The sequence below is a fragment of the Klebsiella sp. BDA134-6 genome (genome assembly GCF_015601345.1).
Taxonomy (GTDB): Bacteria; Pseudomonadota; Gammaproteobacteria; order Enterobacterales; family Enterobacteriaceae; genus Klebsiella; species Klebsiella grimontii.
On the sequence record NZ_CP064784.1, the window covers coordinates 3,848,153 to 3,905,823 of the forward strand.

General features: G+C 56.0%; 53 protein-coding genes and 1 other annotated feature (2 of these 54 running past the window's edge). Of the genes, 31 read left to right on the forward strand and 22 right to left on the reverse strand.

What is annotated here, in order from left to right:
- Positions 1-685 carry the beginning of a capsule assembly Wzi family protein gene (locus IYV58_RS17780; RefSeq protein ID WP_142468557.1) on the reverse strand. The gene continues 752 nt to the left of window position 1, outside the view, so 685 of the gene's 1,437 nt are visible here — the first part of the coding sequence; its start codon is at positions 683-685; its stop codon lies off the left edge, out of view.
- Positions 686-838: 153 nt separating this feature from the next.
- Positions 839-2,005, reverse strand: a complete 1,167-nt coding sequence (dacD, locus tag IYV58_RS17785; protein ID WP_004122363.1) for a serine-type D-Ala-D-Ala carboxypeptidase DacD — start codon at positions 2,003-2,005, stop codon at positions 839-841.
- A 180-nt stretch (positions 2,006-2,185) separates the two neighbouring features.
- Between dacD and sbcB the strand changes: the two genes are divergently transcribed.
- Positions 2,186-3,610 (forward strand): exodeoxyribonuclease I, encoded by a 1,425-nt coding sequence (gene sbcB, locus IYV58_RS17790; protein WP_123829126.1) that lies wholly within the window; start codon positions 2,186-2,188, stop codon positions 3,608-3,610.
- A 105-nt stretch (positions 3,611-3,715) separates the two neighbouring features.
- On the opposite strand, the gene fusA is transcribed toward sbcB, so the two are convergent.
- Entirely contained in the window at positions 3,716-5,818 is a 2,103-nt protein-coding gene (gene fusA / locus IYV58_RS17795) for an elongation factor G (protein WP_049112948.1), read from the reverse strand.
- Positions 5,819-6,056: 238 nt separating this feature from the next.
- Here fusA and IYV58_RS17800 point away from each other — a divergent pair, with 238 nt between their 5' ends.
- Positions 6,057-6,368: an ArsR/SmtB family transcription factor gene (locus IYV58_RS17800; RefSeq protein WP_004122375.1), complete on the forward strand. Its 312-nt coding sequence runs from the start codon at positions 6,057-6,059 to the stop codon at positions 6,366-6,368.
- 7 nt (positions 6,369-6,375) lie between these two features.
- Here the strand turns inward: IYV58_RS17800 and nifJ are convergent, their stop codons facing one another.
- Positions 6,376-9,891 carry a pyruvate:ferredoxin (flavodoxin) oxidoreductase gene (gene nifJ, locus IYV58_RS17805; protein ID WP_142445019.1) on the reverse strand — a complete coding sequence of 1,172 codons (3,516 nt, stop codon included), beginning with the start codon at positions 9,889-9,891 and terminating at the stop codon, positions 6,376-6,378.
- A 404-nt stretch (positions 9,892-10,295) separates the two neighbouring features.
- On the opposite strand from nifJ, the gene nifH reads away from it, so the two are divergent.
- From nifH to nifM, 14 genes are all read left to right on the forward strand, one after another.
- Positions 10,296-11,177: a nitrogenase iron protein gene (nifH, locus tag IYV58_RS17810; protein WP_004122384.1), complete on the forward strand. Its 882-nt coding sequence runs from the start codon at positions 10,296-10,298 to the stop codon at positions 11,175-11,177.
- A gap of 16 nt (positions 11,178-11,193) precedes the next feature.
- Positions 11,194-12,642, forward strand: coding sequence for a nitrogenase molybdenum-iron protein alpha chain (nifD, locus tag IYV58_RS17815; protein WP_032741895.1), 1,449 nt, complete (start codon positions 11,194-11,196; stop codon positions 12,640-12,642).
- Between the two features lie 55 nt (positions 12,643-12,697).
- Entirely contained in the window at positions 12,698-14,260 is a 1,563-nt protein-coding gene (nifK, locus tag IYV58_RS17820; protein ID WP_004122390.1) for a nitrogenase molybdenum-iron protein subunit beta, read from the forward strand.
- 39 nt (positions 14,261-14,299) lie between these two features.
- Positions 14,300-14,518, forward strand: a complete 219-nt coding sequence (gene nifT / locus IYV58_RS17825) for a putative nitrogen fixation protein NifT (RefSeq protein WP_004122392.1) — start codon at positions 14,300-14,302, stop codon at positions 14,516-14,518.
- A gap of 10 nt (positions 14,519-14,528) precedes the next feature.
- On the forward strand, positions 14,529-15,191 hold the full coding sequence (locus tag IYV58_RS17830; protein ID WP_112167183.1) for a NifB/NifX family molybdenum-iron cluster-binding protein: 663 nt from the start codon (positions 14,529-14,531) through the stop codon (positions 15,189-15,191).
- A 239-nt stretch (positions 15,192-15,430) separates the two neighbouring features.
- A complete protein-coding gene (nifE, locus tag IYV58_RS17835) occupies positions 15,431-16,804 on the forward strand; it encodes a nitrogenase iron-molybdenum cofactor biosynthesis protein NifE (protein ID WP_154902175.1) in 1,374 nt (457 codons plus the stop codon).
- A gap of 10 nt (positions 16,805-16,814) precedes the next feature.
- Positions 16,815-18,200 carry a nitrogenase iron-molybdenum cofactor biosynthesis protein NifN gene (nifN, locus tag IYV58_RS17840; protein ID WP_195729175.1) on the forward strand — a complete coding sequence of 462 codons (1,386 nt, stop codon included), beginning with the start codon at positions 16,815-16,817 and terminating at the stop codon, positions 18,198-18,200.
- Positions 18,187-18,657 carry a NifB/NifX family molybdenum-iron cluster-binding protein gene (locus IYV58_RS17845; protein WP_004122400.1) on the forward strand — a complete coding sequence of 157 codons (471 nt, stop codon included), beginning with the start codon at positions 18,187-18,189 and terminating at the stop codon, positions 18,655-18,657. The genes nifN and IYV58_RS17845 overlap by 14 nt, the downstream gene beginning before the upstream one ends.
- A gap of 195 nt (positions 18,658-18,852) precedes the next feature.
- Positions 18,853-19,677: a Fe-S cluster assembly protein NifU gene (gene nifU / locus IYV58_RS17850; protein WP_004122401.1), complete on the forward strand. Its 825-nt coding sequence runs from the start codon at positions 18,853-18,855 to the stop codon at positions 19,675-19,677.
- Between the two features lie 30 nt (positions 19,678-19,707).
- Complete coding sequence (gene nifS, locus IYV58_RS17855) at positions 19,708-20,910, forward strand: cysteine desulfurase NifS (RefSeq protein WP_004122403.1); 1,203 nt, start codon at positions 19,708-19,710, stop codon at positions 20,908-20,910.
- A gap of 14 nt (positions 20,911-20,924) precedes the next feature.
- Positions 20,925-22,067: a homocitrate synthase gene (gene nifV / locus IYV58_RS17860; RefSeq protein ID WP_004122405.1), complete on the forward strand. Its 1,143-nt coding sequence runs from the start codon at positions 20,925-20,927 to the stop codon at positions 22,065-22,067.
- Positions 22,067-22,327: a nitrogenase-stabilizing/protective protein NifW gene (locus IYV58_RS17865; RefSeq protein ID WP_004122407.1), complete on the forward strand. Its 261-nt coding sequence runs from the start codon at positions 22,067-22,069 to the stop codon at positions 22,325-22,327. The genes nifV and IYV58_RS17865 overlap by 1 nt, the downstream gene beginning before the upstream one ends.
- Positions 22,324-22,770, forward strand: coding sequence for a nitrogen fixation protein NifZ (locus IYV58_RS17870; protein ID WP_087828818.1), 447 nt, complete (start codon positions 22,324-22,326; stop codon positions 22,768-22,770). The genes IYV58_RS17865 and IYV58_RS17870 overlap by 4 nt, the downstream gene beginning before the upstream one ends.
- Entirely contained in the window at positions 22,767-23,567 is an 801-nt protein-coding gene (nifM, locus tag IYV58_RS17875; RefSeq protein WP_142445016.1) for a nitrogen fixation protein NifM, read from the forward strand. Before IYV58_RS17870 ends, nifM begins: the two co-directional genes overlap by 4 nt.
- Positions 23,568-23,590: 23 nt before the next feature.
- Here the strand turns inward: nifM and IYV58_RS17880 are convergent, their stop codons facing one another.
- Positions 23,591-24,121, reverse strand: a complete 531-nt coding sequence (locus IYV58_RS17880; RefSeq protein WP_112167177.1) for a flavodoxin — start codon at positions 24,119-24,121, stop codon at positions 23,591-23,593.
- Between the two features lie 321 nt (positions 24,122-24,442).
- On the opposite strand from IYV58_RS17880, the gene nifL reads away from it, so the two are divergent.
- The 4 genes from nifL to IYV58_RS17900 all read left to right on the forward strand — a co-directional run bounded on the left by nifL (position 24,443) and on the right by IYV58_RS17900 (position 29,575).
- A complete protein-coding gene (nifL, locus tag IYV58_RS17885) occupies positions 24,443-25,930 on the forward strand; it encodes a nitrogen fixation negative regulator NifL (RefSeq protein ID WP_123829122.1) in 1,488 nt (495 codons plus the stop codon).
- Complete coding sequence (gene nifA / locus IYV58_RS17890) at positions 25,927-27,501, forward strand: nif-specific transcriptional activator NifA (protein ID WP_004122422.1); 1,575 nt, start codon at positions 25,927-25,929, stop codon at positions 27,499-27,501. Before nifL ends, nifA begins: the two co-directional genes overlap by 4 nt.
- A gap of 164 nt (positions 27,502-27,665) precedes the next feature.
- The gene (nifB, locus tag IYV58_RS17895; protein WP_195729176.1) at positions 27,666-29,072 is read left to right on the forward strand and encodes a nitrogenase cofactor biosynthesis protein NifB; all 1,407 of its coding nucleotides are present in this window, start codon (positions 27,666-27,668) and stop codon (positions 29,070-29,072) included.
- Complete coding sequence (locus IYV58_RS17900; protein ID WP_004122425.1) at positions 29,072-29,575, forward strand: nitrogen fixation protein NifQ; 504 nt, start codon at positions 29,072-29,074, stop codon at positions 29,573-29,575. Before nifB ends, IYV58_RS17900 begins: the two co-directional genes overlap by 1 nt.
- Before the next feature lie 73 nt (positions 29,576-29,648).
- Here IYV58_RS17900 and IYV58_RS17905 read toward each other — a convergent pair whose 3' ends face one another.
- The 4 genes from IYV58_RS17905 to IYV58_RS17920 form a co-directional block, all read right to left on the reverse strand.
- The gene (locus tag IYV58_RS17905) at positions 29,649-31,007 is read right to left on the reverse strand and encodes an APC family permease (protein WP_004122426.1); all 1,359 of its coding nucleotides are present in this window, start codon (positions 31,005-31,007) and stop codon (positions 29,649-29,651) included.
- Positions 30,997-31,059: a membrane protein YoeI gene (gene yoeI, locus IYV58_RS28610; RefSeq protein WP_096335043.1), complete on the reverse strand. Its 63-nt coding sequence runs from the start codon at positions 31,057-31,059 to the stop codon at positions 30,997-30,999. Before yoeI ends, IYV58_RS17905 begins: the two co-directional genes overlap by 11 nt.
- Before the next feature lie 235 nt (positions 31,060-31,294).
- Positions 31,295-32,185, reverse strand: a complete 891-nt coding sequence (locus IYV58_RS17915; protein WP_195729177.1) for a LysR family transcriptional regulator — start codon at positions 32,183-32,185, stop codon at positions 31,295-31,297.
- A 37-nt stretch (positions 32,186-32,222) separates the two neighbouring features.
- Positions 32,223-33,047 carry an SDR family oxidoreductase gene (locus IYV58_RS17920; RefSeq protein ID WP_004122430.1) on the reverse strand — a complete coding sequence of 275 codons (825 nt, stop codon included), beginning with the start codon at positions 33,045-33,047 and terminating at the stop codon, positions 32,223-32,225.
- A gap of 175 nt (positions 33,048-33,222) precedes the next feature.
- Between IYV58_RS17920 and hisL the strand changes: the two genes are divergently transcribed.
- From hisL to hisIE, 9 genes are all read left to right on the forward strand, one after another.
- Positions 33,223-33,273 carry a his operon leader peptide gene (hisL, locus tag IYV58_RS17925; protein WP_009654477.1) on the forward strand — a complete coding sequence of 17 codons (51 nt, stop codon included), beginning with the start codon at positions 33,223-33,225 and terminating at the stop codon, positions 33,271-33,273.
- Positions 33,249-33,371: a sequence feature (His leader region), on the forward strand. It overlaps the preceding gene by 25 nt.
- A gap of 47 nt (positions 33,372-33,418) precedes the next feature.
- The gene (gene hisG / locus IYV58_RS17930) at positions 33,419-34,318 is read left to right on the forward strand and encodes an ATP phosphoribosyltransferase (protein ID WP_004122431.1); all 900 of its coding nucleotides are present in this window, start codon (positions 33,419-33,421) and stop codon (positions 34,316-34,318) included.
- Positions 34,319-34,357: 39 nt separating this feature from the next.
- A complete protein-coding gene (gene hisD / locus IYV58_RS17935; RefSeq protein WP_142473990.1) occupies positions 34,358-35,662 on the forward strand; it encodes a histidinol dehydrogenase in 1,305 nt (434 codons plus the stop codon).
- Positions 35,659-36,720 carry a histidinol-phosphate transaminase gene (hisC, locus tag IYV58_RS17940; RefSeq protein WP_195729178.1) on the forward strand — a complete coding sequence of 354 codons (1,062 nt, stop codon included), beginning with the start codon at positions 35,659-35,661 and terminating at the stop codon, positions 36,718-36,720. The genes hisD and hisC overlap by 4 nt, the downstream gene beginning before the upstream one ends.
- Positions 36,717-37,784, forward strand: a complete 1,068-nt coding sequence (gene hisB / locus IYV58_RS17945; RefSeq protein ID WP_004122437.1) for a bifunctional histidinol-phosphatase/imidazoleglycerol-phosphate dehydratase HisB — start codon at positions 36,717-36,719, stop codon at positions 37,782-37,784. The genes hisC and hisB overlap by 4 nt, the downstream gene beginning before the upstream one ends.
- Positions 37,784-38,374, forward strand: a complete 591-nt coding sequence (gene hisH / locus IYV58_RS17950) for an imidazole glycerol phosphate synthase subunit HisH (RefSeq protein WP_004122439.1) — start codon at positions 37,784-37,786, stop codon at positions 38,372-38,374. Before hisB ends, hisH begins: the two co-directional genes overlap by 1 nt.
- Complete coding sequence (gene hisA / locus IYV58_RS17955) at positions 38,374-39,111, forward strand: 1-(5-phosphoribosyl)-5-[(5-phosphoribosylamino)methylideneamino]imidazole-4-carboxamide isomerase (protein WP_139529180.1); 738 nt, start codon at positions 38,374-38,376, stop codon at positions 39,109-39,111. Before hisH ends, hisA begins: the two co-directional genes overlap by 1 nt.
- The gene (gene hisF / locus IYV58_RS17960; protein WP_142446877.1) at positions 39,093-39,869 is read left to right on the forward strand and encodes an imidazole glycerol phosphate synthase subunit HisF; all 777 of its coding nucleotides are present in this window, start codon (positions 39,093-39,095) and stop codon (positions 39,867-39,869) included. The genes hisA and hisF overlap by 19 nt, the downstream gene beginning before the upstream one ends.
- Positions 39,863-40,462 carry a bifunctional phosphoribosyl-AMP cyclohydrolase/phosphoribosyl-ATP diphosphatase HisIE gene (gene hisIE / locus IYV58_RS17965; RefSeq protein ID WP_195729179.1) on the forward strand — a complete coding sequence of 200 codons (600 nt, stop codon included), beginning with the start codon at positions 39,863-39,865 and terminating at the stop codon, positions 40,460-40,462. The genes hisF and hisIE overlap by 7 nt, the downstream gene beginning before the upstream one ends.
- 83 nt (positions 40,463-40,545) lie before the next feature.
- On the opposite strand, the gene IYV58_RS17970 is transcribed toward hisIE, so the two are convergent.
- The 7 genes from IYV58_RS17970 to IYV58_RS18000 all read right to left on the reverse strand — a co-directional run bounded on the left by IYV58_RS17970 (position 40,546) and on the right by IYV58_RS18000 (position 48,619).
- Entirely contained in the window at positions 40,546-41,865 is a 1,320-nt protein-coding gene (locus IYV58_RS17970) for a glycosyltransferase family 2 protein (RefSeq protein ID WP_142446878.1), read from the reverse strand.
- Between the two features lie 131 nt (positions 41,866-41,996).
- Positions 41,997-43,142 (reverse strand): glycosyltransferase family 4 protein, encoded by a 1,146-nt coding sequence (locus tag IYV58_RS17975; RefSeq protein WP_172879726.1) that lies wholly within the window; start codon positions 43,140-43,142, stop codon positions 41,997-41,999.
- A complete protein-coding gene (locus tag IYV58_RS17980) occupies positions 43,143-44,036 on the reverse strand; it encodes a glycosyltransferase (RefSeq protein WP_112167165.1) in 894 nt (297 codons plus the stop codon). It abuts the gene before it with no gap.
- Positions 44,033-45,187 carry a UDP-galactopyranose mutase gene (glf, locus tag IYV58_RS17985; protein ID WP_004122458.1) on the reverse strand — a complete coding sequence of 385 codons (1,155 nt, stop codon included), beginning with the start codon at positions 45,185-45,187 and terminating at the stop codon, positions 44,033-44,035. Before glf ends, IYV58_RS17980 begins: the two co-directional genes overlap by 4 nt.
- An 18-nt stretch (positions 45,188-45,205) precedes the next feature.
- On the reverse strand, positions 45,206-47,098 hold the full coding sequence (locus tag IYV58_RS17990) for a DUF4422 domain-containing protein (protein WP_087828824.1): 1,893 nt from the start codon (positions 47,096-47,098) through the stop codon (positions 45,206-45,208).
- 13 nt (positions 47,099-47,111) lie between these two features.
- A complete protein-coding gene (locus IYV58_RS17995) occupies positions 47,112-47,852 on the reverse strand; it encodes an ABC transporter ATP-binding protein (RefSeq protein ID WP_004122464.1) in 741 nt (246 codons plus the stop codon).
- Entirely contained in the window at positions 47,852-48,619 is a 768-nt protein-coding gene (locus IYV58_RS18000; RefSeq protein ID WP_004122466.1) for an ABC transporter permease, read from the reverse strand. Before IYV58_RS18000 ends, IYV58_RS17995 begins: the two co-directional genes overlap by 1 nt.
- Positions 48,620-49,916: 1,297 nt before the next feature.
- On the opposite strand from IYV58_RS18000, the gene IYV58_RS18005 reads away from it, so the two are divergent.
- Together IYV58_RS18005 and IYV58_RS18010 are read left to right on the forward strand one after the other, a co-directional pair.
- A complete protein-coding gene (locus IYV58_RS18005) occupies positions 49,917-50,921 on the forward strand; it encodes an NAD-dependent epimerase (RefSeq protein WP_004122469.1) in 1,005 nt (334 codons plus the stop codon).
- A 478-nt stretch (positions 50,922-51,399) separates the two neighbouring features.
- Positions 51,400-51,522, forward strand: a complete 123-nt coding sequence (locus IYV58_RS18010) for a small membrane protein (RefSeq protein ID WP_004138729.1) — start codon at positions 51,400-51,402, stop codon at positions 51,520-51,522.
- A gap of 561 nt (positions 51,523-52,083) precedes the next feature.
- Here IYV58_RS18010 and ugd read toward each other — a convergent pair.
- From ugd to gndA, 6 genes are all read right to left on the reverse strand, one after another.
- Complete coding sequence (ugd, locus tag IYV58_RS18015) at positions 52,084-53,250, reverse strand: UDP-glucose 6-dehydrogenase (protein WP_087828825.1); 1,167 nt, start codon at positions 53,248-53,250, stop codon at positions 52,084-52,086.
- 173 nt (positions 53,251-53,423) lie between these two features.
- A complete protein-coding gene (gene rfbC / locus IYV58_RS18020; protein ID WP_004122474.1) occupies positions 53,424-53,978 on the reverse strand; it encodes a dTDP-4-dehydrorhamnose 3,5-epimerase in 555 nt (184 codons plus the stop codon).
- A gap of 15 nt (positions 53,979-53,993) precedes the next feature.
- On the reverse strand, positions 53,994-54,884 hold the full coding sequence (rfbD, locus tag IYV58_RS18025) for a dTDP-4-dehydrorhamnose reductase (RefSeq protein ID WP_142446879.1): 891 nt from the start codon (positions 54,882-54,884) through the stop codon (positions 53,994-53,996).
- Positions 54,885-54,915: 31 nt separating this feature from the next.
- The gene (rfbA, locus tag IYV58_RS18030; protein ID WP_004122480.1) at positions 54,916-55,785 is read right to left on the reverse strand and encodes a glucose-1-phosphate thymidylyltransferase RfbA; all 870 of its coding nucleotides are present in this window, start codon (positions 55,783-55,785) and stop codon (positions 54,916-54,918) included.
- A gap of 13 nt (positions 55,786-55,798) precedes the next feature.
- Entirely contained in the window at positions 55,799-56,863 is a 1,065-nt protein-coding gene (gene rfbB, locus IYV58_RS18035) for a dTDP-glucose 4,6-dehydratase (RefSeq protein ID WP_004122483.1), read from the reverse strand.
- A gap of 212 nt (positions 56,864-57,075) precedes the next feature.
- Positions 57,076-57,671: the 3' end of an NADP-dependent phosphogluconate dehydrogenase gene (gndA, locus tag IYV58_RS18040; protein WP_142446880.1), read on the reverse strand. 811 nt of this gene lie beyond the right edge of the window; only the last 596 of its 1,407 coding nucleotides appear in the window; the start codon falls outside the window, past its right edge; its stop codon occupies positions 57,076-57,078.

Genomic DNA, 57,671 nt, shown 5'->3' on the forward strand with positions numbered 1-57,671 from the left:
CATACTGGCTCATCTGGCTGGCGGAAAGCTGATACTGCCAGGGGCCAATCCAGCTCAGCCAGGAGGTTTCCGGCGCGCGCTGTTCGGCACGCTGCAGCAGAAAACCGGTCATCGGTCGCGCGGCATCGGAGCGAATCAGGCTGCCCTCGTAGCCCGGCCCCCACCACTGTGGAATTTGCCCGAACGCCAGCCACTGGTTCCACAGTTTTACCGCGCCGTATGCCCCGTTGGCGTTCACGTTCGAACCGTTACTGATACGCTTGTCGCCTTCAACATTGCCCTGTAGGTGCAGATCCCACCATTCGCCGCTGTTGTTCAGGGCGAGAGAAAGCGACTGGTTGGCGGGATAGGACTGGGCAAACCCCTGCGGCGTGCCCGGCTTGTCGGTTGCGCTGTAGCCGGTGACGCGGACATCGGCTTTCAGCGCGCTTAATCGCTGATTCACCCGGTTCAACACGACCCGCTCTGCTGAGGTTGTCGGATGGGCATTGGCCAGCGCGCGGTTAATCTCCTCTTCGCTCAGAGGCCAGGTCGACAGGCTTAACGCGAGGGTTCCACGGTCGGATAACCAGGCTAAATCATTGCGAAATTCGTTATCGGCCAGAACGAGGCCAGAGGCAAAACTGGAGGTGCTAAAAACGGCGATAAGTCCCAGAGAAAGCGCACTACGCGCAAAATATTTCATCTTCCCAGCTCCATTTATGGCGCAGAAACGCCAGGCTTTTTCCTGAAGGGTGACCGGGTAAGGTAATGGAGTGAAAGTAAACGAAGCGCCAACCGAAGCGGCATAATAATCAAACAGCTACGAAATGCCGCTCCGGGCGGAGCGGCGGGACAGTTACAGTTTTTGATGCAGGTAATCGCTAAAGCGCGACAGCATGCCGCCCTTGCCAACGCTTTCCAGCGTCACCAGCGGCCAGTGGGCCACCACTTTATCACCATCGTAAAGGGAGATTTCGCCCACCCGCTGGTGGGCGGCAATCGGCGCTTCCAGCACTTTGTTATCCAGCACGTATTTGGCCTTAATGCGCGCGACTTCCGGCTTCGGCAGCGCCAGCCAGAAGTCCTGATCGGTCCCCAGCTTAATCTGCTCTTTATCGCCATACCAGATTCGCTCAACCCCGACCTGCTTGCCGTCCTGCAGGACCTGGACGGTATCGAAGTTTTGCTGGCCCCAGTGCAGCAGCTTCGCCGCCTGCTGTTCACGCCCTTTCGGGCTGTCGGCGCCCATCACCACCGCAATCAGCCGGCGCTGGCCGTCCACCGCGGAGGCAATCAGGTTGAAGCCGGCGCCCGAGGTGTGGCCGGTCTTCAGACCATCGACGTTCATGGTCTTATCCCACAGCAGACCGTTGCGGTTCTGCTGGGTAATGCCATTCCAGGTCAGGCTCTTCTGGCTGTACATATGGTAGACGTCCGGTTCACCGTGAATAATCGCCCGCGAGAGCACGGCGAGATCGTAGGCCGAACTGTGCTGACCCGGCGCATCCAGACCGTGGACGGTTTCAAAATGGGTATCCTGCAAATGCAGTTTTTCCACGTAGCTGTTCATCAGCGCGACGAACTGGGGCTGGCCGCCGGCGACGTAGTCCGCCAGCGCCACGCAGGCATCGTTGCCGGAGTCAACGATCAGTCCGCGGCTTAAGTCGCGTACGCTGACCCGATCGCCGGGCTTAAGGAACATCAGCGAAGAACCCTTAAAGACCGGGTTACCCTGCGCCCAGGCGTCTTTACCGACGGTGACGATATCGTCAAAGGTGATGCGGTGGCTGTCGATGGCGCGATCGACCACGTAGCCGGTCATCAGTTTGGTCAGGCTGGCGGGATTGCGCTGCTGATGCTCGTTACCGGCGGTCAGGATCTGACCGGTGGTGTAATCCATCAGCACCCAGGAACCGGCCTGAATAGAAGGAGGCGTCACGTTGACGGGAAAATCATTGGCGGCAAATGCGCAGGAAACGCTCGCAGCGAGCAAAGATACAGCAATAAACAAACGGCCTTTCAACGGCATATCCTCTAAATTGACAGATTCGCCGTCCTTTTTACGGAACTTCTCGTTTCAAATCAGGGTTTAATTGCAAGAAAATATGACATCGCCGACGCAGGACAAAGGGGATACCCTTCTGATGGCCCGGCAAATCGTTTACCATGATGGCTGCTCGCCACCAGGGATAATGAACAGATTATGCAAGATCGCGCCAACCAGCCCGGATTTTTGTTCCACGATTACGAGACCTTCGGCACCAGTCCTTCGCTCGACCGACCGTCGCAGTTTGCCGCCATCCGTACCGATGAAGACCTGAATATCGTCGGTGAACCTGAAGTGTTCTACTGCAGGATCGCCGATGACTATCTGCCGCAGCCGCAGGCGGTCATGGTCACCGGGATAACGCCGCAGGAGGCGAACGCCAAGGGCGACAGCGAAGCCGCCTTTGCCCGTCGCGTTCACGATCTGTTCACGGTGCCAAAAACCTGCATCGTCGGCTACAACAACGTGCGCTTCGATGACGAAGTGACGCGCAATATCTTTTATCGCAATTTTTACGATCCTTACGCCTGGAGCTGGCAACACGACAACTCCCGTTGGGATCTGCTGGATGTGATGCGCGCTTGCTACGCGCTGCGCCCGGAAGGGATCAACTGGCCGGAAAACGAAGAGGGCTTACCGAGCTTCCGCCTCGAGCATCTGACTGTCGCCAACGGCATTGAGCACAGCAACGCCCACGACGCGATGGCCGACGTTTACGCCACCATCGCGATGGCAAAGCTGGTGAAAACCCAGCAGCCGCGCCTGTTTGACTATCTATATACCTATCGCAACAAACGCAAGCTGGCGACGCTGATCGACGTGCCGCAAATCAAACCGCTGGTGCATGTTTCCGGCATGTTTGGCGCGGCGCGCGGCAACACCAGCCTGGTGGCCCCGCTGGCGTGGCACCCTGACAACCGTAACGCGGTGATTATGGTCGACCTGGCCGGAGATATCGCTCCCCTGCTGGATCTGGATGCCGACACCCTGCGCGAGCGGCTGTATACGCCGAAAAGCGAGCTGGGCGACCTGCCCGCGGTGCCGATTAAGCTGGTTCACCTCAATAAATGCCCGGTGCTGGCGCAGCAAAACACTCTGCGTCCGCAGGATGCCGACCGGCTGGGCATCAATATCCAGCGCTGTCTGGATAACGCCCAGCTGCTGCGGGCCAATCCGCAGGTGCGCGAAAAAGTGGTGGCGATTTTTGCCGAAGCGGAGCCGTTTGTGCCTTCCGATAACGTCGATGCCCAGCTGTATAACGGCTTTTTCAGCGATGCCGACCGCGCGGCAATGAAAATCGTGCTTGAGACCGAGCCGCATAACCTGCCGGCGCTGGATATTACCTTCGCCGATAAGCGTATTGAGCGTCTGCTTTTCAACTATCGCGCGCGCAACTATCCCGGTACGCTCGATGAAGCCGAGCAGCAGCGCTGGTTAGAACACCGTCGTGAGGTGTTTACGCCAGAGTTTTTACAGGCCTACGCCGATGAGCTGCAGATGCTGTATCAGCAGCATGCGGATGATAAAGAGAAGCTGGCGCAGTTGAAGGCGCTGTGGCAGTACGCGCAGGATATTGTTTAATTGGAGGAAATTCCCGGGTTGCGGATAACACCCTACCCGGGCTACAAACGATGGCAGGACTCGTAGCCCGGGTAAGACAGCTCGCGTCGCACCCGGGAACGTTGCTTAGCCTTTGGCGCGGCTGGCGATAATCGCCTCAGCCACGTTGCGCGGGGCTTCCGCGTAGTGGTGGAACTCCATGCTGTAGGTCGCCCGCCCCTGGGACATTGAACGCAGCGTGGTGGAATAGCCAAACATCTCGGCCAGCGGCACGTCGGCGCGAATAATCTGGCTGCCGAAGCGCTCTTCCATCCCCTGCACCATTCCGCGACGGGAGGAGAGATCGCCCATAATATTCCCGGCATACTCTTCCGGGGTCTCCACTTCCACGTGCATCACCGGTTCAAGAATTACCGGGTCGGCCCTGCGCGCCCCTTCCTTGAAGCCAAATATCGCCGCCATCCGGAAAGCCATCTCCGAGGAGTCGACGTCATGATACGAACCAAACGTCAGTGTCGCCTTGATATCCACCACCGGATAGCCCGCCAGCACGCCAGCGCCCATCGCTTCGCGCAGCCCTTTTTCCACTGAAGGGATGTACTCGCGCGGCACCACGCCGCCTTTGGTCGCGTCTTCAAACACGAAACCGCTTCCCGGCTCCAGCGGTTCAAGGGTCAACACCACATGGCCGTACTGCCCTTTCCCGCCGGACTGGCGGACAAACTTGCCTTCCACCTCTTTGACCGTTTTGCGGATCGTCTCGCGATAGGTCACCTGCGGACGCCCGATATTCGCCTCAACGCCAAACTCGCGCTTCATGCGGTCGACGATAATCTCCAGATGCAGCTCGCCCATCCCGGAAATGATCGTCTGGCCGGACTCCTCGTCAGTATGCAGACGAAACGACGGATCTTCCGCCGCCAGCCGCTGCAGAGCGATACCCATTTTCTCCTGATCGGCTTTGGTTTTCGGTTCAATCGCCAGTGAAATCACCGGCTCCGGAAACTCCATCCGTTCGAGGGTAATCACCGCATCCGGGTCGCACAGCGTGTCGCCGGTAGTGACATCCTTCAGGCCGACGCAGGCGGCAATATCCCCGGCGTGCAGTTCGTCCACCTCATGGCGATCGTTGGCCTGCATCAGCACGATGCGTCCGATGCGTTCTTTCTTACCTTTCACCGGATTCCACACCGCATCGCCTTTTTTCAACGTCCCGGAATAGACGCGGATAAAGGTTAACTGTCCGACATAGGGGTCGGTCATCAGCTTGAAGGCCAGCGCCGAGAACGGTTCGTCGTCGCTCGGGTGACGTTCCGCGGACTGCCCTTTCTCATCTACGCCCTGAATAGCCGGGATATCCAGCGGCGACGGCATCAGCTCAACCACCGCATCAAGCATCCGCTGCACGCCTTTGTTTTTAAACGCGCTACCGCACAGCACCGCCTGGATTTCGCCCTTCACCGTGCGCTGGCGCAGTCCGGCAACGATTTCCGCCTCGCTCAACTCGCTGGTTTCGAGATACTTATCCATCAGTTCGTCGCTGGCTTCGGCCGCCGCCGAGACCATTTTCTCCCGCCACAGCCGGGCGGTTTCCATGAGATCGTCAGGCACCGGGGCATAGCTGAAGGTCATCCCCTGGGTGGCGTCGTCCCACAAAATAGCGCGCATTTTGATGAGATCCACCACCCCGGTAAAGTGCTCTTCGGCGCCAACCGGGATCACAATCGGTACCGGATTGGCCTTCAGGCGATCGGTCATCATCTGCACCACGCGGAAAAAATCCGCGCCGGGGCGGTCCATCTTGTTGACGAAGGCCAGCCGCGGAACGTGGTATTTATTCGCCTGCCGCCAGACGGTTTCCGACTGCGGCTGCACGCCGCCGACGGAGTCGTAAACCATCACCGCGCCGTCCAGTACGCGCATAGAACGTTCCACTTCGATGGTGAAATCCACGTGCCCGGGTGTATCAATGATGTTTATCCGGTGCGGCTCAAAGCTGCGGTCCATGCCGGGCCAGAAGCAGCTCACCGCCGCAGAGGTAATGGTGATCCCGCGTTCCTGCTCCTGCGCCATCCAGTCGGTAGTTGCCGCGCCATCGTGTACTTCCCCCAGCTTGTGGCTCATCCCGGTATAAAACAGGATGCGCTCGGTGGTGGTGGTTTTGCCGGCATCGATATGCGCGGAGATACCGATGTTGCGATAACGTTCGAGGGGGATGGGTCGGGGCATGATGCGTCCTTAGTCATTTTGACTGTCAGCAGGCGGCCGGAATTGGCCGCCGTTCATATAACGGCATCTATCATAGTACAACTGTACGAGTATATTCGAACTATTTTTGCTATCGTTACTATTGGTAAAGCTGCGACGACGCGCGTGGCTTTAGAAAAGCAGTTTGGGTATATTACCGGCCAGCCGCCGATACGGGCCGCTGCTCGTAAGGCAGCGCAACCGCCGACACAGGAATAGTATGATCGCCAATCACCCCGAACGTGAACAAATTCGCCTCGAAAATGTCCTTTTCGCCCTCGGTAACCCGCTACGGCTTGAGATTATCCGCATCCTTGCCGACGGCAGCGAGCAGAGCTGTAACGCCCTGCGTCATGAAGATGTGGCGAAGTCGACCATGACCCACCACTGGCGCGTCCTGCGCGACAGCGGTGTGATCTGGCAGCGGCCACAGGGGCGGGAGAACTTGATTTCGCTGCGCCGGGAAGATTTAGACGCGCGCTTTCCCGGCCTGCTGGAGACGCTGCTTAAGGTCATGCAGCTGGAGAACTAAAGGCCTGCTACTCCTCGCCGGCCAGCCGCCGATACTGGGCAAAGCGGGCCCGAGCGTCCTCCTCGGTTCGGCTAAAGAGCGCATCCGCCAGATGCGGCGTCGTTTTGTGCAGCGAGGCGTAGCGCACTTCGCCAAGCAAAAAGTCGCGGAAACTCTCCTCCGGCTCTTCGGAATCGAGAATAAACGGCGTCTTGCCTTCCGCTTCCCGCTGCGGATGATAGCGCCACAGGTGCCAATATCCCGCCTCAACCGCCCGTTTCGCCTCGCGCTGGCTGCAGCGCATACCGGCTTTCAGCCCGTGGTTAATGCAGGCGGCGTAGGCAATCACCAGCGACGGTCCCGGCCAGGCTTCGGCCTCGGCGATCGCCCGTAGGGTCTGATCTTTATCAGCGCCCATCGCGACCTGGGCCACGTACACATTGCCGTAGCTCATCGCCATCATGCCGAGATCTTTTTTCCGCGTGCGTTTACCCTGCGCGGCAAACTTCGCGATGGCCGCCACCGGGGTCGATTTAGACGACTGGCCGCCGGTATTGGAGTAAACCTCGGTGTCAAACACCAAAATATTGACGTCTTCCCCGCTCGCCAGCACGTGGTCGAGGCCGCCGAAGCCGATATCGTAGGCCCAGCCGTCGCCGCCGAAAATCCACTGCGAACGACGAACAAAATAGTCGCGGTTCTGCCACAGCTGCTCCAGCAGCGGCACCCCCTCTTTTTCCGCCGCCAGCCGTTCGCTGAGCTGGTCCGCGCGCTCGCGGGTGCCCTCGCCTTCATCCTGCTTCGCCAGCCACTGGCGCATTGCGTCGCTAAGTTCGTCGCTGACCGGTAGCGCCAGCGCGGCGGTCATATCATCGGCGATTTGTTGACGCACCGCCTGACCGCCGAGCATCATGCCGAGGCCAAACTCCGCGTTATCCTCAAATAGCGAGTTCGCCCATGCCGGGCCGTGGCCGCGGTGGTTGGTGGTATAGGGAATCGACGGCGCGCTGGCCCCCCAGATAGAAGAGCAGCCGGTGGCGTTAGCGATCAACATCCGGTCGCCAAACAGCTGGGTTATCAGGCGGGCATAAGGCGTTTCTCCGCACCCCGCGCAGGCGCCGGAAAACTCCAGCAACGGGGTTTCAAACTGGCTACCTTTGACCGTCGTCTTACGAAACGGATTGCTCTTCGGCGTCAGCGCCAGCGCATAGTCCCAGACCGGCGCCATCTGACGCTGGCTATCGAGAGACTGCATTTTTAACGCCTTGCCGCGCGCGGGACAGATGTCCACGCAGTTGCCGCAGCCGGAACAATCCAGCGGCGAGATAGCCAGATGGTAGTGATACTCCTTCGCTCCCTGCGCGGGTTTGCTCAGCAGCCCAACCGGCGCGGCGTCATGCTCTTCGCCGTTGAGCAGCGCCGGGCGGATCGCCGCATGTGGGCAGATAAAGGCGCACTGGTTACACTGCGTGCAGCCCTCCGGCTGCCAGACCGGCACTTCCAGCGCGATCCCGCGTTTTTCCCAGGCGGCGGTGCCCGAAGGAAACGTCCCGTCCTCCATACCGACAAACGCGCTCACCGGCAGCTGGTCGCCGCACTGGCGGTTCATCGGCTGCAGAATATCGCGGATGAAATCCGGCATCATAGCTGAAACCTGCGCCACGGGTTCATCCAGCGTCGCCCAGTGCGCCGGAATCGTCACCTGATGCAGCGAGGCCATGCCCAGCTCGATTGCCCGCTGGTTCATCTCAATCACCGCCGCCCCTTTGCTGCCGTAGCTTTTTTCAACCGCCTGCTTAAGGTAATCCGCCGCGGTCTGCGGGTCGATAATCGCGGCCAGCTTAAAGAACGCCGCCTGCATCAGCATATTAAAGCGCCCGCCCAGTCCGAGCTCGCGGGCGATATCCACGGCGTTCAGGGTATAAAAATGGATATTTTCCCGCGCCAGATAGCGTTTGAAGCTAACCGGCAGATGCTGCTCCAGCTCCGCATCGGACCAGCTGCAGTTGAGTAAAAAGGTCCCGCCCGGCTTTAATCCGTCCAGCAGATCGTAGCGCTCAACGTAGGACTGCTGCGAACAGGAGATAAAATCGGCCCGATGGATCAGGTAGGGCGAATTGATCGGCCGGTCGCCGAAGCGCAAATGTGAAACGGTAATGCCGCCGGATTTTTTCGAGTCATAGGAAAAGTAGGCCTGCGCGTAGAGCGGTGTTTTATCGCCGATAATTTTGATCGCGCTTTTATTGGCCCCCACGGTGCCGTCCGAGCCCATGCCCCAAAATTTACAGGCGGTGATGCCGGCATGCGAGACCGCCAGCGTCTGCTGGCGCGGGGGCAACGAAGTAAAGGTCACATCATCGACAATCCCGAGGGTAAACCCGTCCATCGGCAGCGGTTTATTGAGGTTATCAAAGACGGCCGCGATATCGTTAGGCAGAACATCCTTACCGCCAAGCGCATAGCGGCCGCCGACGATTAACGGCGCATCGTCGTGATGATAGAAGGCGTTTTTCACATCCAGGCACAGCGGTTCAGCCTGAGCGCCGGGCTCTTTGGTGCGGTCCAGGACGGCAATCCGCTGCACGGTTTTCGGCAGCTGGGCGAAGAAGTGGGCCAGCGAAAAAGGGCGAAACAGATGCACGCTGAGCAGCCCGACCTTCTCTCCCGCCGCGTTCAGCGTATCCACCACTTCCTGAACGGTATCGCAGACCGATCCCATCGCGATAATCACCCGTTCGGCGTCCGCCGCGCCGGTATAGTTAAACAGATGGTACTCCCGGCCGGTGAGCGCGCTGATTTGCGCCATATAGTTTTCGACAATGTCGGGCAGCGCCTGATAAAAACGGTTGCCCGCCTCCCGTTCCTGGAAGTAGATATCCGGGTTCTGCGCCGTTCCGCGGATGACAGGATGATCCGGATGCAGCGCGTTACGGCGGAAGCTGTCGAGCGCAGGCCGGTCCAGCAGCGTCGCCAGCTGCTCATATTCCAGCACCTCGATTTTTTGAATTTCGTGCGAAGTGCGAAAACCGTCGAAGAAGTTAACAAATGGGATGCGTCCCTTAATCGCCGCCAGATGCGCCACCGCCGACAAATCCATCACCTGCTGCACGTTGTTCTCCGCCAGCATCGCGCAGCCGGTCTGGCGAACCGCCATCACGTCCTGGTGATCGCCAAAAATATTCAGCGAGTTGGTCGCCAGCGCCCTGGCGCTGACGTGAAAAACGCCCGGCAGCAGTTCACCGGCGATTTTGTACATGTTGGGGATCATCAGCAGCAGCCCCTGGGAGGCCGTATAGGTGGTGGTGAGCGCCCCGGCCTGCAGCGCGCCGTGTACCGCGCCTGCCGCGCCGGCTTCCGACTGCATCTCCATTAAGCGCACCGGCTGGCCAAAGAGGTTCTTTTTCCCCTGCGCCGCCCACTCGTCGACGTTTTCCGCCATCGGCGTGGAGGGGGTAATGGGGTAAATCGCCGCGACCTCGGTAAAGGCATAAGAGATCCAGGCCGCCGCGGCGTTGCCATCCATTGTTTTCATTTTTCCGGACATTGTTCAATCCTCGAAGGTGAGAGGCATCTTCACCGCCTCAAATAAGCGGCAAACCCAGTTGTTGCCTCAAGCACAGCCTGTGCCAGCTCGCGGATGACAGAATAGTTGGCGCGAATTCAACGCGTTATGAAGAGCGTCGTCGCGCAGCGCGCAAAGAGATTGCGTGGAATAAGACACAAGGGGCGACAAGCTGTTGAACAGGCGACAAACCGCCACAATGGCCCCGGCAGACGGAATTGTTCTGTTTCCCACATTTGGTCGCCTTATTGTGCCGTTTTGTTTTACGCCCTGCGCGACAATAAATTAATAAATACATAAAAATCAAACAAATACATAAACAGGCACGGCTGGTATGTTCCCTGCACTTCTCTGCTGGCAAACACTCAACAACAGGAGAAGTCACCATGACCATGCGTCAATGCGCTATTTACGGTAAAGGCGGTATCGGTAAATCCACCACCACGCAGAACCTCGTCGCCGCGCTGGCGGAGATGGGTAAGAAAGTGATGATCGTCGGCTGCGATCCGAAGGCGGACTCCACCCGTCTGATCCTGCACGCCAAAGCACAGAACACCATTATGGAGATGGCCGCGGAAGTCGGCTCGGTCGAGGACCTCGAACTCGAAGACGTTCTGCAAATTGGCTACGGCGACGTGCGCTGCGCGGAATCCGGCGGCCCGGAGCCAGGCGTCGGCTGTGCGGGACGCGGCGTGATCACGGCGATCAACTTTCTTGAAGAAGAAGGCGCCTACGAGGACGATCTCGATTTCGTGTTCTATGACGTGCTCGGCGACGTGGTCTGCGGCGGCTTCGCCATGCCGATCCGCGAAAACAAAGCCCAGGAGATCTACATCGTCTGCTCCGGTGAAATGATGGCGATGTACGCCGCCAACAATATCTCCAAAGGGATCGTTAAATACGCCAAATCCGGCAAGGTGCGCCTCGGCGGCCTGATCTGTAACTCCCGTCAGACCGACCGTGAAGACGAACTGATTATTGCCCTGGCGGAAAAGCTCGGTACCCAGATGATCCACTTTGTGCCCCGCGACAACATCGTGCAGCGCGCGGAGATCCGCCGCATGACGGTTATCGAGTACGACCCCGCCTGCAAACAGGCCAACGAATACCGCACCCTGGCACAGAAGATCGTCAACAACACCATGAAAGTGGTGCCGACGCCCTGCACCATGGATGAGCTGGAGTCGCTGCTGATGGAGTTCGGCATCATGGAAGAGGAAGACACCAGCATCATTGGTAAAACCGCCGCCGAAGAAAACGCGGCCTGAGCACAGGACAATTATGATGACCAACGCAACGGGCGAACGTAATCTGGCGCTCATCCAGGAAGTCCTGGAAGTGTTCCCGGAAACCGCGCGAAAAGAGCGCAGAAAGCACATGATGGTCAGCGATCCGGAAATGGAGAGCGTCGGCAAGTGCATTATCTCTAACCGCAAGTCACAACCCGGCGTGATGACCGTACGCGGCTGCGCCTACGCCGGTTCCAAAGGGGTGGTATTTGGGCCGATCAAGGATATGGCCCACATTTCGCACGGACCGGTCGGCTGCGGCCAGTATTCCCGCGCCGGACGACGCAATTACTACACCGGGGTCAGCGGCGTCGATAGCTTCGGCACGCTGAACTTCACCTCTGATTTTCAGGAGCGCGACATCGTCTTCGGCGGCGATAAAAAACTCAGCAAGCTGATTGAAGAGATGGAGCTGCTGTTCCCGCTCACCAAAGGGATCACCATTCAATCGGAATGTCCTGTGGGGCTGATCGGCGATGATATTAGCGCGGTGGCCAACACCAGCAGCAAAGCGCTGGATAAACCGGTGATCCCGGTACGCTGCGAAGGCTTTCGCGGCGTGTCGCAGTCGCTGGGGCACCATATCGCCAACGACGTGGTGCGCGACTGGATCCTTAACAATCGCGAAGGGCAGCCGTTTGAAACCACCCCTTACGATGTGGCGATTATCGGCGACTACAACATCGGCGGCGACGCCTGGGCCTCACGCATTCTGCTGGAAGAGATGGGGCTACGGGTGGTCGCGCAGTGGTCCGGCGACGGCACGCTGGTGGAGATGGAGAACACCCCATTCGTCAAGCTGAACCTGGTTCACTGCTACCGTTCGATGAACTATATCGCCCGCCATATGGAGGAGAAACATCAGATTCCGTGGATGGAGTACAACTTCTTCGGGCCGACCAAAATCGCCGAATCGCTGCGCAAAATCGCCGACCAGTTCGACGATACCATTCGCGCGAACGCCGAAGCGGTGATCGCCAGATATGAGGGGCAGATGGCGGCGATTATCGCCAAATATCGCCCGCGCCTGGAGGGGCGTAAGGTGCTGCTCTATATGGGCGGCCTGCGACCACGCCACGTCATCGGCGCCTACGAGGATCTCGGCATGGAGATCATCGCCGCCGGGTACGAGTTTGCCCATAACGATGACTACGACCGCACCCTGCCGGATCTCAAAGAGGGCACACTGCTGTTCGATGACGCCAGCAGCTACGAGCTGGAAGCGTTCGTCAAGGCGCTGAAGCCCGACCTTATAGGCTCCGGCATCAAGGAAAAATATATCTTCCAGAAAATGGGCGTGCCGTTCCGCCAGATGCACTCGTGGGACTATTCCGGCCCGTACCACGGCTACGATGGTTTCGCCATTTTCGCCCGCGATATGGATATGACCCTGAACAACCCGGCGTGGAACGAACTGACCGCCCCGTGGCTGAAGTCTGCGTGATTGCCCACTCACTGTCCCGTCTGTTCACCGATTTGTGGCGCGGGAGGAGAACACCATGAGCCAAACGATTGATAAAATTAATAGCTGTTATCCGCTATTCGAACAGGATGAATACCAGGAGCTGTTTCGCAATAAGCGGCAGCTGGAAGAGGCGCACGATGCGCAGCGCGTGCAGGAGGTCTTTGACTGGACCACCACCGCCGAGTATGAAGCGCTGAACTTCCAGCGCGAGGCGCTGACCGTTGACCCGGCAAAAGCCTGCCAGCCGCTTGGCGCGGTGCTTTGCTCGCTGGGATTTGCCAACACCCTGCCGTATGTGCACGGCTCTCAGGGGTGCGTGGCCTACTTTCGCACCTATTTTAACCGCCATTTCAAAGAGCCGATCGCCTGCGTTTCCGACTCGATGACCGAAGACGCGGCGGTCTTCGGCGGCAACAACAATATGAACCTGGGCCTGCAGAACGCCAGCGCGCTGTACAAACCGGAGATCATTGCGGTGTCCACCACCTGCATGGCGGAAGTTATCGGCGATGACCTGCAGGCGTTTATCGCCAACGCCAAAAAAGATGGCTTCGTCGACAGCAGCATCGCCGTGCCCCATGCCCATACGCCAAGCTTTATCGGCAGCCACGTCACCGGTTGGGATAACATGTTTGAAGGCTTCGCCAAAACCTTCACCGCGGACTACCAGGGGCAGCCGGGCAAACTGCCGAAGCTCAATCTGGTGACCGGCTTTGAAACCTATCTCGGCAACTTCCGCGTATTAAAGCGGATGATGGAACAGATGGCGGTACCGTGCAGCCTGCTCTCCGATCCGTCGGAAGTTCTCGACACGCCCGCCGACGGCCACTACCGGATGTATTCCGGCGGCACCACGCAGCAGGAGATGAAAGAAGCCCCTGACGCCATCGATACGCTACTCCTGCAGCCGTGGCAGCTGCTGAAGAGCAAAAAAGTGGTGCAGGAGATGTGGAACCAGCCCGCCACCGAGGTCGCCATTCCGCTGGGACTGGCCGCCACCGATGAACTGCTGATGACCGTCAGCCAGCTTAGCGGAAAGCCAATTGCCGACGCCCTCACCATTGAGCGCGGCAGGCTGGTTGACATGATGCTCGACTCCCACACCTGGCTGCACGGCAAGAAGTTTGGCCTGTACGGCGATCCGGACTTCGTGATGGGCCTCACCCGCTTCCTGCTGGAGCTGGGCTGCGAGCCGACGGTGATCCTGAGCCATAACGCCAACAAACGCTGGCAAAAAGCGATGAAGAAAATGCTCGATGCCTCGCCGTACGGGCGAGATAGCGAAGTGTTTATCAACTGCGATTTGTGGCACTTCCGTTCGCTGATGTTCACCCGTCAGCCGGACTTTATGATCGGCAACTCCTACGGCAAGTTTATCCAGCGCGATACCCTGGCGAAGGGCAAAGCCTTTGAAGTGCCGCTTATCCGCCTCGGCTTTCCGCTGTTCGACCGCCACCATCTGCACCGCCAGACAACCTGGGGTTATGAAGGCGCGATGAACATTGTGACGACGCTGGTGAACGCCGTGCTGGAGAAACTGGATAGCGATACCAGCCAGCTGGGCAAAACCGATTACAGCTTCGATCTCGTCCGTTAACCATCAGGTGCCCCGCGTCATGCGGGGCCAGGAGGGAGTATGCCCATCGTGATTTTCCGTGAGCGCGGCGCGGACCTGTACGCCTATATCGCGAAACAGGATCTGGAAGCGCGAGTGATCCAGATTGAGCATAACGACGCTGAACGCTGGGGCGGCGCGATTTCGCTGGAGGGGGGACGCCGCTACTACGTGCATCCGCAGCCGGGGCGTCCCGTCTTCCCGATAAGCCTGCGCGCGACGCGCAATACCTTGATATAAGGAGCTGGTGATGTCCGACAACGATACCCTATTCTGGCGTATGCTGGCGCTGTTTCAGTCCCTGCCGGACCTACAGCCGGCGCAAATCGTCGACTGGCTGGCGCAGGAGAGCGGCGAGACGCTGACGCCAGCGCGTCTGGCGACCCTGACCCAGCCGCAGCTGGCCGCCAGCTTTCCCTCCGCGACGGCGGTGATGTCCCCCGCTCGCTGGTCGCGGGTGATGGCGAGCCTGCAGGGCGCGCTGCCCGCCCATTTACGCATCGTTCGCCCTGCCCAGCGCACGCCGCAGCTGCTGGCGGCATTTTGCTCTCAGGATGGGCTGGTGATTAACGGCCATTTCGGCCAGGGACGACTGTTTTTTATCTACGCGTTCGATGAGCAAGGCGGCTGGCTGTACGATCTGCGCCGCTACCCCTCCGCGCCCCACCAGCAGGAGGCCAACGAAGTGCGCGCCCGACTTATTGAGGACTGTCAGCTGCTGTTTTGCCAGGAGATCGGCGGGCCCGCCGCCGCGCGGCTGATCCGCCATCGCATCCACCCGATGAAAGCGCAGCCCGGGACGACGATTCAGGCGCAGTGCGAGGCGATCAATACGCTGCTGGCCGGCCGTTTGCCGCCGTGGCTGGCGAAGCGGCTTAACAGGGATAATCCTCTGGAAGAACGCGTTTTTTAATCCCTGTTTTGTGCTTGTTGCCCGCTGACCCCGCGGGCTTTTTTTCGCGTATGGACGCATTCCCCACGTTACGGTCAGGGGAAGATTATTCGCCAAAACAAGACACGCCCCGCCATCCCCTTGTCTGATTGTTGGCTTTGTCGCAAAGCCAACAACCCTTTTTCTTTAAATATCAAGGCACCGCTTATGGAGCGCGAATTGCATCTTCCCCCTCATCCCCCACCGTCAACGAGGTCACTATGAAGGGAAATGAAATTCTGGCGCTGCTGGATGAACCGGCTTGTGAACACAACCATAAACAAAAATCCGGCTGCAGCGCGCCCAAACCCGGCGCCACCGCCGGCGGCTGCGCGTTCGACGGCGCGCAGATAACCCTGCTGCCCATCGCCGACGTGGCGCATCTGGTCCACGGTCCTATCGGCTGCGCCGGAAGCTCATGGGATAACCGCGGCAGCGCCAGCTCCGGCCCCACCCTTAATCGGCTCGGGTTCACCACCGATCTCAACGAACAGGACGTGATTATGGGCCGCGGCGAACGCCGCCTGTTTCACGCCGTGCGCCATATCGTCACCCGCTATCACCCGGCGGCGGTCTTTATCTATAACACCTGCGTACCGGCCATGGAGGGCGATGACCTCGAAGCGGTATGCGAGGCCGCGCAGACCGCCACCGGCGTACCGGTTATCGCCATTGACGCCGCCGGTTTCTACGGCAGTAAAAATCTCGGTAACCGGCTGGCGGGCGACGTCATGGTCAAACGGGTTATCGGCCAGCGCGAGCCCGCGCCCTGGCCGGAGAGCACGCCCTTTGCCCCGGAGCAGCGTCACGATATTGGCCTGATTGGCGAATTCAATATTGCCGGTGAGTTCTGGCATATTCAGCCGCTGCTCGACGAACTGGGGATCCGCGTGCTCGGCAGCCTCTCCGGCGATGGCCGCTTCGCCGAGATCCAGACCATGCACCGGGCGCAGGCCAATATGCTGGTCTGCTCGCGGGCGTTAATCAACGTCGCCCGAGCCCTGGAGCAGCGCTACGGCACGCCGTGGTTCGAAGGCAGCTTTTACGGGATCCGCGCCACCTCTGACGCCCTGCGCCAGCTGGCGGCGCTGCTGGGCGACGACGACCTTCGTCAGCGCACCGAAGCGCTGATTGCGCGGGAGGAACAGGCGGCGGAACTGGCGCTACAGCCGTGGCGCGAACAGCTGCGCGGCCGCAAAGCGCTGCTCTATACCGGCGGGGTGAAATCCTGGTCGGTGGTATCGGCGCTTCAGGATTTGGGCATGACCGTGGTGGCAACCGGCACGCGTAAATCCACCGAAGAGGATAAACAGCGGATCCGCGAGCTGATGGGCGAAGAGGCGGTAATGCTGGAAGAGGGCAACGCCCGCACGCTGCTGGATGTGGTCTATCGCTATCAGGCCGACCTGATGATTGCTGGCGGACGCAATATGTACACCGCCTATAAAGCCAGGCTGCCGTTTCTCGATATCAATCAGGAGCGCGAACACGCCTTCGCTGGCTATCAGGGGATCGTCACCCTCGCCCGCCAGCTGTGTCAGACCATCAATAGCCCCATCTGGCCGCAAACCCATTCTCGCGCCCCGTGGCGCTAAGGAGCTCATCATGGCAGACATTTTCCGCACCGATAAACCGCTGGCGGTCAGCCCTATCAAAACCGGCCAGCCGCTCGGCGCGATCCTCGCGAGCCTCGGGATCGAACACAGCATCCCGCTGGTCCACGGCGCGCAGGGGTGCAGCGCCTTCGCCAAAGTCTTTTTTATTCAACATTTCCACGACCCGGTTCCCCTGCAGTCGACGGCGATGGACCCCACGTCGACGATTATGGGCGCGGACGGCAATATTTTTACCGCCCTGGATACCCTCTGCCAGCGCAACAATCCGCAGGCTATCGTACTGCTCAGCACCGGGCTGTCAGAGGCCCAGGGCAGCGATATTTCCCGCGTGGTTCGCCAGTTTCGCGAAGAGTATCCCCGGCATAAGGGCGTGGCGATATTGACGGTTAACACGCCGGATTTTTATGGCTCCATGGAGAACGGCTTCAGCGCGGTGCTAGAGAGCGTCATTGAGCAGTGGGTGCCGCCGGCGCCGCGACCGGCTCAGCGCAATCGCCGGGTCAATCTGCTGGTCAGCCACCTCTGTTCGCCGGGCGATATCGAGTGGCTGCGCCGATGCGTCGAAGCGTTCAACCTGCAGCCGGTAATCCTGCCGGACCTGGCGCAGTCGATGGACGGCCACCTGGCGCAGGGCGATTTCTCACCGTTAACCCAGGGCGGGACGCCGCTGCGCCAGATAGAGCAGATGGGGCAAAGCCTGTGTAGCTTCGCCATTGGCGTCTCCCTTCATCGCGCCTCATCGCTGCTGGCCCCGCGCTGCCGCGGCGAGGTTATCGCCCTGCCGCACCTGATGACCCTCGAACGCTGCGACTCCTTTATTCATCAACTGGCGAAAATTTCCGGACGCGCCGTTCCCGAGTGGCTGGAACGCCAGCGCGGCCAGCTACAGGATGCGATGATCGACTGCCATATGTGGCTCCAGGGCCAGCGCATGGCGATAGCGGCGGAAGGCGATCTGCTGGCGGCGTGGTGTGACTTCGCCAACAGCCAGGGGATGCAGCCCGGCCCGCTGGTGGCCCCTACCGGTCATCCCAGCCTGCGCCAGCTGCCGGTAGAACGGGTGGTACCGGGGGATCTGGAGGATCTGCAAACCCTGCTGTGCGCGCATCCCGCCGACCTGCTGGTGGCGAACTCGCACGCCCGCGACCTGGCGGAGCAGTTTGCGCTGCCGCTGGTGCGCGCGGGTTTTCCGCTCTTTGACAAACTCGGCGAATTCCGCCGGGTGCGCCAGGGATATAGCGGAATGCGCGATACGCTGTTTGAGCTGGCAAACCTGATGCGCGAGCGTCACCACCACCTCGCCCACTACCGATCGCCGCTTCGCCAGAACCCCGAATCGTCACTCTCCACAGGAGGCGCTTATGCCGCCGATTAACCGTCAGTTTGATATGGTCCACTCCGATGAGTGGTCTATGAAGGTCGCCTTCGCCAGCTCTGACTATCGTCACGTCGATCAGCACTTCGGCGCCACCCCGCGGCTGGTGGTGTACGGCGTCAAGGCGGACCGGGTCACTCTAATCCGGGTGGTTGATTTCTCGGTCGAGAACGGCCACCAGACGGAGAAGATCGCCAGGCGGATCCACGCTCTGGAGGATTGCGTCACGCTGTTCTGCGTGGCGATTGGCGACGCGGTTTTTCGCCAGCTGTTGCAGGTGGGCGTGCGCGCCGAACGCGTTCCCGCCGACACCACCATCGTCGGCTTACTGCAGGAGATCCAGCTCTACTGGTACGACAAAGGGCAGCGCAAAAATACGCGCCAGCGCGACCCGGAGCGCTTTACCCGTCTGCTGCAGGAACAGGAGTGGCATGGGGATCCGGACCCGCGCCGCTAGCCGTGTCGTTTCTGTGACAAAGCCCACAAAACATCGCGACACTGTCGGACCAACCTTGTCAGGAAAAATACACAACAATTTGAAAAATATTAATTTTATTCTCTGGTATCGCAATTGCTAGTTCGTTATCGCCACCGCGCTTTCGCGGTGAACCGCGCCCCGGCGTTTTCCGTCCTCATCCCTGGAGCTGACAGCATGTGGAATTACTCCGAGAAAGTGAAAGACCATTTTTTTAACCCCCGCAACGCGCGCGTGGTGGACAACGCCAACGCGGTAGGCGACGTCGGTTCGTTAAGCTGCGGCGACGCGCTGCGCCTGATGCTGCGCGTCGACCCGCAAAGCGAAATCATTGAGGAGGCGGGCTTCCAGACCTTCGGCTGCGGCAGCGCCATCGCCTCCTCCTCCGCGCTGACGGAGCTGATTATCGGCCATACCCTCGCCGAAGCCGGGCAGATAACCAATCAGCAGATTGCCGATTATCTCGACGGACTGCCGCCGGAGAAAATGCACTGCTCGGTGATGGGCCAGGAGGCCCTGCGCGCGGCCATCGCCAACTTCCGCGGCGAAAGCCTTGAGGAGGAGCACGACGAAGGCAAGCTGATCTGCAAATGCTTCGGCGTCGATGAAGGGCATATTCGCCGCGCAGTACAGAACAACGGGCTGACCACCCTTGCCGAGGTGATCAACTACACCAAAGCGGGCGGCGGCTGCACCTCTTGCCACGAAAAAATTGAGCTGGCTCTGGCGGAGATCCTCGCCCAGCAGCCGCAGACGACGCCAGCCGTGGCCAGCGGCAAAGATCCGCACTGGCAGAGCGTCGTCGATACCATCGCCGAACTGCGCCCGCATATTCAGGCCGACGGCGGCGACATGGCGCTACTCAGCGTCGCCAACCACCAGGTGACCGTCAGCCTCTCCGGCAGCTGTAGCGGCTGCATGATGACCGATATGACCCTGGCCTGGCTGCAGCAAAAACTGATGGAACGTACCGGCTGTTATATGGAAGTGGTGGCGGCCTGAGCCGCGGTTAACTGACCCAAGGGGGACAAGATGAAACAGGTTTATCTCGATAACAACGCCACCACCCGTCTGGACCCGATGGTCCTGGAAGCGATGATGCCCTTTTTGACCGATTTTTACGGCAACCCCTCGTCGATACACGATTTTGGCATTCCGGCCCAGGCGGCTCTGGAACGCGCGCATCAGCAGGCTGCGGCGCTGCTGGGCGCGGAGTATCCCAGCGAGATCATCTTTACCTCCTGCGCCACCGAAGCCACCGCCACCGCCATCGCCTCGGCGATCGCCCTGCTGCCTGAGCGTCGCGAAATCATCACCAGCGCGGTCGAACATCCGGCGACGCTGGCGGCCTGCGAGCACCTGGAGCGCCAGGGCTACCGGATTCATCGCATCGCGGTGGATAGCGAGGGGGCGCTGGACATGGCGCAGTTCCGCGCGGCGCTCAGCCCGCGCGTGGCGCTCGTCAGCGTGATGTGGGCGAATAACGAAACCGGGGTGCTTTTCCCGATCGGCGAAATGGCGGAGCTGGCCCATGAACAAGGGGCGCTGTTTCACTGCGATGCGGTGCAGGTGGTCGGGAAAATACCGATCGCCGTGGGCCAGACCCGCATCGATATGCTCTCCTGCTCGGCGCATAAGTTCCACGGACCAAAAGGCGTAGGCTGTCTTTATCTGCGGCGGGGAACGCGCTTTCGCCCGCTGCTGCGCGGCGGTCACCAGGAGTACGGCCGGCGAGCCGGAACGGAAAATATCTGCGGAATCGTCGGCATGGGCGCGGCCTGCGAGCTGGCGAATATCCATCTGCCGGGAATGACGCATATCGGCCAATTGCGCGACAGGCTGGAGCATCGCCTGCTGACCAGCGTACCGTCGGTCATGGTGATGGGCGGCGGCCAGCCGCGGGTGCCCGGCACGGTGAATCTGGCCTTTGAGTTTATTGAAGGTGAAGCCATTCTGCTGCTGTTAAACCAGGCCGGGATCGCCGCCTCCAGCGGCAGCGCCTGCACCTCAGGCTCGCTGGAACCCTCCCACGTGATGCGGGCGATGAATATTCCCTATACCGCCGCCCACGGCACCATCCGCTTTTCTCTCTCGCGCTACACCCGGGAGAAAGAGATCGATTACGTCGTCGCCACGCTGCCGCCGATTATCGACCGGCTGCGCGCGCTGTCGCCCTACTGGCAGAACGGTAAGCCGCGCCCGGCGGACGCCGTATTCGCGCCGGTTTACGGCTAAGGCGGAGGTGGCTGATGGAACGCGTGCTGATTAACGATACCACCCTGCGCGACGGCGAGCAGAGCCCCGGCGTCGCCTTTCGCACCAGCGAAAAGGTCGCCATTGCCGAGGCGCTTTACGCCGCAGGAATAACGGCGATGGAGGTCGGCACCCCGGCGATGGGCGACGAGGAGATCGCGCGGATCCAGCTGGTGCGTCGCCAGTTGCCCGACGCAACCCTGATGACCTGGTGTCGGATGAACGCGATGGAAATCCGCCAGAGCGCCGATCTGGGCATCGACTGGGTGGATATCTCGATTCCGGCTTCGGATAAGCTGCGGCAGTACAAACTGCGCGAGCCGCTGGCGGTGCTGCTGGAGCGGCTGGCGATGTTTATCCATCTTGCGCATAGCCTCGGCCTGAAGGTATGCATCGGCTGCGAGGACGCCTCGCGGGCCAGCGGCCAGACCCTGCGCGCTATCGCCGGGGTCGCGCAGCAATGCGCCGCCGCCCGCCTGCGCTATGCCGATACGGTCGGCCTGCTCGACCCTTTTACCACCGCGGCGCAAATCTCGGCCCTGCGCGAAGTCTGGTCCGGCGAGATCGAAATGCATGCCCATAACGATCTGGGCATGGCGACCGCCAATACGCTGGCGGCGGTAAGCGCCGGGGCCACCAGCGTGAATACGACGGTACTCGGTCTCGGCGAGCGGGCGGGCAACGCGGCGCTGGAAACCGTCGCGCTGGGCCTTGAACGCTGTCTGGGCGTGGAGACCGGCGTGCATTTTTCGGCGCTGCCCGCGCTCTGTCAGAGGGTCGCGGAAGCCGCCCAGCGCGCCATCGATCCGCAGCAGCCGCTGGTCGGCGAGCTGGTGTTTACCCATGAGTCAGGTGTCCACGTGGCAGCGCTGCTGCGCGACAGCGAGAGCTACCAGTCCATCGCCCCTTCCCTGATGGGCCGCAGCTACCGGCTGGTGCTGGGCAAACACTCAGGGCGTCAGGCGGTCAACGGCGTTTTTGACCAGATGGGCTATCACCTCAACGCCGCGCAGATTAACCAGCTGCTGCCCGCCATCCGCCGCTTCGCCGAGAACTGGAAGCGCAACCCGAAAGATTACGAGCTGGTGGCTATCTACGATGAGCTGTGCGGTGAATCCGCCCTGCGGGCGAGGGGGTAATGATGGAGTGGTTTTATCAAATTCCCGGCGTGGACGAACTTCGCTCCGCCGAATCTTTTTTTCAGTTTTTCGCCGTCCCCTATCAGCCCGAGTTGCTTGGCCGCTGCAGCCTGCCGGTGCTGGCAACGTTTCATCGCAAACTCCGCGCGGAGGTGCCGCTGCAAAACCGGCTCGAGGATAACGACCGCGCGCCCTGGCTACTGGCGCGAAGACTGCTCGCGGAGAGCTATCAGCAACAGTTTCAGGAGAGCGGAACATGAGACCAAAATTTACCTTTAGCGAAGAGGTCCGCGTCGTACGCGCGATTCGTAACGACGGCACCGTGGCGGGCTTCGCGCCCGGCGCGCTGCTGGTCAGGCGCGGCAGCACCGGCTTTGTCCGCGACTGGGGCGTTTTTTTGCAGGATCAGATTATCTACCAGATCCACTTTCCGGAAACCGATCGGATCATCGGCTGCCGCGAACAGGAGCTGATCCCCATCACCCAGCCGTGGCTGGCAGGAAACTTGCAATACGGGGATAGCGTGACCTGCCAGATGGCGCTCGCGGTCAACGGTGATGTGGTCGTGAGCGCCGGCCAGCGGGGACGCATTGAGGCTACCGATCGGGGAGAGCTCGGCGATAGCTACACCGTCGATTTTAGCGGCCGCTGGTTCAGAGTCCCGGCGCAGGCCATCGCCCTTGCAGAGGAGAGAGAAGAATGACCCCATGGCAACGTTTTGCCCGGCAGCGGCTGGCGCGCAGCCGCTGGAATCGCGATCCGGCGGCCCTGGATCCGGCCGATACGCCGGCTTTTGAACAGGCCTGGCAACGCCAGTGCCATATGGAGCAAGCGATCGTCGCGCGGGTCCCTGAAGGCGATGTTCCGGAGGCGTTGCTGGAGAATATCGCCGCCTCCCTTACCATCTGGCTCGACGAGGGGGATTTTACTCAGCCCGAACGCGCTGCCATCGTGCGCCATCACGCCCGGCTGGAACTCGCCTTCGCCGATATTGCCCGCCAGGCGCCGCAGCCGGATCTCTCCACGGTACAGGCGTGGTATCTGCGCCACCAGACGCAGTTTATGCGCCCGGAACAGCGTCTGACCCGCCACCTGCTGCTGACGGTCGATGGCGACCGCGAAGCCGTGCACCAGCGGATCCTCGGTCTGTACCGGCAAATCAACGCCTCGCGGGACGCTTTCGCTCCGCTGGCCCACCGCCATTCCCACTGCCCAAGCGCCCTGGAAGAGGGTCGTTTAGGCTGGATTAGCCGCGGCCTGCTCTATCCGCAGCTCGAGACCGCGCTGTTTTCACTGGCGGAAAACGCGCTAAGCCTTCCCATCGCCAGCGAGCTGGGGTGGCATCTTTTATGGTGCGAAGCGATTCGCCCCGCCGCGCCCATGGAGCCGCAGCAGGCGCTGGAGAGCGCGCGCGATTATCTTTGGCAGCAGAGCCAGCAGCGCCATCAGCGCCAGTGGCTGGAACAGATGATCTCCCGTCAGCCGGGACTGTGCGGGTAGCCTCAGCGGCTACCCGTTAACGCCTACAGCACGGTGCGTTTAATATCCTCAAGCCAGTTCGCCAGACGCGCTTCGGTCTGGTCGAACTGGTTATCCTGATCCAGCACCAGCCCAACAAAACGGTCGCCTTCCAGCGCCGAGGACGCGCTGAATTCATAACCCTCATTTGGCCAGCTGCCAATCATCTGCGCTCCCCGCGCGCTCAGGGCGTCGAACAGCGGGCGCATCCCGCTGACGAAGTTGTCCGGATAGCCTCTCTGATCGCCGAGGCCGAACAGCGCCACGGTTTTTCCTTTCAGGCTGGCGTCGTCGAGGCCGCTGATAAATTCGCTCCATGATTCGCTTTCGCATCCGGCCTCCAGCCCCGGCAGCTGGCCGTCGCCGAGCGTCGGCGTGCCCAGCAGCAGCACCGGATAGGCCATAAAGTCGTCCAGCGTCGTGCGGTTAATGTTGACCGGGGCATCCGCCAGCTCGCCCAGCTGCTTGTGGATCATTTTCGCGATTTTGCGAGTTTTACCGGTATCGGTGCCAAAGAAAATACCAATGTTCGCCATGTTGCGCTCCTGTCAGAAAAGGGGGTTGAAAACACGCGTTCTCGCAGGGGTATTGCGAAGGCTGTGCCAGGTTTCTTTGCACTACCGCGGCCCATCCTTGCCCCAAAACGATCGCTTTAGCCCCCTCCCGCCGCACGCAGCGGGGCTGGCGGGGCGCTTGAAATGCAAAAAGCGCCTGCTTTTCCCCTACCGGATCAATGTTTCTGCTTATTACGCCGATAAGGGCGCACGGTTTGCATGGTTATCACCGTTCGGAAAACACCGCGGCGTCCCTGTCACGGTGTCGGACAAATTGTCATAACTGCGACACAGGAGTTTGCGATGACCCTGAATATGATGCTCGATAACGCCGTACCCGAGGCGATTGCCGGTGCGCTGACTCAACAACATCCGGGGCTGTTTTTTACAATGGTCGAACAGGCTTCGGTAGCGATTTCCCTCACCGATGCCCGGGCGAATATCATCTACGCCAACCCGGCGTTTTGCCGCCAGACTGGATACTCGCTGGCGCAATTGCTCAATCAAAATCCGCGTCTGCTGGCCAGCAGCCAGACGCCGCGCGAGATTTACCAGGAGATGTGGCAAACCCTGCTCCAGCGCCAGCCGTGGCGCGGTCAGCTGATTAATCAGCGCCGCGACGGCGGCCTGTATCTGGTGGATATCGATATCACGCCGGTGCTGAATCCGCAGGGCGAGCTGGAGCATTATCTGGCGATGCAGCGGGATATTAGCGTCAGCTATACCCTGGAACAGCGGCTGCGCAATCATATGACGCTAATGGAAGCGGTGCTCAATAACATCCCCGCCGCCGTGGTCGTGGTGGATGAGCAGGATCGGGTGGTGATGGATAATCTCGCCTACAAAACGTTCTGCGCGGACTGCGGTGGGAAAGAGCTGCTGGTCGAGCTCCAGGTTTCACCGCGCAAAATGGGGCCCGGCGCGGAGCAAATCCTGCCGGTGGTGGTTCGCGGCGCGGTCCGCTGGCTGTCGGTGACCTGCTGGGCGCTGCCCGGCGTGAGTGAAGAAGCCAGCCGCTACTTCGTCGACAGCGCCCCGGCGCGCACGCTGGTGGTGATCGCCGACTGCACCCAGCAGCGCCAGCAGCAGGAACAGGGCCGGCTCGACCGTCTGAAACAGCAGATGACCGCCGGTAAGCTGTTGGCCGCGATTCGCGAGTCGCTGGACGCGGCGCTGATTCAGCTTAATTGCCCAATCAACATGCTGGCGGCGGCCCGCCGGCTGAACGGCGAAGGCAGCGGCAACGTGGCGCTGGATGCGGCGTGGCGCGAAGGTGAAGAGGCCATGGCGCGTCTGCAGCGCTGCCGTCCTTCGCTTGAGCTGGAAAGCAATGCCGTCTGGCCGCTTCAGCCCTTTTTTGACGACCTGTACGCCCTTTACCGCACCCGCTTTGACGATCGCGCGCGGCTGCAGGTGGACATGGCATCGCCGCATCTGGTCGGCTTCGGCCAGCGTACCCAGCTGCTGGCCTGCTTGAGTTTATGGCTCGACCGGACGCTGGCCCTCGCCGCCGAGCTGCCCTCCGTACCGCTGGAGATCGAACTTTACGCCGAAGAGGACGAGGGTTGGCTCTCTTTTTATCTCAACGACAATGTCCCGCTGCTGCAGGTGCGCTACGCCCACTCCCCGGATGCCTTAAACTCTCCCGGCAAAGGGATGGAGCTGCGGCTGATCCAAACGCTGGTCGCCTACCACAGCGGCGCGATCGAACTGGCTTCGCGACCCCAGGGAGGCACCAGCCTGGTTCTGCGTTTCCCGCTCTTTAATACCCTGACCGGAGGTGAGCAATGATCCATAAATCCGATTCGGACACCACCGTCAGACGTTTCGATCTCTCCCAGCAGTTTACCGCCATGCAGCGGATAAGCGTGGTGCTGAGCCGCGCCACCGAAGCGAGCAAAACCCTGCAGGAGGTCCTGAGCGTGCTACATAACGATGCGTTTATGCAGCACGGGATGATTTGCCTGTACGACAGCCAGCAGGAGATCCTGAGCATCGAAGCGCTGCAGCAAACGGAAAACCAGACGCTGCCCGGCAGTACGCAAATTCGCTACCGGCCGGGGGAAGGATTAGTCGGTACCGTACTGGCGCAGGGCCAGTCGCTGGTGCTGCCGCGCGTCGCCGACGACCAGCGTTTTCTCGATCGGCTGAGCCTGTACGACTATGATCTGCCGTTTATCGCCGTTCCGCTGATGGGCCCCCACTCCCGGCCCATCGGCGTACTGGCGGCGCAGCCGATGGCGCGTCAGGAAGAGCGGCTGCCCGCCTGCACGCGCTTTCTCGAAACCGTCGCCAATCTGATCGCCCAGACGATTCGCCTGATGATCCTGCCGACCTCCGCCGCGCAGCCGCCGCAGCAGAGCCCCAGAGTAGAGCGCCCGCGGGCGTGTACCTCTTCGCGCGGTTTCGGCCTGGAGAATATGGTCGGTAAAAGCCCGGCGATGCGGCAAATTATGGATATTATTCGTCAGGTTTCCCGCTGGGATACCACGGTGCTGGTACGCGGCGAGAGCGGCACCGGGAAAGAGCTCATCGCCAACGCCATCCACCATAATTCTCCGCGCGCCGCCGCGGCGTTCGTCAAATTTAACTGCGCGGCGCTGCCGGACAACCTGCTGGAGAGCGAGCTGTTTGGTCATGAGAAAGGCGCATTTACCGGCGCGGTGCGCCAGCGGAAAGGCCGCTTTGAGCTGGCGGACGGCGGCACCTTATTCCTCGATGAGATCGGCGAAAGCAGCGCCTCGTTTCAGGCTAAGCTGCTGCGTATTCTGCAAGAGGGGGAGATGGAGCGCGTCGGCGGCGACGAAACCCTGCGCGTCAACGTGCGCATTATTGCGGCGACCAACCGCCATCTGGAAGAGGAAGTGCGGCTGGGTCATTTTCGCGAGGATCTATACTACCGCCTGAACGTAATGCCTATCGCGCTGCCGCCGCTGCGCGAACGCCAGGAGGATATCGCCGAGCTGGCGCACTTTCTGGTGCGAAAAATCGCCCACAGCCAGGGGCGAACGCTGCGCATCAGCGATGGGGCGATTCGCCTGCTGATGGAGTACAGCTGGCCGGGGAACGTGCGCGAACTGGAAAACTGTCTCGAACGTTCGGCGGTGCTGTCGGAAAGCGGCCTGATTGACCGGGACGTGATTCTGTTCAACCATCGCGATAACCCGCCGAAAGCGCTCGCCAGCAGCGGTCCGGCGGAGGACGGCTGGCTTGATAACAGCCTCGACGAGCGCCAGCGGCTGATTGCCGCCCTGGAAAAAGCGGGCTGGGTGCAGGCCAAAGCGGCGCGGCTGCTCGGCATGACCCCGCGCCAGGTGGCGTATCGCATTCAGATTATGGATATCACCATGCCGCGACTGTGAAGCCTTATGTGAGATTCAGGACATTGTCGCCAGCGCGGCGGAATTGCGACAATTCAGGGACGCGGGTTGCCGGTTAAAGAGTCTATTTTTCATGCGGTTGCGAAATTGACCTCTGGTACAGCATTTGCAGCAGGAAGGTATCGCCCAACCACGAAGGTACGACCATGACTTCCTGCTCCTCTTTTTCTGGCGGCAAAGCCTGCCGCCCGGCGGATGACAGCGCATTGACGCCGCTTGTGGCCGATAAAGCTGCCGCGCACCCCTGCTACTCTCGCAATGGGCATCACCGTTTCGCGCGGATGCATCTGCCCGTTGCGCCTGCCTGCAATTTGCAGTGCAACTACTGTAACCGCAAATTCGATTGCAGCAACGAGTCCCGCCCCGGGGTATCGTCAACGCTGCTGACGCCTGAACAGGCGGTCGTGAAAGTGCGTCAGGTCGCGCAGGCGATCCCGCAGCTTTCGGTGGTGGGCATCGCCGGGCCCGGCGATCCGCTCGCCAATATCGCCCGCACCTTTCGTACCCTGGAGCTGATCCGCGAACAGCTGCCGGACCTGAAATTATGCCTGTCGACCAACGGACTGATGCTGCCTGACGCGGTGGACCGCCTGCTGGATGTCGGCGTTGACCACGTCACGGTCACCATTAACACCCTCGACGCGGAGATTGCCGCGCAAATCTACGCCTGGCTATGGCTGGACGGCGAACGGTACAGCGGGCGCGAAGCGGGAGAGATCCTGATTGCCCGTCAGCTTGAGGGCGTACACAGGCTGACCGCCAAAGGCGTGCTGGTGAAAATAAATTCAGTGCTGATCCCCGGCATCAACGATAGCGGCATGGCCGACGTGAGCCGCGCGCTGCGGGCCAGCGGCGCGTTTATCCATAATATTATGCCGCTGATCGCCAGGCCGGAGCACGGCACGGTATTTGGCCTCAACGGCCAGCCGGAGCCGGACGCCGAGATGCTCGCCGCCACCCGCAGCCGGTGCGGCGAAGTGATGCCGCAGATGACCCACTGCCACCAGTGTCGCGCCGACGCCATCGGGATGCTCGGCGAAGACCGCAGCCAGCAGTTTACCCAGTTGCCGGCGCCAGAGAGCCTCCCGGCCTGGCTGCCGATCCTCCACCAGCGCGCGCAGCTGCACGCCAGCATTGCGACCCGCGGCGAATCTGAAGCCGATGACGCCTGCCTGGTCGCCGTGGCGTCAAGCCGCGGGGACGTCATTGATTGTCACTTTGGCCACGCCGACCGGTTCTACATTTACAGCCTCTCGGCCGCCGGCATGGTGCTGGTCAACGAGCGCTTTACGCCCAAATATTGTCAGGGGCGCGATGACTGCGAGCCGCAGGATAACGAAGCCCGGTTTGCGGCGATCCTCGAACTGCTGGCGGACGTTAAAGCCGTATTCTGCGTACGTATCGGCCATACGCCGTGGCAACAGCTGGAACAGGAAGGCATTGAACCGTGCATTGACGGCGCGTGGCGGCCGGTCTCCGAAGTGCTGCCCGCGTGGTGGCAACAGCGTCGGGGGAGCTGGCCTGCCGCGTTACCGCATAAGGGGGTCGCCTGATGCCGCCGCTCGACTGGTTGAGGCGCTTATGGCTGCTGTATCACGCGGGTCAAGGCAGCTTTCCTCTGCGCATGGGTCTTAGCCCGCGCGACTGGCAGGCGCTGCGCCGGCGGTTGGGCGAGGCTGAAACGCCGCTCGACGGCGAGACGCTCACCCGCCGCCGCCTGATGGCGGAGCTCAACGCCACCCGCGAAGAGGAGCGCCAGCAGTTGGGCGCGTGGCTGGCGGGCTGGATGCAGCAGGATGCCGGGCCGATGGCGCAGATTATCGCCGAGGTTTCGCTGGCGTTTAACCATCTCTGGCAGGATCTTGGTCTGGCGTCGCGCGCCGAATTACGCCTGCTGATGAGCGACTGCTTTCCGCAGCTGGTGGTGATGAACGAACACAATATGCGCTGGAAAAAGTTCTTTTATCGTCAGCGCTGTTTGCTGCAGCAGGGAGAAGTTATCTGCCGTTCGCCAAGCTGCGACGAGTGCTGGGAACGCAGCGCCTGTTTTGAGTAACCGTTTCCCGAAGGGAGACTGCAAACAAAACAGCCGGAGGTTTCCCTCCGGCTTTTCACATCATCAAACGTGATTACGCGACGTCTTCGTACTGCGGTACCGGGTTGCGGAAGCTTTTGGTCACGCAGGCCAGGTAGACCAGACCAATACCGCCCCAGATCAGGCCGAGAACCATGGAGCTCTCTTCGAGGTTGATCCACAGTGCGCCGACGGTCAGCGCGCCGCACACCGGCAGAATCAGATAGTTGAAGTGGTCTTTCAGCGTTTTGTTGCGCTTTTCACGGATCCAGAACTGGGAGATCACCGACAGGTTAACGAAGGTGAACGCCACCAGCGCGCCGAAGTTAATCAACGCTGTCGCCGTGACGAGGTCGAATTTAATCGCCAGCAGCGCAATCGCGCCAACCAGCAGCACGTTCCACGCCGGAGTACGCCATTTCGGATGCACGTAGCCGAAGAAACGCGTCGGGAACACGCCGTCGCGGCCCATCACGTACATCAGACGGGAAACGCCCGCATGCGCGGCCATACCGGATGCCAGCACGGTAACGCTGGAGAAAATCAGCACGCCCCACTGGAAGGTTTTGCCCGCTACGTACAGCATGATTTCAGGCTGCGAAGCGTCCGGATCTTTAAAGCGCGAGATGTCCGGGAAGTACAGTTGCAGGAAGTAGGAAGCGCCGATAAAGATCAGGCCGCCAATCAGCGCGGTCAGGAAGATAGCCTTCGGGATCACGCGCTCCGCGTCTTTGGTCTCTTCAGACAGCGAAGAGATGCCGTCAAAGCCGAGGAACGAGAAGCACAGGATGGTCGCGCCGGTAATCATCGGCACCACGTGCGCGCCTTCAGACCAGAACGGACGGGTGCTGGTCAGCGTGCCCGCGCCTTCGCCGTGCATAACGCCGTAGATAATCAGGCCAACAATCACCGCCACGATACCCATCTGCAGGATAACGATCAGGGTATTGAAGTTCGCCACGGTCTTGATGCTGCGCAGGTTGGAGATGGTCATAAAGGCCACCAGCGCGACAACGAAGATCCACGAAGGAATAGAAGGCACCAGCGCTTCAAAGTAAATTTTGGCCAGCAGAATGTTGATCATCGGCATGAACAGGTAGTCCAGCAGCGATGACCAGCCCACCATAAAGCCAACGGCCGGGCTAATGGATTTCTGTGCGTAGGTATAAGCGGAACCCGCCGACGGGAAACGGCGAACCAGTTTACCGTAGCTCAGCGCCGTGAAAAGAATGGCGATCAGCGCGAAGGCGTAAGCCGTCGCAACGTGACCATCAGTCAATCCAGAGACGATACCAAACGTATCGAACAGCGTCATCGGCTGCATATAGGCCAGGCCCATCATGACAACCGGAATTAACGTAAGCGTTTTACGTAATTCCACGCGAGAGGTTTTTGGAGTAGCGTTATGCGACATAGTTATCCCCTTTTACGGTGAACGCCAGCGCGTAAGCAAAAAATTGCCCCATTTCTTTGTATTCCTCAGCGACAACCACTGTCGGTTTTTAGTAAATATCTATCCGGTACGAAGCCCGGCCTCTTGGTATTGAATGATGTGTCTTTCAACCAAAAAAATAACCGACACTTTAAAAAAGCGTCGGCCAGTTTCTGATTTTCAGGACGCGTATTTTGCAACAACTGCTGGCCCGATGACAAGATGTTACAAGGCTTAATAATCCCGGTGATTCTCTAACAGATTAATATTCATACGATTTTAGTATTATAGACCTGATGGATAGCACTATTTGCTAATATCTCCTTTCGCCACCACTCTCCCGCCTGCCCGCAAACGTCTTCATTCCAGCCTATCCATGCGCGATTGACCGGTTCGGGGACCGTCGTTTTTATTATGAGTAGCTCGCCGCGGGCGATTAATGCCTGCACCTGAAATAGCGGTAAATAACTCCAGCCCAGTCCGGCGCACAGAAGCATCAGCTGGGCGGGAAGATCGAATACCGTCAGGCTCTCCTGGCCGTCGGCCTGCGGCCACGCGCCGTCGGTGGTAATCGCCCGATGGCGGCGCAGCATCCGCCATCCCAGCGGACCGGCAATCTGCGCAAGCGGATGCTGGGGCGCAACAACAAACGCCTTCGCCACCTCTCCCAGCAGAACAGAGGCACAGCCGCTGAGCGCCGGCGGGTCGCCCAGTACGCCCAGCAGAAGATCCGCCCGCCCTTCCATCAGCATCTGCCAGTTTGCGCCTGGGGTATCGCGGCGGAATTCAAGGCGGGTGGCGTGATGCTGGCGATAAAACGCCGCGATCGACGGGGCCAGCAGCGGGAACGGAAAGGTGGCGTCGACGTTGAGTATCAACGTATTTTCCCAGCCCTGATGCAGCCTGACGGCCTGCTTTTCCAGTTCGCGGGCGGTGTGCAGCACGTCGCGCCCCTTTTCCAGCAGCATCTGCCCGGTACGGGTAAAGCGCGCCCGGTGACCGCTGCGGTCGAGAAGTTGAATATTGAGATCGCTTTCCAACTTATGAATGGTATAGCTCAGCGCCGAGGGCGTTTTATAGAGCTTCGCCGAGGCGGCGGCAAAGCTGCCCTCTTTATCGAGGGCATCAAGGATGACGAGCACATCCAGCAGTGGTTTCATCGCTCCCCCTTACGGTACGCGATTCACCGCTGGCGCATTACTCCATCGGCATCACCAGCGGATCGGGGTACTGATACTCAAACCCCAGTTCGTTGCAAATACGGCTGCCATCCACGATCTTGCCGCTACCGTTCTCCGGGTTATCAGAGAATACGGGGACGGGAAGCCCAAGCTCGCGGGCCATCTGCGGATAAAAGACGCCGCGCGCGGGATGCTTAGGCGCACATATATTATAGATGCGCCCGCCTTTCGGAGCCTGCAATAACAGTTCGATCGCGGCGATCACATCCTGGAGATGCACCAGGTTGACGCCGTGCTGGCCGTCCGGCGCGGATTTCCCGGCAAAGAAGCGCCCCGGATGACGGGACGGCCCCACCAGCCCGGCGAGGCGCAGAATGTCCACCGAGGTGCCTGGAAGGTTATGCAGCCAGTCCTCCAGCTCTTTCAGCACCCGTCCGCTGGCGGTTTGCGGATTAAGGGGGGAGTTCTCTTTCAACGTGCCGCTGGCGTTGCCGTAAACCGACGTTGAGCTGGTGAATATGATGCGCGGCACGTGATGCGCCAGCGCAGTATCAACGATTTCCTGTACCGCCTGAAGGTAAAACTCCTCTCCGGGACCGGTCCGCCGAGCCGGTAAAGTAATCACCAGCGCGTCGACGTTCATTAAGGCATCCAGATCCTCGGTGTCGCAGACCAGCTGCGGCTCAAGTCGCAGCGGATAGCTGTCGATGCCGCACATCCGCGCCGCCTCCACGCCATCCTGCGTGGTCTTACTGCCGGTCACCTGCCATCCCCGCGACATCAACGACAGCGCAAGCGGCATACCCAGCCATCCTAAACCTACAATCGCGACCTTTTTCATCCCCTTGCTCCTGACTTTTCGCTGTGCTGACTTAAGGCTACGCCAGCTGGCGGCAACTGACAATTTCTTCGGTCAATATGAAATGAATTAATGATAGAAAAAAGCCCTTGCTTTATGCGAGTAAAGTGGTTTAGGTTAAAAGGCATCAAATGCATAGTCATTCACAGAGAATTTTATGAACAGCGTTCAATTTAAAAACCACCATCATCACCATCATCCTGACTAGTCTTTCAGGCGATGTGTGCTGGAAGACGTTTGGATCTTCCAGTGGTGCATGAACGCAAAGAGAGCCCCCGGAAGATTCGCTTCCGGGGGCTTTTTTTTGGACCGAATTCGGACAGATTCAGACAGGGTTACAGAGGAAAATAAGAATGTTAGACAACAGCCGTTTACGCATAGCTATTCAGAAATCAGGGCGTTTAAGCGAAGATTCACGCGAATTACTCAGCCGCTGCGGCATCAAAGTGAATCTCCACACCCAGCGCCTGATCGCGCTGGCGGAAAATATGCCCATCGATATTCTGCGCGTGCGTGATGACGATATTCCGGGCCTTATCATGGACGGCGTGGTCGATTTGGGGATTATCGGCGAAAACGTGCTGGAGGAAGAGCTGCTGAGCCGCCGCGCTCAGGGCGAAGACCCGCGCTACTTCACCCTGCGTCGTCTCGACTTCGGCGGCTGCCGCCTGTCGCTGGCGACCCCGGCGGATGAACCCTGGGACGGCCCGGCGGCACTGGACGGCAAACGCATCGCCACCTCCTACCCGCATCTGCTGAAGCGCTACCTTGACCAGAAAGGCATCTCGTTCAAATCCTGCCTGCTGAACGGCTCGGTTGAAGTGGCCCCGCGCGCCGGTCTGGCCGACGCGATTTGCGACCTGGTCTCAACCGGGGCGACTCTGGAAGCGAACGGCCTGCGCGAAGTGGAAGTAATGTTCCGCTCCAAAGCCTGCCTGATCCAGCGCGACGGCGAGATGGCCGATAGCAAACAGCAGCTGATCGACCGCCTGCTGACCCGTATTCAGGGGGTGATTCAGGCCCGCGAATCAAAATACATCATGATGCACGCGCCGACCGAACGCCTGGAAGAAGTGATCGCCCTGCTGCCCGGCGCCGAGCGCCCGACCATTCTGCCGCTGGCCGGCGACAAGCAGCGCGTGGCAATGCACATGGTGAGCAGCGAAACCCTGTTCTGGGAAACCATGGAAAAACTGAAAGCGCTGGGCGCCAGCTCCATTCTGGTCCTGCCGATTGAGAAGATGATGGAGTAATCCGGCGGGTCGGTCACGGGATAAACAGGGGAATCAACCATGAGCTTCAACACAATTATCGACTGGAACGGCTGTAGCGCTGAACAACAGCAACAACTCTTAATGCGCCCGGCCATTTCCGCCTCCGAGAGCATCAGCAAGACGGTGTCGGAGATCCTCAATAACGTCAAAGACAATGGCGATGCGGCTCTGCGTGAATATAGCGCGAAGTTCGACAAAACCGACGTCAAGGCGTTGAAGGTCAGCGACGAAGAGATTGCCGCCGCCGGCGCGCGCCTGAGCGACGAGCTCAAGCAGGCGATGGCCGTAGCGGTCAAAAATATCGAAACCTTCCACAACGCGCAGCAGCTGCAGGCCGTGGATGTTGAAACCCTGCCGGGCGTGCGCTGCCAGCAGGTGACCCGCCCTATCGCCTCCGTCGGCTTATATATTCCCGGCGGCTCGGCGCCGCTGTTCTCAACGGTGCTGATGCTCGCAACACCAGCACGCATCGCCGGCTGCCAGCAGGTGGTGCTGTGCTCGCCGCCGCCGATTGCTGATGAAATCCTCTATGCCGCCCAGCTGTGCGGCGTGCGCAATATCTTTAACGTCGGCGGCGCGCAGGCGATTGCCGCCCTGGCGTTCGGCACCGAATCGGTGGCGAAGGTCGATAAAATCTTTGGCCCGGGCAACGCCTTCGTGACCGAAGCCAAGCGCCAGGTGAGCCAGCGTCTTGACGGTGCGGCTATCGATATGCCCGCCGGACCGTCGGAAGTGCTGGTGATCGCCGACAGCGGCGCCACCCCGGATTTCGTCGCGTCCGACCTGCTTTCCCAGGCCGAGCACGGCCCGGATTCGCAGGTGATCCTGCTGACGCCGGATAGCGATATGGCCACCCGCGTCGCGCAAGCCGTTGAGCGCCAGCTGGCCGAGCTGTCCCGGGCGGAAACCGCCCGCGGGGCGCTCTCCGCCAGCCGCATCATCGTGGCGCGCGATATCGCCCAGTGCGTGGCGATTTCCAACCAGTACGGCCCGGAGCACCTGATTATTCAGACCCGTAACGCCCGCGAGCTGGTAGACGGTATCACCAGCGCCGGTTCGGTATTCCTCGGCGACTGGTCGCCGGAATCCGCTGGCGATTACGCCTCCGGCACCAACCACGTGCTGCCGACTTACGGCTACACCGCGACCTGCTCCAGCCTCGGTCTGGCGGATTTCCAGAAACGTATGACCGTGCAGGAGCTGTCGCGTGACGGGTTTGCCGCCCTCGCATCAACGATTGAAATTCTGGCCGCCGCCGAGCGCCTGGACGCCCACAAAAACGCCGTTACGCTGCGCGTCGCAGCCCTTAAGGAGCAAGCATGAGCATTGAAGATTTAGCCCGCGCCAACGTCCGCGCGCTGACGCCGTATCAATCAGCTCGCCGTCTGGGGGGTAAAGGCGACGTCTGGCTGAACGCCAACGAATTCCCTACCGCGGTAGAGTTCCAGCTGACCGAGCAGACGATGAACCGTTACCCGGAACCGCAGCCGAAAGCGGTCATTGAACGCTACGCACAGTATGCGGGCGTCAAGCCGGAGCAGGTGCTGGTCAGTCGCGGCGCCGACGAAGGCATTGAACTGCTGATCCGCGCGTTCTGCGAGCCGGGCCAGGACGCGGTGCTCTATTGCCCACCGACCTACGGCATGTACAGCGTCAGCGCCGAAACTATCGGCGTGACCTGCCGTACGGTGCCGACGCTCGCCGACTGGCAGTTAGATCTGCCGGGTATCGCGGCCAATCTCGACGGCGTGAAAGTGGTTTTCGTCTGCAGCCCGAATAACCCGACCGGGCAGATTATCAACCCGAAAGATTTTCGCACCCTGCTGGAGATGACGCGCGGTAAAGCCATCGTGGTCGCGGATGAAGCCTATATCGAATTCTGCCCGCAGGCCACGCTGGCGGCCTGGCTGAACGAGTATCCGCACCTGGTGATTCTGCGTACCCTCTCCAAGGCCTTCGCCCTGGCCGGACTGCGCTGCGGTTTTACCCTCGCCAACGCCGAGGTGATTAACGTGCTGATGAAGGTTATCGCGCCTTATCCGCTCTCCACGCCGGTGGCCGATATCGCCGCCCAGGCGCTCAGCGCGGAAGGCCTTGCCGCCATGCGGGCGCGCGTGGCGCAGATCCTCGCCGAACGCGATTATCTGGTGAGCCAGCTGCGCGGCATCGCCTGCGTTGAAGAGGTGTTCGACTCCGAGAGCAACTACGTTCTGGCGCGGATCACCGCCTCCAGCGCGGTGTTTAAATCTTTGTGGGATCAGGGCATTATCTTACGTGACCAGAATAAACAACCTTCATTAAGCGGCTGTTTGCGTATCACTATCGGTACCCATGCAGAGAGCCAGCGCGTCATTGACGCTTTGACTGCGGAGAATGTATGACCCAGAAGTTTCTCTTTATTGACCGTGACGGTACGCTGATTTCCGAGCCACCGGTTGATTTTCAGGTAGATCGCTTCGATAAGCTGGCCTTTGAGCCGCAGGTGATCCCGGCCCTGCTCAAGCTGCAGCAGGAAGGGTACAAGCTGGTGATGATCACCAACCAGGATGGGTTGGGAACCGCCAGCCTGCCGCAGGACGAGTTCGACGGCCCGCACAACCTGATGATGCAAATATTCGCCTCCCAGGGCGTCAACTTTGACGAAGTGCTGATTTGCCCGCATCTCCCGGCGGATAACTGCGACTGCCGCAAGCCGAAAACCAGGCTGGTGCTGCCGTGGCTGGAACAAGGGGTGATGGACACCGCCCACAGCTACGTGATTGGCGACCGTGCGACCGACATTCAGCTGGCGGATAACATGGGCATTACCGGCCTGCGCTATGACCGCGAAAAGCTGGACTGGCCTACCATTTGCGAACAGCTAACCCGCCGCGACCGCTACGCCCACGTTGAGCGCATCACCAAAGAGACCCAGGTGGATGTGAAAGTGTGGCTGGACCGCGAAGGCGGCAGCAAAATCTCCACCGGCGTCGGCTTCTTCGATCATATGCTGGACCAAATCGCTACCCACGGCGGCTTCCGCCTGGAGGTTAACGTTGGCGGCGATCTGTATATCGACGATCACCACACCGTGGAAGATACCGGGCTGGCGCTCGGCGAAGCGCTGAAGCTGGCGCTCGGCGATAAGCGCGGCATTGGCCGTTTCGGCTTTGTGCTGCCGATGGACGAATGTCTGGCCCGCTGCGCGCTGGATATCTCCGGCCGCCCGCACCTCGAATATAAAGCCGACTTTACCTATCAACGCGTTGGCGATCTGAGCACCGAAATGGTGGAACACTTCTTCCGCTCGCTCTCCTATACCATGGCGGTCACTCTGCACCTGAAAACCAAGGGCAAAAACGACCACCACCGCGTAGAGAGCCTGTTTAAGGCCTTCGGCCGCACGCTACGCCAGGCGATTCGCGTCCAGGGCGACACGCTGCCGTCTTCGAAAGGGGTACTCTGATGAACGTGGTGATCCTCGATACCGGCTGCGCCAACCTCAATTCGGTGAAATCCGCAGTGAGCCGCCACGGCTATGAGCCGCAGGTCAGCCGCGACCCGGATGTGGTGCTGCGCGCCGATAAGCTGTTTCTGCCGGGGGTGGGGACGGCGCAGGCGGCGATGGACCAGCTGCGCGAGCGCGAGTTAATCGAACTGATTAAAGCCTGTACCCAGCCGGTGCTGGGCATTTGCCTCGGCATGCAGCTGCTGGGAAAACGCAGCGAAGAGAACAACGGCGTCGACCTGCTGGGCATTATCGAGCAGGACGTGCCGAAAATGACCGACCACGGTCTGCCGCTGCCGCATATGGGCTGGAACCAGGTGTATGCCAAAGCGGGCGATCGTCTGTTTCGCGGCATTGAAGACGGGGCGTATTTTTACTTCGTCCACAGCTACGCGATGCCGGTCAACGTCAATACCATCGCCCAGTGCAGCTACGGCGAGGCCTTCACCGCGGCGGTGCAGAAAGATAACTTTTTTGGCGTCCAGTTCCACCCTGAACGCTCCGGTAGCGCCGGGGCGCAGCTGCTGAAAAACTTCCTGGAGATGTGATGATCATTCCTGCTTTAGATTTAATTGACGGTACGGTCGTCCGTCTCCATCAGGGCGATTACGGCCAGCAGCGCGACTACGGCAACGACCCGCTGCCGCGCCTGCAATCCTATGCCGCCCAAGGGGCCGAAGTGCTGCACTTGGTCGACCTGACCGGGGCGAAAGATCCGGCTAAGCGTCAAATCCCGCTGCTAAAAACCCTGGTTGCCGGCGTCAATGTGCCGGTGCAGGTTGGCGGCGGCGTGCGGACGGAAGAAGACGTGGCCGCCCTGCTTGAAGCGGGCGTGGCGCGCGTGGTGGTGGGTTCGACGGCGGTGAAGTCGCCGGAAGTGGTGAAAGGCTGGTTTACACGTTTTGGCCCGCAGCATCTGGTACTGGCGCTTGACGTACGGATCGACGCGGAAGGCCGCAAGCAGGTGGCGGTCAGCGGCTGGCAGGAGAACTCCGGCGTAACCCTGGAAGAACTGGTGGAGAGCTATCAGTCCGTCGGCCTGCAGCACGTGCTGTGTACCGATATTTCCCGCGACGGGACGCTGGCTGGGTCTAACGTCTCACTTTATGAAGAAGTCTGCGCCCGCTATCCGCAGGTCGCGTTTCAGTCCTCCGGCGGCATTGGCGATCTGCATGATATCGCCGCGCTGCGCGGAATCGGAGTGCGCGGGGTAATTGTCGGCCGGGCGCTGCTGGAAGGTAAATTCAACGTAACGGAGGCCATTCAATGCTGGCAAAACGGATAATCCCCTGTCTTGACGTTCGCGACGGCCAGGTAGTGAAAGGCGTGCAGTTCCGTAATCACGAAATCATCGGCGATATCGTCCCGCTGGCTAAACGCTATGCCGACGAAGGCGCGGATGAGCTGGTGTTCTACGATATCACCGCCTCCAGCGACGGCCGCGTGGTGGATAAAAGCTGGGTGTCGCGGGTCGCGGAAGTGATCGACATTCCATTCTGCGTCGCCGGCGGTATTAAGTCGCTGGACGATGCGGCGCAAATCCTCTCCTTCGGCGCGGATAAAATCTCCATCAACTCCCCTGCCCTGGCGGATCCCACGCTGATTACCCGCCTGGCCGATCGGTTCGGCGTGCAGTGTATTGTGGTGGGCATTGATACCTGGTTTGACGCCGCGAGCGGCAAGTATCACGTCAACCAGTATACCGGCGATGAAAGTCGGACGCGGGTGACGCAGTGGGAAACCCTGGACTGGGTGCAGGAAGTGCAAAAGCGTGGGGCCGGCGAGATCGTCCTCAATATGATGAATCAGGATGGCGTGCGTAACGGCTACGATCTGGAGCAGTTACGCAAGGTGCGCGCCGTGTGCCGCGTGCCGCTGATTGCATCCGGCGGCGCGGGCACCATGGAACACTTCCTGGAAGCCTTCCGCGACGCTAACGTCGACGGCGCGCTGGCCGCCTCGGTGTTCCACAAGCAAATTATCAACATTGGTGAACTGAAAACGTACCTGGCAGCACAGGGCGTGGAGATTAGGGTATGTTAAGTGAACAGCTGGATTGGCAAAAAACCGACGGTCTGATGCCGGTCATCGTGCAGCACGCCGTTTCTGGTGAAGTGCTGATGCTGGGCTATATGAATCAGGATGCGCTGGCGAAAACCGAAGAAACCGGCAAAATGACCTTTTATTCGCGGACCAAACAGCGTCTGTGGACCAAGGGGGAAACGTCAGGCAATTTCCTTAACGTGGTGAGCATCACCCCGGATTGCGATAACGATACCCTGCTGGCGCTGGTCAATCCGATTGGCCCAACCTGCCATAAAGGCACCTCAAGCTGTTTTGGCGAAACCGGCCACCAGTGGCTGTTCTTATATCAGCTGGAGCAGCTGCTGGCGGAACGTAAGCACGCCGACCCGGAGAGTTCGTATACCGCGAAGCTTTACGCCAGCGGAACCAAGCGTATTGCGCAGAAGGTGGGAGAAGAAGGCGTGGAGACCGCGCTGGCCGCAACGGTGCATGACCAGTTCGAGCTGAAGAATGAGGCGTCGGATTTGATGTATCACCTGCTGGTGCTGCTGCAGGATCAGGGGCTGAATTTGACGGATGTGGTGGAAAACCTGCGGAGCAGGCATAAGTAAGTCATCAAAGGGAGGCGGCATAACGCCTCCCTTGCAATATAACCCTCGCCAGCGCGCTGGTTGATATCACCTGTTTATCGTCGTCATGACTTTTTTCGTGCGGTTATCGCTTTGACTATCCTAAATGGTTTCGTCATTTTCCATGACAAAGATGAAACCAAATCGGTATAGCGCTGAGTCAGCTCCTGGTACGCATTTTCGATGCTGAGCAATTTCTGTTGTTGAGTTTGATACTCGCCCTCTATACGCGTATTCCGCTGTTCGAGCTCGTGGATAATCGTGGTTTTATCGTTAACCTGCGTCTTCAGGACATCAATTTCACTTCGCTGAGATACAGTCGACTGTTTAAGCGAAGTGATTTCTTCCTGCAGCGTTGAATTCAACATATGTGCATGTTCAAGCTCGCGCAACACTCTGTCTTTCAGAGAAAAAATATATTCTTCCGCTGACTGATTAACGATCCGGCCATGCGCAGCTTTGATAAAGTCATCATAAAAGTCATCACGATCGATTTCTAAAGATAAGATGAACGACTTCACATCGTTGAAGAGCAGGTTAAAGGAAGGGCCCGAGATCGTATTTAAGTTCCACTCCAGAAAAACAACGGCGTAATTATTAAAATCCCGACTTCTGGACGCCAGTAAATCATGCGCTTTCATAAACGAACGTAGCGAAGTCAATGCCTCCAGCGCGCAGTGCCATGAGGTTGCCCTGGTGGAAGAAAGCGACTTCGCGCGGTTGATCGTATGAGAGATTAAGATCTCATCCACCAGCGAGATGCGGTTTGCCAACAGCATGAAACTACTCACAAAGTACAGGTCGTTTGTAGTTCTCAGCGGTTGAAACTCCAGACCCAATGCAAGAATAGCTTCGCGTCTGAAGAGCTTATCCCACGGCCACCATATAAAGGCCCGGAAAAAATCGTCAGTAATTTCCTGTGAAGAGAAGACCTCTTTTTCAGGTAGTAAATCCTCACGCGCGGACATAGGCATGGGAGAATGAGTATTGGTTTGCAGATCGATTGACTGGCATCGGCAGATAACAACATCCGTTTGCAGGGCCGTAGCCCGGTCGGACATTCTCTTTAACATCTCTTTATCGGCATAATCATCATCATCGAGGAAAATGATGTATTCGCCGGTCGCTATACGTAAGCCGATATTTCGCGATTCCCCCCCGCCGACGTTGCTGGGGTTGGTTATAATCCGGACTCGTGAGTCCTCATCGGCTATTGTAGCGACAATGCCCAGAGTATTATCGGTTGAATTATCGTTAACAATGATAATCTCAATGTCTTTTAAAGACTGGGCTAATACCGTATTAAGCGTTTCGGAAATATACTCCGCGGCATTATGAACGGGGATGATAACGGAAACAACAACGTTACTTGATTCATCAGACATTCAATCACCTTCAAAATAAGAGGCACGCAATCATTAAACGTAAATAATGCGTTTGCAGAGCAGTTACATTGAATAAATGTAACACTTCGGAGGTGTTTGATTTACATGAAGCTGTAATCTCTTACGCTATATCATCCCTGAACCACATCATGATAAGTCTTGAGAGTCTTACTAATGATCATACCGCTAGAAAACTTATCCTGAACGCGTTGCCGTCCTTTGATACCCATCTCAACTCGTGCTTTGGGGTTGGCTAATAAGAATTCAAGCTTATCCGCCAGCTCCTGCGGAGAGTTGCTTTTCACGATAATGCCGTTATCGTTATTAATGATCAGGCTATCGCAGCCGCCAACATCGTAGGCAATGCACGCCCGGCCAACCGAGGAAGCCTCAAGCAAAATACGCGGGACGCCTTCGGAATAGATCGAAGGCAGGGCCACGATGTTCGACTCCTCGATCAAGTCGCAGACGTTAGAACTATGACCTAACCAGTTAATCAGCCCTTCTTTATGCCATTGCTGAATGACGGCAAGGGAAATGGCATCCTTATCGTTTTCAACAAGTATCCCAGCAACGTTTAGCGTAAAATGAATATTTCTGGATTCGAGAATTTTCTTGGCTTCGATTAAATCCCCGAGCCCCTTGCTCCACAGCATTCTGCTGGCAAACAGCACGACCGGAACATCACGTTCCTGCTCCAGTGAATATTTATAGATATCCGGGTTGATACCTGCGCCATCGATGACAATAGTCTGCTGGTAGTCAATGCCAACAAAACCCGCGAGTTTTTTACGATCTTTATCATGTTCGAACATAAATATACTGCGCTTATTACTGGCAATATACTTATATGCCATGATAGTGATATTGCGCAATAGCTTAAGCAAGCCCGTATCACAAGAAAATACACGCCCGAGGCCGACAAAACTCACGATGACCGGGCGATTATTTGCCTTCGAAATAAGCCCACCGATCAGACATGGCTTAATTGTAATACAGTGTAAAAGGTCGGGATTAATCTCTTTGATGATCCTTCGGGACGCAAAAAAGGCCCGAAAGAAAGTTAATGCATTAAATGATTGAGCATCAAGTGGAACGTTATGACACTTAAAACCAAATGTTTTAAATTTATTCAGCACTTTACCATCGACAAAATGACTGATGATGTGAATCTCATAACCAGCATCTCGGGCGGCGATTGCACGATCTATCCAGTGCAAATCAAAATACCAATCCGAATTTATGAAATAACACAGTTTTTTCATTGCTATATCCACTTAATGGTTCTTACCGCTGATTCCTTTTACACCATGGATAATTCCACGACGCAAGTATTTAAAATATAACAATTTATTGCGTTGCCATGGCAATATTGATACATATTTAATCAACCGCAAAAGGATTGAGAGACGGCTAAAAATGGCAACTCGCGGGAAAATTTTCTTCGCCAGAATAAGATTTCGACAAAGGTAATAAACTTTCCATTCGGGAAAGATAGACTTCCCCTGGATACTCACATCGTGCGAGAAGACAACCTCAGGCGAATAACGAATCTCTTCGCCATCGAGTGTTAACTGATAGCCAAAGTAAAGATCGTCAAAATATAAAAATAACTCATCGTGAATATTGTGTATATTCTTTCGCAGCAAATCTCGCTGAATAATCATCCCGACAAAGGATACCGTTTGCACCGCGGTCGAACGGGAAAGCGACGGTAGAAACTCAGCCGGATTTTTGATGTAGCGTAATGTGTCGATAAACGATGACGGTACTTTAGCAAAAGGGATGTTCATCGAACAAGGTTGCCCCCGAAGATCTTTTACCAAAGCGGTGAACACCCGACAATTAGCCTTATCCAGCTGGGTAAATTTTTCCAGCGCATCGCTCTCGGGCCAGGCGTCATCATCGTAAAAGAAAACCCAGTCGGTATCGACATTGTCGCATAAATATTGACTTCCGGCCTTAAACCCCCCCGCCCCACCAGTATTAGAAGGCAGATTGAGGACAATTACCCGAGGGTCGCTAAGGGTGGCTAACCACTCCAGGGTCCCATCCGTGGACCCGTTATTGACAACCATTATCGCTGTAAAATTTAATTTCACAGTGTTGGCAATAGATACTTTTAACTTCTCTAAGCGATTATAAGTGACTATTAATGCAGAGCAATTCATCGCACAGAAACCGTGAATACTGGCATAGCTTCATGATTATCAAGGGAAGATAAGTACTTCTCGGCAGTATTTAATGCTTCTGCGATAGTCACATCCATATCCAGGTATCGATAGGTTCCAAGACGGCCAACAAAAGTAATGTTCTTTTCACTTTCCGCAAGGGACAAATACTTATCGAGTAAAGCCATCTCCCCCATCTGACGAATCGGATAATAAGGAATATCTTTTTCTCCACACTCGCGGCTGTATTCCTTATAGCATACCGACCCTTCATGGGTTTCCCAGGGCGAAAAGTACTTATGTTCAGTGATACGGGTGTAAGGAACATCCAGTGAGCAGTAGTTCATCACCGCGCAGCCCTGATAATCGCCCTGCCAGGTGAATTTTTCAAAATCCAAAGTACGATAGCCCAGGCGGCCATATTGATAGGAATAGAAGGCATCCAGCGGCCCGCTATAGAACACATGATCGTACTTTTCTCTCTCTTCAGCGTTAAACGATTGCTGAAGTTCGATAGTGATATTTTCATGATTGGCAATTGACTCAATCATTTTCGTATAACCCAGTTTCGGCATGCCCTGAAATCTGTGGTTAAAGTAATTATCATCGTAGTTAAAACGAACCGGCAGACGCTTAAGAATCGACGCAGGAAGCTGTGATGGCTCCATCCCCCACTGCTTGATGGTATAGCCTTTGAAGAACGCCTCATAGAGCTCTTTGCCGATAAAACGCAGAGCCTGTTCTTCAAAGGTCTTCGGTTCCTGGATCGAACTGTCCCCTTTTTCTGCAATAAGCGCCCGGGCCTCATCTGGCGAACAGGTTTTGGCAAAAAACTGGTTAATGGTATGCAGGTTGATCGGCAGAGAGAACACTTGCCCATTAACGGTTGCTTTGACGCGGTTCACATACGGCATCATTTCAGCGTGCTGAGTCACATAGTTCCACACTGTTTCATTATCGGTATGAAAGATATGCGGACCATAGACGTGGACCATAACGTCAGTTTGCGGATCCCGTGCGTCGTAGGAGTTACCGCCAATGTGGTCCCGCTGATCGATAATTCTGATACGATGACCTTGCTCAGCAAGCTGGCGTGCGATAACCGCACCAGAAAAACCAGCGCCGACAATTAAAATATTTTTACTGTTCATAATATTATTCCAGCAGCCTTAACCAAGAATTGAGCGTCTAACTTTATAGTAGTATTTTGTTATCGTATTTCGCCTCGGTGAACCGACAGGAGCATATTTATTAAGGAAAGGCATCAACGCTTTTTTTATCCTGGTCTGAAGCAGAACAGGCGTTTGCCCTGCAGTATGAGCAGGATTTGATGAATTAATCAGAGATAGCTGACGGAAATAGGCTTCTTTTTCCCATGGCGTATTGATGACGTTTTCCAGGAAATCGTCATAAAAGTCAACCTTGTCCGTGTTCCACGGTTTATTCTCCCCGGCATAGTGAATCATATTCGGGTTCATTCTGGCTTCTAAAAAGCGCATGTATGTTGCGAACTGGAGATTGGGGAAAAAGTCATCGGTATTGCCATTACCATGATAGACATTCCACTCCAGCGGTAAAAACTCAACCCGGCCATAGAAAACTTTGTTCATGATGTCCTGATCAAGGAACCAGTACTTTTTCTCTTTAAGGGTTTTAATCAGCTCGGAGAAGGTATCTTCCTGCACCATTTGCGCGACGTTGAAAACGATAATCCCCGCCTGGAAATACTCGTCAGGATTGGTCATTTTAAGCGTTTTTTGCAGATACTCGCCGGCCGGCATTACGCCATCAGCAGACTCCGACATCGCGCCAAACTTGACGAAGCCTTCCATCACGATATCTTTAACGGCGGCAACAAGGTTAGTGCCAAGTTCGACATTAAGCAAAGCCGCCAGATCGGCCTTCACCACAGTATCGGAATCGATAAAAATAACCTTCTCATATTCACGGAAAAGCTGCGGAATGAACAAGCGAGCATAGGTTGATGCGCTAAAGTGCGCTCGGGTATGTACACCATTCAATTCGGTAAAGGCATTTACATCAAAAAATCGAAGTGAAAAGTTTGCATGGGCTGAGACCAGCTTGGTTAAGCGCTGCTTGTTAAGATTGCTAACCTTGTTTTCCAGCACAACGATATCGTAATGGGTATTTTTATCAGAATGGCGAACGATAGAGTTGATTAAAGCCCCGCCGCTGATGGCGTAGTTATCATCAAAACTGATGACTATTGGCGCAGCGTCTGAAAAGACCGGCATCAGCTTGCCGTTGAAGGTCTCATTCATCACGAAAGTGCGCTGTAGCTCCTTAACTTTCAGGGCACGGTCTTGCTGCTGTTTAATAATGTAAATATTAAACAGACGCTCTGCGATATGGCCGATAACACGCTTTTCCTGAGCGTTATAATTATTCATCGAGATGCGACTTTCAAGATGAGTCAAAATCGCGAACAGCCATTCAGAATAATCCACGAACATATCTTTGTGCATCACAAACATGTTCGTATAATAGCCATCTGTTGCATTGTTAAACTGCTGAATAGCCGCTTTATAATCCGGATAAAGCTCTTCGACAACGTCCAGGGCAGTCAGATAATCCTTGATGTGTAAAAACTCACCTTTCTCATAATGATCGAGGTTGTTTTTACTGCCAGCAGAGGTTACTGACCACTTCTTCGGTAACAGCAGGTCAAAACCTGAAAGACAATCTTGTATTGCCGTGTCGGTTAAACCAAACTGGTTTTCATACTCTGTATCGATAACCGGAGAATTCACTACGCCCCAGTTATCTTCAGCAAAGCTCTGCTGTGAGGAAAAATTGAGGTGCCGGCGATAATGCATAAAACCGACATAATCAGAAAGAGTCTCATTTTTCCAAACCCAATAATGTGCTGTTAACTCACAGTAGAAAGGGTTTTTAAACGAAATATTATCTCCCGTATCATCGCCAATACAGCCGATATCATTATAGGAGTTGGCTTTACCTACATGCAATGGTTTGATAATAGATGCATTAAGGAATGCGCTCGGCTTATGATGACAGGTATAGATCTTAATACTATTCATTTAATTACCAGATTTAGGCCATTGCTTGTTTATAAAGTTCGATGATTCTTTCAGCAGAACCGATTTCCCGGAGGCGGTGATTTTCGATCCAGACAACCCGATCGCATATTTTTTCCACATCACTCATGTTGTGACTAACGAACAGTATTGTCACACCACGATTTTTGAACTCTTTGATCGTCTTGATACATTTGGCCTGAAATGAAATATCGCCGACGGCAAGCACTTCATCGATAATCAGAATATCAGGCTCAACTTGACTAATAACCGAGAAGCCAAGCTTCGCTAGCATACCGCTAGAGTAGACGCGGATCGGCTCATCAATAAATTCTCCTAATTCGGAAAATTCAATGATGCGATCCATTCGCTGTAAAACCTCTTTACGACGTAATCCAAGAAGAGTGGCATTAAGAAAAATGTTCTCACGGCCAGTCAATTCTGGATGAAAACCACCACCTAGCTCAAGCATTGAGGCCACTCGCCCACGAGTTGTGACTGACCCTTTCGTTGGCTTGATAACACCGGCAACCAACCCTAAAGATGTGCTTTTGCCTGCGCCGTTTCGGCCAATGAGCGCAACAGCCTCTCCTTTGCCAACCGTAAAAGAGACATCCTGAATAGCAAGATATTTACGGCCCTTCAGTAATTGAAATGCTCTTTTAGGATGAAATATTAAATCTTTAATACCTGAGCCAATATGATGGTAAAGTGGATATTCTTTTGTCACATTATTAAAATCAATTACTGGTTCCATCACAAGATCTCTGCAAATCGATATTTTAATTTATTAAAAATACTTAATCCGATAACTGTCAGCACAATACCAGTTAAATATAGCACTGAAATATGCTCATAGTTTAAAACACCATCCATAAATAAGTTACGCCAGCTTAAAATCATACTAGCCAGAGGGTTATAGTCAATAACCCAGCTATATTTTGCTGGAATCATATCCGATGCGTATAAAATGGGTGTGCAGTAAAACATCAGCATAATACCGAGAGTAACAAATCGTTCTAAGTCTCTGAAAAATAGATTCAAAGTCGAAAAGATAATTGATACACCAAAGGTAAAAATCACCTGTCCGATAGCAATGAGCGGTATTCCCCAAAGCCATGAAAGCGAAGGACGCATACCGTACACAAAAAGAAAAGCGACAATGACAGGAATAGTGCATAAGAAGTGCAAGCCTTCCATCATCACATTACTAAGAGGAATAACCGAACGCGGAAATACGGTTTTTTTGATAATTTGCGCATTAGCAATAAATGAGAAAAGCGAATTCGTCGCTGAGCTTGCAAACCACTGCCAGGGGAAGAGACCCGTTATTAAGAAAAGGGTATAATTAGGTATCTGGACTCGCATGATCAATTTAAAAATAAAATAGTAGATCATCGCAAACAGTAAGGGGTTGGCAATCGACCATAAATAACCAAATACACTGCTCTTATAGCGTACTTTTAGATCTTTATTGGTGATAACAACAAGCAGGTCAAATAAATACCCTAGATTATACTTCATTTTTATACTCATAAATTATTCTACGAAATTTTAAGCATTGGGTTATGCACTTTAGATTTGCGAGTTGTCGCTGACTAACGAAATCCACTGCGATAGCGCTAACGCCCTGACAGATACACTGCCGATAGACACCATGTCTTTGGACATACAACCTGAAATCTTAAGCACATAGGTTAAAGCAAGATTTTCCCAAATTTTCTGTACGCTCTAATTCATTGGCAGCAGCCGACCATGGTAGCTCTTCCATACTAAGCAGGGACAAGCGAGAAGCTGGCGTAGAGATGGCCAGTTAACGTGCTGTTTCTGAATGTACAGTAAAAACTGCTATTTTTCAGTCAGATACTCCCCCCCATAGTCTTACGAGGTCGCTTTCAACCACGCTACCGCCCTTGGCTGTCGCAACCAAACGGCGTAATGATTCAACAACCCTATCTGTAAACATCTCCTGCGGCTACCTTTGACGGCAGCACTAAACCGACACACCCTCTTCTTACATCAAACGCTCTCGCAGCGGCTGTCGGCCAAGATTATCGCCCGTGACGCTGGGTGCTGCTCGCTAGAGAATTTAAAAGATTCTAGCAGGCCCACACTCTCGCTGTTTGCTTAAGACCCATCCATCAGGAATTTCTCAATTAGCACGTTTAGCAAGCCTGTTTTTTGAACTCATGACAGGGTTCTTCCCGTTATCTTCCCATCCATCTTCTGAGAATCAGCGCAAACTGTGCGCACTATTGATCGAAATGACGCCAACAATCAGTCTGGTGCCATATTTAATACTGCGCACAGGATAGCTGATTAAACTGACAACACAATGGTCATGCAAATGAGTTGCCGCATTATAGCGCTGGTCTATAGGAATAAAAATGAAAATACGTTGCCAATCAATTCATATTGCAAATGATTCATGTAGTAAACATGATGTAAAACAAATTGAATCTAGAAACTAACCAGCTGATTTTAAAGGATAAAAAATAAATAAGCCATATCGATGTGAAAGAATTGTAAATTCATACATAAAACCAATTTTTATCAACGTTAACTTTCGAGGGTTTAAAGGGCCGTACAGCGAGTTGAAATCGCGAGATTATGACAAGACCTCATGCAATTGTTACCCTGCTAACCATCCAGCATCGATAATGAATCTCATCTCCATCTCAAAATGCCTTGCTATAGACGACATCATCTGGCCATCGAAGGCATGAACATAAACAGCAACGGTAAAGCAGGTGATCCACGCAGCAAGCCAGTGTAAAATCGAGGAATATATAGCGGGATACAGTCACCCCAGAGGATGAATATGAAATTTTTAGTAACTGGAGCCGCAGGATTTATCGGCTTTCATACCTGCAAGCGCCTTCTGGAGGCGGGTCATGAAGTTGTCGGCCTCGACAACATGAACGACTATTATGACGTCAATCTTAAGCAGGCCCGTCTGGATTTACTGCAGTCTCCCCTGTTTAGTTTTCACAAAATCGATCTGGCGGATCGCGAGGGCATTGCCCGACTTTTTGCTAATGAGAAATTTAACCGGGTGATCCATCTTGCCGCTCAGGCTGGAGTTCGCTACTCCCTGGAAAACCCGTTCGCTTATGCCGACGCTAACCTGATTGGTTATCTGAACATTCTTGAAGGCTGCAGACACAATAATGTTGAGCATTTGCTCTATGCCTCATCCAGTTCGGTCTATGGCCTTAACCGTAAAATGCCGTTCTCTACCGATGATTCGGTTGATCATCCGGTTTCGCTGTATGCCGCCACCAAGAAGGCAAACGAACTGATGGCGCATACCTACTCTCACCTTTATGGTATTCCGACCACTGGACTCAGATTCTTTACCGTCTATGGTCCATGGGGACGTCCGGATATGGCGCTGTTTAAATTCACAAAAGCCATGCTGGAAGGAAAGCCCATCGATGTCTACAACTATGGCAAGATGAAGCGCGATTTCACCTACATTGATGATATCGTTGAGGCGATTGTTCGGATGCAGGATATTATCCCGCAGCCCAATCCGGAATGGACCGTTGAGACGGGTTCACCGGCAGATAGCTCAGCGCCATACCGGGTGTATAACATCGGTAATAGTTCACCGGTTGAGCTGATGGATTACATCACGGCGCTTGAGGAAGCTATGGGGATGGTTGCGGAGAAAAATATGATGCCAATACAGCCGGGCGATGTACTGGAAACTAGCGCAGATACCAAGCCGCTGTATGATGCGGTGGGATTCAGACCGCAGACGACGGTCAGGCAGGGAGTGAAGAACTTCGTTGACTGGTATAAGGCCTACTACAAGGTCTAATCAACCCGGCATGGCGCAGGTATTTAGCCGCAGTGAGGTACTACTGCGGCTTTTTTATATCGAGAATTGTCATTCGGCAATCTTATCCATTCAGATGCTCGTAAAAACACGCTGTTTATAACTATCTCAGCGCAAAGCCCGCGGCCCACACAATAACGAAACACTAAGTTAACACAAAACAAACAAATTCATTAACAAACTCTGATATAAGCCACTTTCAATACAATCACTGAAGAGCATTCGCGTACAAAGGAAACTGTGACCAGCGAATCAAGCTGGTGCAAAAGTCGGTTACAGCGCTATTGTTCAAACTACTGGCGTGGAAAAGGGTTTTCCACTTTCCGTAAAAAAACCACAAACGCTATATAGGATTTTTCTTAAATTCAGGATATGTTAAGCAGGCAAAGGCATGCTTTTGCAGAGATATTAGTTCGCAGGCAAATGGATTTATAACATTCCTTTCATTCTGGTACGCATTATGGCAAACATAATTTTCTTAGCAGTTGCTGCCATCCTGTTGATTGTTTCAGTCTATTTTCTGATTTCTTATATCAAAGATCAGAAAAAGACCAAGCTGACTTTTAACAAACGAAAGTGGTGAAAAGAAAACTTAATATAATTATAATACAGGCATAGGAAATAATAATATAAGAACAAACACTGCCAGCGGTGGGGATAAATATAGCCTTTCAGCTGGCAATGGATACCATTTAAAAAAGTTATATCAAACTGGTACTATCCCTTTACTATTCTAATGGCAGTAAATGATTTGTGTTTTCCATGCCTGCGCCCTTCCCTTGAAAGATCCCGTACCATCACCCGTGTAAATTTCAATCAGAGCCTTAGCCCGTCGTAACGAAGCTCGCCTGAGAACCCGGATTCCAGAAACAACAAAAGCCTGCAAGCAGGCTTTGTTTTACCTTCCGGCGCTTATCTCCAGCGTCTACATCACAGTGACGGTAGCTCTTCACAAGGTGAATTTAACATATCCGACCTCAATGGTTGGGACAAGATGATCGATTGAAGAATCTAAGCGAGGTCACGTTTTTTAGAGGGGTTGGTGGGGTATGAGAAGTAAGACGATTTGTCAGGCGAATAGCTGACCCCTTCAGGAGAAAGGAAAATTCTGGCCGACAGCTTTTCTCCCGGCCAGAGGGGGGATTTAGTCACTACCGAACAAATCGCGGGTATACACTTTGTCAGCGACATCCGACAGCTCTTCAGCCATTCGGTTTGAGACAATCACGTCAGCTTCTTTTTTGAATGCGTCGAAATCGCGAACTACGCGGGAATTAAAGAACTCATCTTCCTGCATAACCGGTTCGTAGATAATGACCGGGATACCTTTGGCCTTGATACGCTTCATGATGCCCTGAATAGAAGAAGCGCGGAAGTTATCGGAACCACTCTTCATGATCAGACGATAGATACCAACAACTTTAGGTTTGCGCGCCAGGATTGAGTCAGCGATAAAATCTTTGCGCGTGCGGTTAGCATCTACAATGGCACCGATGATGTTATTCGGGACAGATTCGTAGTTTGCCAGCAGCTGCTTGGTATCTTTCGGCAGGCAGTAGCCGCCGTAGCCAAAGGAGGGGTTATTATAGTGATTACCGATTCGCGGATCGAGGCACACGCCTTCGATGATCTGTTTACTGTTCAGACCCTGGCTTTCAGCGTAGCTGTCCAGTTCATTAAAGTAGGCTACGCGCAGTGCCAGGTAGGTATTGGCGAATAACTTAATCGCCTCAGCTTCGGTGGAGTCAGTAAACAGCGTCGGGATATCCTGCTTAATCGCGCCTTCTTTCAGCAGATTAGCGAAACGCTCCGCGCGTTCTGAACGTTCGCCAATGACGATACGAGACGGGTGCAGGTTGTCGTAAAGCGCGCGGCCTTCACGCAGAAACTCAGGAGAGAAAATGACGTTATCAATGCCCAGGCGCTCTTTAATATCACGCGTAAAGCCAACGGGAATGGTGGATTTAATAATCATTACTGCGTCTGGGTTAATCTCGGTGACATCACGAATAACGGCTTCAACAGTCGAAGTATTGAAGTAGTTCGTTTTCGGATCGTAGTCAGTCGGCGTAGCGATAATGACATAATCTGCATTACGGTAGGCATCATGCTTGTCCGTTGTCGCGCGAAAATTCAACGGTTTTTCCGCCAGATATTCCTGGATCTCCTTATCGACAATCGGAGAAATCTTTTGGTTAATCATATCAACTTTGGATTGAATGATATCCAGCGCCACCACTTCGTGGTTTTGCGCAATCAGGATGCCATTCGATAAACCAACATAACCGGTACCGGAAATAGTAATTTTCATTCGATCACACTTTAATCAGTTAACTGGACGGCGACGGATGGCCGCAAATTAAGCAAAACTGTTGATGTTTCTACTCTCAGGAACAATGTAAGTCAAGCAAGACACCAAAGGTCTCTGAAATACTGTATAGGCCTATAAAGGGCCTATACAGTAAGTGAAGTTATATTTTATGCTTATTTATATACTTCAGCAGTCTTTAAGGTATGAGCCTGCAAATCCTTATCCGATAAAGAGAGCGAACAGTCTGCAATCTCCGGCCACTGGATATTAATCTCCGGGTCGTTCCAGATAATGCTCCGCTCAGACTGCGGCGCATAATAGTTCGTGGCCTTGTACACAAACTGCACCGTTTCGCTCAGCGCCATGAAGCCATGGGCAAACCCTTCCGGGATCCACAGCTGACGCTTGTTTTCCGCGCTCAGTACCGCACCCACCCATTTACCAAACGTTGGCGATGAACGGCGGATATCGACCGCCACATCAAACACCTCGCCTTCAATGCAGCGAACCAGTTTGCCCTGGGCATGCGGGTCAAGCTGGTAGTGCAGCCCGCGCAACACGCCCTTCTGCGACTGAGAGTGGTTATCCTGCACAAACTCAACTTTCCGCCCCACTGCTTCATCAAATACTTTACTGCTGAAGCTCTCAAAGAAAAAACCGCGCGCATCGCCGAAGACACGAGGCTCAAAAATCAGCACTTCAGGGATATCTGTCTTAATAATATTCATAATATTTCTGCCCGTTTACTTGCCCAGAACTTCTGTTACCACGCGCGCCACGCCCTGGCGCCAGTCCGGCAGCGCCACGCCAAACACACGCTGGAATTTCTCATTTGACAGTCTAGAGTTCAGCGGACGTTTTGCCGGCGTTGGGTAGGCCGTGGTCGGGATACCGCTTACTGACTTAATTGCTAGCTCTGCGCCGTGCGACCGCGCTACCTCAAAAACAAATTCCGCGTACTCCGCCCAGTTGGTTTCCCCGCTGGCCACCAGATGATAGGTCCCGGCTACCGCACGATTACGCTGTTCTTCTCGAATGGCGATTGCCGTACAGTCCGCCAGCAGCTCTGCGCCGGTTGGCGCACCGTGCTGATCGTTAATAATCGACAGCGCCTCTTTCTCACCTGCCAGACGCAGCATCGTTTTAGCGAAGTTTGCCCCGCGGGTGGCATATACCCAACTGGTACGGAAAATAAGATGGCGCGGATTCGCCTGCTCCAGCGCAATTTCCCCGGCCAGTTTGGTTTCACCGTACACGTTCAGCGGCCCGGTCGCCTCATCTTCCTGACGATAGTGACTTCCCTGACCGTCAAACACATAGTCCGTTGAGTAGTGCACCATCAGCGCACCCAGCTTCGCTGATTCTTCTGCCAGCACCGCCACGCCCCGGTCGTTCAGCAGGTCAGAAAGCTCACGCTCGCTTTCCGCTTTGTCCACTGCCGTATGGGCAGCCGCGTTCACCACCACATCCGGTTTTACCGTACGGACCGTCTGCGCGATCCCTTCCAGGTTGGTCAGATCACCGCACAGCGTTTTATCAAAAAAGTCCACGGCAACCACTTCACCCAGCGTGGACAACGCACGCTGCAGCTCCCAGCCCACCTGGCCATTTTTACCAATCAGTAAAATTTTCATACGTTAATATCCCAATGATGACTGGCAGCCATTAATGCTCATTCAGCAGACGTTTCAGGTAAGCACCGTACTCGGTTTTCTTCAGGCGTTCGGCCTGTACCGCCACCCCTTCCGCGCTCAGCCACTGCTTGCGGTAAGCAATTTCTTCCAGGCAGGCTACTTTCATCCCCTGACGCTTCTCAATGGTATGGATAAACTGAGAGGCCTCAATCAGGCTGTCGTGGGTTCCCGTATCCAGCCAGGCAAAACCGCGGCCCAGCAGTTCCACCTGCAGGTCACCGCGATCCAGATACATCTGGTTCAGCGTGGTGATCTCAAGCTCCCCGCGCGCAGAGGGTTTCACTTCCTTCGCCATTGCCACCACATCTGTGTCATAAAAATAGAGCCCGGTCACCGCCCAGTCAGATTTCGGCTTCAGCGGCTTCTCTTCAATCGACAGCGCTTTAAAGTTCTCATCAAACTCCACCACACCAAAACGTTCCGGATCGAGAACCTGGTAGCCAAATACCGTAGCTCCGGATGTTTTGCTGGCGGCCGCATCCAGTTTCCGGCCAAAGCTCTGACCAAAGTAGATGTTATCGCCCAGGACTAATGCACAGGCATCATTGCCGATAAACTTCTCGCCGATGATAAAGGCCTGCGCCAGACCGTCCGGCGACGGCTGAATCGCGTAGCTGAAATTCACGCCAAACTGAGAACCGTCACCCAGCAGACGCTGAAATGCGGGCATATCCTCCGGCGTGGTGATAATCAGGATATCCTTGATTCCCGCCAGCATCAGAACGGAAACCGGGTAGTAAATCATCGGTTTGTCATAAATGGGCAGTAGCTGTTTGGAAACACCTTGGGTGATCGGATATAAACGCGTGCCGGAGCCGCCGGCCAGTACAATACCTTTCATACTTCTTTCCTTTTTAGTTGTTCAGGCCAAGACGTTCACCGGCATAGGAGCCATCCAGCACGCGCTGCCACCAGGTCGTGTTGTTCAGGTACCAGTGGACCGTTTTTTCAATTCCGCTTTCAAATGTCTCTTCCGGTACCCAGCCCAGATCGCGCTGAATTTTCGCCGCATCAATGGCATAACGCAGGTCATGACCCGGACGGTCTTTCACAAACGTAATCAGATCGGCAAACTGGCTGATATTGCCCGGCTTCTGTTCAACCACTTTATCGAGAATGGCGCAAATGGTGCGCACGACATCAATATTTTTACGCTCATTGTGACCGCCGATGTTGTACGTTTCACCACTGCGACCTTCCGTCGCCACTTTGTACAGCGCCCGGGCGTGATCTTCCACGTACAGCCAGTCGCGGATCTGTTCTCCGTTGCCGTAGACCGGCAGCGGTTTCCCGGCGAGGGCATTGAGGATGGTCAGCGGAATGAGTTTTTCCGGGAAGTGATACGGGCCGTAGTTGTTGGAACAGTTGGTCACCACCACCGGCAGGCCGTAGGTACGGTTCCAGGCGCGGACAAGATGGTCGCTGCCGGCCTTGGAGGCAGAGTACGGGCTGCTTGGCGCGTACGGAGTCTCTTCGGTGAACAGATCATCAGTACCGTGCAGGTCGCCGTAGACTTCATCGGTCGAAATATGGTGGAAGCGGAAAGTCTGCTTCTGCGCCGTATCGAGAGCTGACCAGTACTGGCGGGCTGCTTCAAGCAAGGTGAAAGTGCCAATCAGGTTGGTCTGAATAAAGGCCGCAGGTCCATCGATAGAGCGGTCCACGTGACTCTCTGCGGCCAGGTGCATCACAATATCCGGACGGAAATCGCTGAACTGCTCTGCCACAGATTTGGCATCAGTGATATCTGTCTGAGAAAACGAGTAGCGTTCATTACCCGCAACAGGCGCCAGGGACTCAAGGTTACCGGCGTATGTGAGGCAATCTATTACGCGTACTTCGTCGGAGGTGTTTTCAATGATATGACGAACAACTGCAGAACCAATAAAACCTGCACCGCCAGTGACAAGGATCTTCATATTTAACTTACCTTTTATTACCAGAGCCTAATAAAATTCGAAATATATTCTTCAGGATATGAATATCATATTAAATGATTTCCCCTAGGAAAACATTTGCAAATTACGTTTTAAAAAAATCAGGAAAAGGGAGTACTAATTACAGAAGAAGGATTCTTTTTTTGGAAAATTTATGCCCGGGTTAATACCCCGGGCGAATGACACTAAAAAGTTTATTCCATCCACTCAGTGTGGAACACACCTTCTTTATCGGTACGCTTATAGGTATGTGCACCAAAGTAGTCACGCTGTGCCTGTATCAAGTTCGCAGGCAAGACTGCGGAACGATAACTGTCGTAGTACGCAATGGCCGCAGAGAACGTCGGAACCGGAATACCATTCTGCACAGCATATGCGACTACATCGCGCAGGGCTTGCTGATAGTCATCAGCGATCTGCTTGAAGTACGGTGCCAGAAGCAGGTTAGCGATGCCAGCATTCTGTTCATAGGCATCCGTAATCTTTTGCAGGAACTGAGCACGAATGATACAGCCGGCACGGAAGATTTTCGCGATCTCACCGTAGTTAAGATCCCAATGGTATTCATCAGAAGCCGCACGCAGCTGGGAGAAGCCTTGAGCGTAAGAGACGATTTTGCCCAGGTACAGAGCCCGGCGAACTTTCTCAACGAACTCCTCTTTATCACCTGCACTCTTCGCATTTGGTCCGGTAAGGACTTTCGAAGCAGCCACACGCTGATCTTTAAGAGAAGAAATGTAGCGTGCGAATACAGATTCAGTGATAAGTGACAGCGGCTCACCAAGGTCAA

What these genes read in the sequence shown, in the direction of transcription:
- sbcB (WP_123829126.1), top strand. Translation starts at nt 2,186, where the DNA reads ATGCAAGATCGCGCCAACCAGCCCGGATTTTTGTTCCACGATTACGAG.
- fusA (WP_049112948.1), bottom strand. Translation starts at nt 5,818, where the DNA reads ATGCCCCGACCCATCCCCCTCGAACGTTATCGCAACATCGGTATCTCC.
- IYV58_RS17800 (WP_004122375.1), top strand. Translation starts at nt 6,057, where the DNA reads ATGATCGCCAATCACCCCGAACGTGAACAAATTCGCCTCGAAAATGTC.
- nifJ (WP_142445019.1), bottom strand. Translation starts at nt 9,891, where the DNA reads ATGTCCGGAAAAATGAAAACAATGGATGGCAACGCCGCGGCGGCCTGG.
- nifH (WP_004122384.1), top strand. Translation starts at nt 10,296, where the DNA reads ATGACCATGCGTCAATGCGCTATTTACGGTAAAGGCGGTATCGGTAAA.
- nifD (WP_032741895.1), top strand. Translation starts at nt 11,194, where the DNA reads ATGACCAACGCAACGGGCGAACGTAATCTGGCGCTCATCCAGGAAGTC.
- nifK (WP_004122390.1), top strand. Translation starts at nt 12,698, where the DNA reads ATGAGCCAAACGATTGATAAAATTAATAGCTGTTATCCGCTATTCGAA.
- nifT (WP_004122392.1), top strand. Translation starts at nt 14,300, where the DNA reads ATGCCCATCGTGATTTTCCGTGAGCGCGGCGCGGACCTGTACGCCTAT.
- IYV58_RS17830 (WP_112167183.1), top strand. Translation starts at nt 14,529, where the DNA reads ATGTCCGACAACGATACCCTATTCTGGCGTATGCTGGCGCTGTTTCAG.
- nifE (WP_154902175.1), top strand. Translation starts at nt 15,431, where the DNA reads ATGAAGGGAAATGAAATTCTGGCGCTGCTGGATGAACCGGCTTGTGAA.
- nifN (WP_195729175.1), top strand. Translation starts at nt 16,815, where the DNA reads ATGGCAGACATTTTCCGCACCGATAAACCGCTGGCGGTCAGCCCTATC.
- IYV58_RS17845 (WP_004122400.1), top strand. Translation starts at nt 18,187, where the DNA reads ATGCCGCCGATTAACCGTCAGTTTGATATGGTCCACTCCGATGAGTGG.
- nifU (WP_004122401.1), top strand. Translation starts at nt 18,853, where the DNA reads ATGTGGAATTACTCCGAGAAAGTGAAAGACCATTTTTTTAACCCCCGC.
- nifS (WP_004122403.1), top strand. Translation starts at nt 19,708, where the DNA reads ATGAAACAGGTTTATCTCGATAACAACGCCACCACCCGTCTGGACCCG.
- nifV (WP_004122405.1), top strand. Translation starts at nt 20,925, where the DNA reads ATGGAACGCGTGCTGATTAACGATACCACCCTGCGCGACGGCGAGCAG.
- IYV58_RS17865 (WP_004122407.1), top strand. Translation starts at nt 22,067, where the DNA reads ATGATGGAGTGGTTTTATCAAATTCCCGGCGTGGACGAACTTCGCTCC.
- IYV58_RS17870 (WP_087828818.1), top strand. Translation starts at nt 22,324, where the DNA reads ATGAGACCAAAATTTACCTTTAGCGAAGAGGTCCGCGTCGTACGCGCG.
- nifM (WP_142445016.1), top strand. Translation starts at nt 22,767, where the DNA reads ATGACCCCATGGCAACGTTTTGCCCGGCAGCGGCTGGCGCGCAGCCGC.
- IYV58_RS17880 (WP_112167177.1), bottom strand. Translation starts at nt 24,121, where the DNA reads ATGGCGAACATTGGTATTTTCTTTGGCACCGATACCGGTAAAACTCGC.
- nifL (WP_123829122.1), top strand. Translation starts at nt 24,443, where the DNA reads ATGACCCTGAATATGATGCTCGATAACGCCGTACCCGAGGCGATTGCC.
- nifA (WP_004122422.1), top strand. Translation starts at nt 25,927, where the DNA reads ATGATCCATAAATCCGATTCGGACACCACCGTCAGACGTTTCGATCTC.
- nifB (WP_195729176.1), top strand. Translation starts at nt 27,666, where the DNA reads ATGACTTCCTGCTCCTCTTTTTCTGGCGGCAAAGCCTGCCGCCCGGCG.
- IYV58_RS17900 (WP_004122425.1), top strand. Translation starts at nt 29,072, where the DNA reads ATGCCGCCGCTCGACTGGTTGAGGCGCTTATGGCTGCTGTATCACGCG.
- IYV58_RS17905 (WP_004122426.1), bottom strand. Translation starts at nt 31,007, where the DNA reads ATGTCGCATAACGCTACTCCAAAAACCTCTCGCGTGGAATTACGTAAA.
- IYV58_RS17915 (WP_195729177.1), bottom strand. Translation starts at nt 32,185, where the DNA reads ATGAAACCACTGCTGGATGTGCTCGTCATCCTTGATGCCCTCGATAAA.
- IYV58_RS17920 (WP_004122430.1), bottom strand. Translation starts at nt 33,047, where the DNA reads ATGAAAAAGGTCGCGATTGTAGGTTTAGGATGGCTGGGTATGCCGCTT.
- hisG (WP_004122431.1), top strand. Translation starts at nt 33,419, where the DNA reads ATGTTAGACAACAGCCGTTTACGCATAGCTATTCAGAAATCAGGGCGT.
- hisD (WP_142473990.1), top strand. Translation starts at nt 34,358, where the DNA reads ATGAGCTTCAACACAATTATCGACTGGAACGGCTGTAGCGCTGAACAA.
- hisC (WP_195729178.1), top strand. Translation starts at nt 35,659, where the DNA reads ATGAGCATTGAAGATTTAGCCCGCGCCAACGTCCGCGCGCTGACGCCG.
- hisB (WP_004122437.1), top strand. Translation starts at nt 36,717, where the DNA reads ATGACCCAGAAGTTTCTCTTTATTGACCGTGACGGTACGCTGATTTCC.
- hisH (WP_004122439.1), top strand. Translation starts at nt 37,784, where the DNA reads ATGAACGTGGTGATCCTCGATACCGGCTGCGCCAACCTCAATTCGGTG.
- hisA (WP_139529180.1), top strand. Translation starts at nt 38,374, where the DNA reads ATGATCATTCCTGCTTTAGATTTAATTGACGGTACGGTCGTCCGTCTC.
- hisF (WP_142446877.1), top strand. Translation starts at nt 39,093, where the DNA reads ATGCTGGCAAAACGGATAATCCCCTGTCTTGACGTTCGCGACGGCCAG.
- hisIE (WP_195729179.1), top strand. Translation starts at nt 39,863, where the DNA reads ATGTTAAGTGAACAGCTGGATTGGCAAAAAACCGACGGTCTGATGCCG.
- IYV58_RS17970 (WP_142446878.1), bottom strand. Translation starts at nt 41,865, where the DNA reads ATGTCTGATGAATCAAGTAACGTTGTTGTTTCCGTTATCATCCCCGTT.
- IYV58_RS17980 (WP_112167165.1), bottom strand. Translation starts at nt 44,036, where the DNA reads ATGAATTGCTCTGCATTAATAGTCACTTATAATCGCTTAGAGAAGTTA.
- glf (WP_004122458.1), bottom strand. Translation starts at nt 45,187, where the DNA reads ATGAACAGTAAAAATATTTTAATTGTCGGCGCTGGTTTTTCTGGTGCG.
- IYV58_RS17990 (WP_087828824.1), bottom strand. Translation starts at nt 47,098, where the DNA reads ATGAATAGTATTAAGATCTATACCTGTCATCATAAGCCGAGCGCATTC.
- IYV58_RS17995 (WP_004122464.1), bottom strand. Translation starts at nt 47,852, where the DNA reads ATGGAACCAGTAATTGATTTTAATAATGTGACAAAAGAATATCCACTT.
- IYV58_RS18000 (WP_004122466.1), bottom strand. Translation starts at nt 48,619, where the DNA reads ATGAAGTATAATCTAGGGTATTTATTTGACCTGCTTGTTGTTATCACC.
- IYV58_RS18005 (WP_004122469.1), top strand. Translation starts at nt 49,917, where the DNA reads ATGAAATTTTTAGTAACTGGAGCCGCAGGATTTATCGGCTTTCATACC.
- IYV58_RS18010 (WP_004138729.1), top strand. Translation starts at nt 51,400, where the DNA reads ATGGCAAACATAATTTTCTTAGCAGTTGCTGCCATCCTGTTGATTGTT.
- ugd (WP_087828825.1), bottom strand. Translation starts at nt 53,250, where the DNA reads ATGAAAATTACTATTTCCGGTACCGGTTATGTTGGTTTATCGAATGGC.
- rfbC (WP_004122474.1), bottom strand. Translation starts at nt 53,978, where the DNA reads ATGAATATTATTAAGACAGATATCCCTGAAGTGCTGATTTTTGAGCCT.
- rfbD (WP_142446879.1), bottom strand. Translation starts at nt 54,884, where the DNA reads ATGAAAATTTTACTGATTGGTAAAAATGGCCAGGTGGGCTGGGAGCTG.
- rfbA (WP_004122480.1), bottom strand. Translation starts at nt 55,785, where the DNA reads ATGAAAGGTATTGTACTGGCCGGCGGCTCCGGCACGCGTTTATATCCG.
- rfbB (WP_004122483.1), bottom strand. Translation starts at nt 56,863, where the DNA reads ATGAAGATCCTTGTCACTGGCGGTGCAGGTTTTATTGGTTCTGCAGTT.